The sequence below is a fragment of the Comamonas sp. MYb21 genome, assembly GCF_037479395.1.
Lineage (GTDB): Bacteria > Pseudomonadota > Gammaproteobacteria > Burkholderiales > Burkholderiaceae_C > Comamonas.
In genome coordinates this window covers 111953-169128 of sequence record NZ_JBBGZC010000012.1, presented here as the reverse complement: position 1 = coordinate 169128, position 57176 = coordinate 111953, and the positions used below count along the sequence as shown (strand labels likewise).

50 protein-coding genes (2 of these 50 running past the window's edge) are annotated in these 57176 nt (G+C 64.1%); 24 read left to right on the top strand and 26 right to left on the bottom strand.

The window, feature by feature from the left end; genetic code table 11:
* Together WH367_RS18870 and WH367_RS18865 are read left to right on the top strand one after the other, a co-directional pair.
* Positions 1-220 carry the end of a LysR substrate-binding domain-containing protein gene (locus WH367_RS18870; protein WP_339537202.1) on the top strand. The gene continues 701 nt to the left of window position 1, outside the view, so the window shows 220 of its 921 coding nt (coding positions 702-921); its start codon lies beyond the left edge, outside the window; its stop codon occupies positions 218-220.
* Between the two features lie 215 nt (positions 221-435).
* The gene (locus WH367_RS18865; protein ID WP_339537201.1) at positions 436-1644 is read left to right on the top strand and encodes a glycoside hydrolase family 5 protein; all 1209 of its coding nucleotides are present in this window, start codon (positions 436-438) and stop codon (positions 1642-1644) included.
* Between the two features lie 10 nt (positions 1645-1654).
* Here WH367_RS18865 and WH367_RS18860 read toward each other — a convergent pair whose 3' ends face one another.
* The 10 genes from WH367_RS18860 to ppa all read right to left on the bottom strand — a co-directional run bounded on the left by WH367_RS18860 (position 1655) and on the right by ppa (position 11343).
* Complete coding sequence (locus WH367_RS18860) at positions 1655-2932, bottom strand: amidohydrolase family protein (RefSeq protein ID WP_339537200.1); 1278 nt, start codon at positions 2930-2932, stop codon at positions 1655-1657.
* A gap of 53 nt (positions 2933-2985) precedes the next feature.
* A complete protein-coding gene (locus WH367_RS18855) occupies positions 2986-3909 on the bottom strand; it encodes an ABC transporter permease (RefSeq protein ID WP_021025091.1) in 924 nt (307 codons plus the stop codon).
* A gap of 49 nt (positions 3910-3958) precedes the next feature.
* On the bottom strand, positions 3959-5020 hold the full coding sequence (locus WH367_RS18850; protein WP_021025092.1) for an ABC transporter permease: 1062 nt from the start codon (positions 5018-5020) through the stop codon (positions 3959-3961).
* 9 nt (positions 5021-5029) lie between these two features.
* Positions 5030-6604 (bottom strand): ABC transporter ATP-binding protein, encoded by a 1575-nt coding sequence (locus WH367_RS18845; protein ID WP_339537199.1) that lies wholly within the window; start codon positions 6602-6604, stop codon positions 5030-5032.
* Between the two features lie 137 nt (positions 6605-6741).
* Positions 6742-7746: a BMP family protein gene (locus tag WH367_RS18840; RefSeq protein ID WP_021025094.1), complete on the bottom strand. Its 1005-nt coding sequence runs from the start codon at positions 7744-7746 to the stop codon at positions 6742-6744.
* 405 nt (positions 7747-8151) lie between these two features.
* Positions 8152-8508 carry a hypothetical protein gene (locus WH367_RS18835; protein ID WP_021025095.1) on the bottom strand — a complete coding sequence of 119 codons (357 nt, stop codon included), beginning with the start codon at positions 8506-8508 and terminating at the stop codon, positions 8152-8154.
* Positions 8508-8906: a phage holin family protein gene (locus tag WH367_RS18830; protein WP_021025096.1), complete on the bottom strand. Its 399-nt coding sequence runs from the start codon at positions 8904-8906 to the stop codon at positions 8508-8510. The genes WH367_RS18835 and WH367_RS18830 overlap by 1 nt, the downstream gene beginning before the upstream one ends.
* 107 nt (positions 8907-9013) lie before the next feature.
* The gene (locus tag WH367_RS18825; RefSeq protein WP_043338381.1) at positions 9014-9331 is read right to left on the bottom strand and encodes a DUF883 family protein; all 318 of its coding nucleotides are present in this window, start codon (positions 9329-9331) and stop codon (positions 9014-9016) included.
* 235 nt (positions 9332-9566) lie between these two features.
* The gene (locus WH367_RS18820; protein WP_339537198.1) at positions 9567-10679 is read right to left on the bottom strand and encodes an NAD(P)/FAD-dependent oxidoreductase; all 1113 of its coding nucleotides are present in this window, start codon (positions 10677-10679) and stop codon (positions 9567-9569) included.
* A gap of 136 nt (positions 10680-10815) precedes the next feature.
* Positions 10816-11343 carry an inorganic diphosphatase gene (gene ppa, locus WH367_RS18815; protein ID WP_116927687.1) on the bottom strand — a complete coding sequence of 176 codons (528 nt, stop codon included), beginning with the start codon at positions 11341-11343 and terminating at the stop codon, positions 10816-10818.
* Between the two features lie 265 nt (positions 11344-11608).
* Here ppa and WH367_RS18810 point away from each other — a divergent pair, with 265 nt between their 5' ends.
* The 5 genes from WH367_RS18810 (at position 11609) to WH367_RS18790 (ending at position 17269) form a co-directional block, all read left to right on the top strand.
* Positions 11609-13042, top strand: coding sequence for an aldehyde dehydrogenase family protein (locus tag WH367_RS18810; RefSeq protein WP_339537197.1), 1434 nt, complete (start codon positions 11609-11611; stop codon positions 13040-13042).
* A 251-nt stretch (positions 13043-13293) separates the two neighbouring features.
* Entirely contained in the window at positions 13294-13923 is a 630-nt protein-coding gene (locus tag WH367_RS18805; RefSeq protein ID WP_339537196.1) for a DUF2889 domain-containing protein, read from the top strand.
* Between the two features lie 478 nt (positions 13924-14401).
* Positions 14402-15385, top strand: a complete 984-nt coding sequence (locus WH367_RS18800; RefSeq protein WP_021025102.1) for a TRAP transporter substrate-binding protein — start codon at positions 14402-14404, stop codon at positions 15383-15385.
* 89 nt (positions 15386-15474) lie between these two features.
* The gene (locus tag WH367_RS18795; RefSeq protein WP_021025103.1) at positions 15475-15981 is read left to right on the top strand and encodes a TRAP transporter small permease; all 507 of its coding nucleotides are present in this window, start codon (positions 15475-15477) and stop codon (positions 15979-15981) included.
* Positions 15974-17269, top strand: coding sequence for a TRAP transporter large permease (locus WH367_RS18790; protein WP_027010466.1), 1296 nt, complete (start codon positions 15974-15976; stop codon positions 17267-17269). The genes WH367_RS18795 and WH367_RS18790 overlap by 8 nt, the downstream gene beginning before the upstream one ends.
* Before the next feature lie 62 nt (positions 17270-17331).
* On the opposite strand, the gene WH367_RS18785 is transcribed toward WH367_RS18790, so the two are convergent.
* From WH367_RS18785 to WH367_RS18775, 3 genes are all read right to left on the bottom strand, one after another.
* Positions 17332-18222 (bottom strand): LysR family transcriptional regulator, encoded by an 891-nt coding sequence (locus WH367_RS18785; RefSeq protein WP_021025105.1) that lies wholly within the window; start codon positions 18220-18222, stop codon positions 17332-17334.
* 82 nt (positions 18223-18304) lie between these two features.
* Positions 18305-19708: a D-serine/D-alanine/glycine transporter gene (gene cycA, locus WH367_RS18780; protein WP_339537195.1), complete on the bottom strand. Its 1404-nt coding sequence runs from the start codon at positions 19706-19708 to the stop codon at positions 18305-18307.
* 132 nt (positions 19709-19840) lie between these two features.
* Positions 19841-20449, bottom strand: coding sequence for a DUF6630 family protein (locus WH367_RS18775; protein ID WP_339537194.1), 609 nt, complete (start codon positions 20447-20449; stop codon positions 19841-19843).
* A 196-nt stretch (positions 20450-20645) separates the two neighbouring features.
* Here WH367_RS18775 and WH367_RS18770 point away from each other — a divergent pair, with 196 nt between their 5' ends.
* The 5 genes from WH367_RS18770 to mmsB all read left to right on the top strand — a co-directional run bounded on the left by WH367_RS18770 (position 20646) and on the right by mmsB (position 25421).
* Positions 20646-22169, top strand: coding sequence for a CoA-acylating methylmalonate-semialdehyde dehydrogenase (locus WH367_RS18770; protein WP_339537193.1), 1524 nt, complete (start codon positions 20646-20648; stop codon positions 22167-22169).
* A 68-nt stretch (positions 22170-22237) separates the two neighbouring features.
* Positions 22238-22663, top strand: coding sequence for a lysozyme inhibitor LprI family protein (locus WH367_RS18765; protein WP_339537192.1), 426 nt, complete (start codon positions 22238-22240; stop codon positions 22661-22663).
* 80 nt (positions 22664-22743) lie between these two features.
* Positions 22744-23910, top strand: a complete 1167-nt coding sequence (locus WH367_RS18760; protein WP_339537191.1) for an acyl-CoA dehydrogenase family protein — start codon at positions 22744-22746, stop codon at positions 23908-23910.
* Between the two features lie 43 nt (positions 23911-23953).
* The gene (locus WH367_RS18755) at positions 23954-24445 is read left to right on the top strand and encodes a TfoX/Sxy family protein (protein WP_339537190.1); all 492 of its coding nucleotides are present in this window, start codon (positions 23954-23956) and stop codon (positions 24443-24445) included.
* Positions 24446-24521: 76 nt separating this feature from the next.
* The gene (gene mmsB / locus WH367_RS18750; protein ID WP_339537189.1) at positions 24522-25421 is read left to right on the top strand and encodes a 3-hydroxyisobutyrate dehydrogenase; all 900 of its coding nucleotides are present in this window, start codon (positions 24522-24524) and stop codon (positions 25419-25421) included.
* 35 nt (positions 25422-25456) lie between these two features.
* Here the strand turns inward: mmsB and WH367_RS18745 are convergent, their stop codons facing one another.
* Entirely contained in the window at positions 25457-26758 is a 1302-nt protein-coding gene (locus tag WH367_RS18745) for a glutamate carboxypeptidase (protein ID WP_339537188.1), read from the bottom strand.
* Positions 26759-26883: 125 nt separating this feature from the next.
* On the opposite strand from WH367_RS18745, the gene mnmC reads away from it, so the two are divergent.
* The 8 genes from mnmC to WH367_RS18705 all read left to right on the top strand — a co-directional run bounded on the left by mnmC (position 26884) and on the right by WH367_RS18705 (position 35336).
* A complete protein-coding gene (gene mnmC / locus WH367_RS18740) occupies positions 26884-28896 on the top strand; it encodes an FAD-dependent 5-carboxymethylaminomethyl-2-thiouridine(34) oxidoreductase MnmC (RefSeq protein ID WP_339537187.1) in 2013 nt (670 codons plus the stop codon).
* A 337-nt stretch (positions 28897-29233) separates the two neighbouring features.
* The gene (locus tag WH367_RS18735) at positions 29234-31033 is read left to right on the top strand and encodes a nitrite/sulfite reductase (RefSeq protein ID WP_021025802.1); all 1800 of its coding nucleotides are present in this window, start codon (positions 29234-29236) and stop codon (positions 31031-31033) included.
* 18 nt (positions 31034-31051) lie between these two features.
* The gene (locus WH367_RS18730; RefSeq protein ID WP_021025803.1) at positions 31052-31453 is read left to right on the top strand and encodes a DUF934 domain-containing protein; all 402 of its coding nucleotides are present in this window, start codon (positions 31052-31054) and stop codon (positions 31451-31453) included.
* Positions 31450-32088 (top strand): phosphoadenosine phosphosulfate reductase domain-containing protein, encoded by a 639-nt coding sequence (locus WH367_RS18725; protein ID WP_339521247.1) that lies wholly within the window; start codon positions 31450-31452, stop codon positions 32086-32088. Before WH367_RS18730 ends, WH367_RS18725 begins: the two co-directional genes overlap by 4 nt.
* A 50-nt stretch (positions 32089-32138) precedes the next feature.
* The gene (gene cysD / locus WH367_RS18720; protein ID WP_021025805.1) at positions 32139-33071 is read left to right on the top strand and encodes a sulfate adenylyltransferase subunit CysD; all 933 of its coding nucleotides are present in this window, start codon (positions 32139-32141) and stop codon (positions 33069-33071) included.
* Positions 33071-34453 (top strand): sulfate adenylyltransferase subunit 1, encoded by a 1383-nt coding sequence (locus WH367_RS18715; protein WP_339537186.1) that lies wholly within the window; start codon positions 33071-33073, stop codon positions 34451-34453. Before cysD ends, WH367_RS18715 begins: the two co-directional genes overlap by 1 nt.
* Before the next feature lie 96 nt (positions 34454-34549).
* The gene (gene fdxA / locus WH367_RS18710) at positions 34550-34879 is read left to right on the top strand and encodes a ferredoxin FdxA (protein ID WP_021025807.1); all 330 of its coding nucleotides are present in this window, start codon (positions 34550-34552) and stop codon (positions 34877-34879) included.
* Between the two features lie 106 nt (positions 34880-34985).
* Positions 34986-35336 (top strand): antibiotic biosynthesis monooxygenase family protein, encoded by a 351-nt coding sequence (locus tag WH367_RS18705; RefSeq protein WP_312990027.1) that lies wholly within the window; start codon positions 34986-34988, stop codon positions 35334-35336.
* Positions 35337-35400: 64 nt separating this feature from the next.
* On the opposite strand, the gene WH367_RS18700 is transcribed toward WH367_RS18705, so the two are convergent.
* Entirely contained in the window at positions 35401-35901 is a 501-nt protein-coding gene (locus WH367_RS18700) for a pyridoxamine 5'-phosphate oxidase family protein (RefSeq protein WP_339537185.1), read from the bottom strand.
* A gap of 235 nt (positions 35902-36136) precedes the next feature.
* Entirely contained in the window at positions 36137-38041 is a 1905-nt protein-coding gene (locus WH367_RS18695; RefSeq protein ID WP_339537184.1) for a propionate--CoA ligase, read from the bottom strand.
* Positions 38042-38294: 253 nt separating this feature from the next.
* Between WH367_RS18695 and WH367_RS18690 the strand changes: the two genes are divergently transcribed.
* Both WH367_RS18690 and WH367_RS18685 read left to right on the top strand, forming a co-directional pair.
* Entirely contained in the window at positions 38295-39524 is a 1230-nt protein-coding gene (locus WH367_RS18690; protein WP_339537183.1) for a nucleoside recognition domain-containing protein, read from the top strand.
* A gap of 29 nt (positions 39525-39553) precedes the next feature.
* On the top strand, positions 39554-40198 hold the full coding sequence (locus WH367_RS18685) for an HD domain-containing protein (RefSeq protein ID WP_339537182.1): 645 nt from the start codon (positions 39554-39556) through the stop codon (positions 40196-40198).
* A gap of 11 nt (positions 40199-40209) precedes the next feature.
* On the opposite strand, the gene sbcB is transcribed toward WH367_RS18685, so the two are convergent.
* From sbcB to dnaE, 5 genes are all read right to left on the bottom strand, one after another.
* Positions 40210-41667 carry an exodeoxyribonuclease I gene (gene sbcB, locus WH367_RS18680; protein ID WP_339537181.1) on the bottom strand — a complete coding sequence of 486 codons (1458 nt, stop codon included), beginning with the start codon at positions 41665-41667 and terminating at the stop codon, positions 40210-40212.
* A 53-nt stretch (positions 41668-41720) separates the two neighbouring features.
* Positions 41721-43175 (bottom strand): cardiolipin synthase, encoded by a 1455-nt coding sequence (cls, locus tag WH367_RS18675; protein WP_339521240.1) that lies wholly within the window; start codon positions 43173-43175, stop codon positions 41721-41723.
* Positions 43176-43287: 112 nt separating this feature from the next.
* Positions 43288-45630: an ATP-dependent Clp protease ATP-binding subunit ClpA gene (clpA, locus tag WH367_RS18670; RefSeq protein WP_021025815.1), complete on the bottom strand. Its 2343-nt coding sequence runs from the start codon at positions 45628-45630 to the stop codon at positions 43288-43290.
* 63 nt (positions 45631-45693) lie between these two features.
* Positions 45694-46068: an ATP-dependent Clp protease adapter ClpS gene (gene clpS / locus WH367_RS18665; RefSeq protein ID WP_021025816.1), complete on the bottom strand. Its 375-nt coding sequence runs from the start codon at positions 46066-46068 to the stop codon at positions 45694-45696.
* 113 nt (positions 46069-46181) lie between these two features.
* Entirely contained in the window at positions 46182-49727 is a 3546-nt protein-coding gene (gene dnaE / locus WH367_RS18660) for a DNA polymerase III subunit alpha (protein ID WP_339537180.1), read from the bottom strand.
* Between the two features lie 228 nt (positions 49728-49955).
* On the opposite strand from dnaE, the gene WH367_RS18655 reads away from it, so the two are divergent.
* Positions 49956-50765, top strand: coding sequence for an outer membrane protein assembly factor BamD (locus WH367_RS18655; protein ID WP_116924449.1), 810 nt, complete (start codon positions 49956-49958; stop codon positions 50763-50765).
* Positions 50766-50838: 73 nt separating this feature from the next.
* Here the strand turns inward: WH367_RS18655 and WH367_RS18650 are convergent, their stop codons facing one another.
* A complete protein-coding gene (locus WH367_RS18650; RefSeq protein WP_339537179.1) occupies positions 50839-52890 on the bottom strand; it encodes an ATP-dependent DNA helicase in 2052 nt (683 codons plus the stop codon).
* 196 nt (positions 52891-53086) lie between these two features.
* Between WH367_RS18650 and WH367_RS18645 the strand changes: the two genes are divergently transcribed.
* The gene (locus WH367_RS18645; RefSeq protein ID WP_339537178.1) at positions 53087-53908 is read left to right on the top strand and encodes a PP2C family protein-serine/threonine phosphatase; all 822 of its coding nucleotides are present in this window, start codon (positions 53087-53089) and stop codon (positions 53906-53908) included.
* 78 nt (positions 53909-53986) lie between these two features.
* Here WH367_RS18645 and WH367_RS18640 read toward each other — a convergent pair whose 3' ends face one another.
* From WH367_RS18640 to WH367_RS18625, 4 genes are all read right to left on the bottom strand, one after another.
* A complete protein-coding gene (locus WH367_RS18640) occupies positions 53987-54784 on the bottom strand; it encodes a MetQ/NlpA family ABC transporter substrate-binding protein (protein ID WP_339537177.1) in 798 nt (265 codons plus the stop codon).
* Positions 54785-54894: 110 nt separating this feature from the next.
* The gene (locus WH367_RS18635) at positions 54895-56013 is read right to left on the bottom strand and encodes a DUF6817 domain-containing protein (protein WP_339521236.1); all 1119 of its coding nucleotides are present in this window, start codon (positions 56011-56013) and stop codon (positions 54895-54897) included.
* A 143-nt stretch (positions 56014-56156) separates the two neighbouring features.
* The gene (locus WH367_RS18630) at positions 56157-56822 is read right to left on the bottom strand and encodes a methionine ABC transporter permease (protein WP_021025822.1); all 666 of its coding nucleotides are present in this window, start codon (positions 56820-56822) and stop codon (positions 56157-56159) included.
* Between the two features lie 20 nt (positions 56823-56842).
* A protein-coding gene (locus WH367_RS18625; RefSeq protein WP_021025823.1) for a methionine ABC transporter ATP-binding protein crosses the window boundary here: on the bottom strand, positions 56843-57176 show its 3' portion. 719 nt of this gene lie beyond the right edge of the window; the window shows 334 of its 1053 coding nt (coding positions 720-1053); its start codon lies off the right edge, out of view; it ends in the stop codon at positions 56843-56845.

The window sequence follows — 57176 nt, the reverse complement described above, 5'->3', positions numbered from 1 at the left end:
TCTGGGCATCGCCTTTGTTCCCCTCATCCTGGTCGAAGACGAACTGGCAGAAGGCGTGCTGGTCACGCCATTCGAAGGAACCACCGCCGTCGAGCATGGCCACTACCTGTGCTACCGGCCCGATCGCATGCAGTCTCCCGCCTTTGCGCAGCTGCGGCAATGGCTGCTGACTGAGGGTGGCAGCCAGGAAGCGGTGCCAAGCCTGCCTGGTCATCCCTAAAAAGCAGAAGCGCCACCCGGGTCTCCGGCTTTCTCCAACACCAACGAGATCGCCAAGCCATTGTGTGAGCAAGCGCAAGGGCTGGGCCCGGCGATATGCCTCGGAAAGCGGCCAGAAATAGCGCCCAAGCCCGTTGCAAACAGAAATCAATCAAAGCATTACCAGTGATAGCATCTGCCGCATCCCCCGTCACCGGCCTTCAACGCCCTGCTTCGATGTTCAAGATCTCTGTACCCAGCCTGGCCGTCGCGATGGCGCTGTCCGCATCCGTGCAAGCAGCCGAAGCGGCCGACCTGGCGGCCTTCTGGACCACCACACAACGGGGCGGCAACAGCTTTAACCGCTTGCCGCCGGATGCCCACTATTACGAAGCGCTGCGCGGCTACGGCGCCAGCTGGGTACGGCTGTCGTATGACAAATGGAAGCCTGCGCAGCGCGATTTTTTGATGGGCAATGCGGACGACTACCAGCAGCTGGTGGCATCGGACCTTGCCACGCTCCAGGCATCGGTAGCCAAGGCCCATGCGGCGGGGCTCAAAGTGGTGATTGCGCCGCTGTCCCTGCCGCTGTCGCGCTGGTCGCAAAACAACCAGGGGCAGTTTGATGACCGCATCTGGCAGGACCGGGCGCACTGGAAGGCCGCCGGCCAGTTTTGGCAGGACCTCGCCCGCGCCTTGAAGGACACGCCCGGCATAGCGGCCTATAACCTGATCAACGAGCCCGCGCCCGAAAAACAAGGCGGCATGCCCGAGCATGCCAGCGCCCAGGCGATGCAGGCCTGGTATGCGAAGGCGAAAGGCGGGTCGCGCGACCTGCCCGCGTTCTACCAGTACCTGATTGCCCAGATCCGGGCCGTCGACCCGGACACGCCCATCATGGTCGATGCCGGCTGGTATGGTGCGGCCGATGCCTTCGCTTACTGGCCCGAAGCGCTGGCTGACAAACGGGTGCTGTACAGCTTTCACATGTACGAGCCCTACCAGGCCACCAGCACCCCCAACATGAAGCGCAAGCAGCCCTACCGCTACCCGGGCGAGGTGCCGTTTGCCGGCAAGACCCAGCCCTGGAACCAGCAGCGCGTGGCCCAGTACCTGGGTGCCGTCAACAGCTGGGCGCGCTCCTTGTCGATCCCGCCCGAGCAAATCGTCATGGGCGAGTTTGGCTGTGTGCGCATGCTCGGCAGCTGCAGCCAGTACCTCAACGATGTTCTGTCTTACGCCGAGGACAAGCGCTACCACTGGGCCTTCTACAGCTTTCGCGAAGATGCCTGGGACGCCATGGACTACGAACTGGGCCAGGCCAAGGTGGACTGGCGCTACTGGGATGCGATGGAAAAAGGCCTGCCCGACCCGGTCAAGCGCAGCGCGACACCGGAGTTCGAGCCGATCCGCAAGCGCTTGCAGCAGCACTTGCAGCAGCGCTGAAAGGCGCCGCTTAGCGCGCGCTCAGCAGCGTGGTGCTGGCAGGTCGCCCTGGCAAGTTCAAGCTAGCCACCGGTGCCGGTGTGCTGGCAATGCGCTGGCCACGGCGCCATACGCCCAGGCGCGTGGCTTTGAGGCGCAGGGCCTCCACCGGGTCCTTGGCATGCAGCAGCACAAAGTCGGCATGGGCGCCCTTTTCAATGCCATACCCTTGCAGGCCCAAGAGGCGTGCGGGGTTGCAGGTGATCGCATCAAAGCACTGCTGCATGCCGGCGCGGCTGGTCATCTGCGCCACATGCAGGCCCATGCTGGCCACCTCCAGCGCATCGCCCGAACCCAGGCTGTACCAGGGGTCCATCACGCAGTCATGGCCAAAGGCCACCGTGAGGCCTGCGGCCATCAGCTCGGGCACGCGCGTCATGCCACGGCGCTTGGGGTAAGTGTCATGGCGGCCCTGGATCGTGATATTGATCAAGGGGTTGCTGACAACGCCCAGCTGCGCCTCGGCCATCAAGGCCATCAGCTTGCTGACGTAGTAGTTGTCCATGCTGTGCATGGAAGTCAGGTGCGAGCCAGTCACGCGGCCCTGCAGGCCCAGGCGCTGCGTGTGGTAGGCCAGGGTTTCCACATGGCGCGACATCGGGTCGTCCGACTCGTCGCAGTGCATGTCCACCAACTTACCGCGCTCGGCGGCCAGCTCGCAGAGAATGCGCACGCTCTCGGCGCCATCGGCCATGGTGCGCTCAAAGTGCGGAATGCCGCCGACGACATCGACGCCCAGATCCAGCGCGCGCTTGAGGTTGTCCAGCCCGCCCGGTGTGCGCAGCACGCCGTCTTGCGGAAAAGCCACCAGCTGCAGGTCGATATAGGGCGCCACGCGCTTTTGCACATCGAGCATGGCTTCGACCGGCAGCAGGCTCGGGTCGCTGGTGTCCACATGGCTGCGAATGGCCAGCAGGCCGCGCGCCACCGCCCAGTCGCAGTAGGCCAAGGCGCGTTCGACCAGCGCCTCGTGCGTCAGCTGGGGCTTGAGTTCGCCCCAGAGTGCAATGCCTTCGAGCAAGGTGCCGCTTTCGTTCACACGCGGCATGCCGTAGCTCAGGGTGGCATCCATGTGGAAATGCGGGTCCACAAAGGGTCGGCTCAGCAGCAGGCCCTGGGCGTCCACCACCTCGGCAGCGGGCGCCTGCAGGCCCTCGCTCACCTCGGCGATCTTGCCGTCCTGCACAGCGACCGACATGTTCTTGCGGCCATCGGACAAGCTGGCATTGCGAATCAGTAAATCAAGCATTTTTTATCCTTGTAGGCAGACCAGGGTCTGCATCGTGGGGCGCGAGCCTTGGCTCAGCGCTCGCCTTTGCGGTAGGGTTTCATCAAAGCCTGCGGGTAGGCGGCTTTGCGGGCCACCAGCACCAGCGCCAGGATCGACAGCAGGTACGGCAGCATCAGATAGAACTGGTAAGGCACGAGGCCATCGCCCGACTGCTGCAGGCGCAGCTGCAGTGCGTCGAAGAACGCAAACAGCAGCGCGCCCAGCAAAGCCTTGCCCGGCCGCCAGGAGGCAAACACCACCAGCGCCACGCAGATCCAGCCCCGGCCGTTGACCATGTTGAAGAAAAAGGCATTGAAGGCCGACAGGGTCAAAAAGGCACCGGCCACCCCCATCAGCGCCGAGCCCGCAATGATCGCACCGCTGCGCACCGCCATCACGGCCACACCCTGGCCTTCTGCGGCCTGCGGGTTCTCGCCCACCATGCGAACCGCCAAACCCAGCGGCGTGCGAAACAGCACCCAGGCCAAGAGCGGCACCAGCAGCAGCGCCAGCAAGGTCAAGGCGGTCTGGTCGCCCAGAATCGGAATCGGCAGCCAGTCCATGGCCTCAAACGGCGTGATCGTGGGCGGCGTGTTCACCTTGGGAAAGCTCACGCGGTAACCGTAGTACGACAAGGCCGTCGCCAGCATCGTGATGCCCAGGCCCGATACGTGCTGCGACAGCGCCAGACCCACCGTCAGCCAGGCATGCAGGCTGCCCAGCACCGCGCCGGTGAGTGCGGCCACCAGCACGCCCGTCCACAGGCCGTGGCCGGCATACACGGTCAGCCAGCCGGTAAAGGCACCGGCCACCATGATGCCCTCGATGCCCAGGTTCAGCACGCCGGCGCGCTCGCACAGCAGCACCCCCAGCGTGCCCAGCAGCAGCGGCGTGGCTGTACGCAGCACGGCCACCCAGAAGGAGGCATTGGCCAAAATATCCATCACATCGCTCATGCTGCACCTCGCGCTGCCGTTTGTTTTTGGGGTTTCAACATCACAGCGCTCACTTTCTGCGCAGGCGGTATTGGGTCATCAGGCTGGCCACCAGCACCGACAAGAGCGAGGCGGCCACGATCACATCGGCAATCGCATTGGGCACGCCGACGGCGCGGCTCATGCTGTCGGCTCCCACCAGCATGCCGGCCACAAACACGGCCGAGGCCACGACACCCAGCGGGTGCAGGCCGGCCAGCATCGCAATCACGATGCCGCTGTAACCATAGCCGGGCGACATGTCCAGGGTCAGGTAGCTGGTGCGGCCCGCCACCTCGATGGCGCCGGCCAGGCCCGCGAGCCCGCCCGACAGCAGCGCCACCAGCACGACGGTGCGGGTCACCGGCACGCCGGCAAAGGCTGCCGCGCGCGGGTTGGCGCCGGCTGCGCGGATGTCAAAGCCCGGCACGGCCCGCTGCAGCAGCAGCCACAGCGCGACCGCCAGGCCCACCGCCATCAGCAAGCCGTTGTGCAAACGGGTCTGCGCAATCAGCTTGCCCAGCTCCAGGTCGCCCTGCAGCGCCACGCTCTGCGGCCAGCCCATCGCCATCGGGTCTTTCATCGGGCCATCGAGCAGGTAGGACACGGCCAGCAGCATGACAAAGTTCAGCAGCAAGGTGGTCACCACCTCGTCCACACCCAGCTTGGTCTTCATCAAGGCCGGGCCCAGCAGCAAGGCCGCGCCAGCCAGGGCGGCAGCCAGCAGCATCAGCGGAAACAGCAGATAGATGGGCAGCTCAAAGCCGGTACCCCCATGCATGCCGCCCACCGCCACGGCCGCCACCGCGCCGGCATAGAGCTGGCCTTCGGCGCCGATGTTGAACAGCCGCGCCCGGAAAGCCACCGCAGCGGCCAGACCGGTCAGGATCAGCGGCACGGCGCGCGTCAAGGTCTCGGACAGTGCAAACAGCGATCCAAAGGCGCCTTTGAACAAGGCCACATAGGTGGCGCCCACCGGTGCGCCTGCCCACAGCACCAGCAAGCCGCTGATGGCCAAGGTAAATACCACCGCACCCAGGGGCGCAGCCACCATGGCCAGCTTCGACGGGGTTGCTCTTTTTTCTATACGCATTGCAGTCTCTCAGCCCTGGCGCTCAGGCGCTGTCATAGGAGATCCGGCCATGGCCAGACCGATCGTCTCGCGGCTCCAGTCCGCAAAAGGCAGCACGGGTGACAGATGCCCCTCGTGCATCACGCCGATGCGGTCTCCGAGCGCCAGCACCTCGTCCAGGTCGTCCGAGATCAGCAGCACCGCAGCGCCGGCATCGCGTGCGGCCAGCAGTTGCTGGTGCACAAAGCGCACCGCGCCAATATCGAGGCCCCAGGTGGGCTGGTGCGCCACAATCAGGCGTGGCGCCATGCCCTCGGCACCTTGGGGTGCCAGCAGCGCCCGGCCCAGAATCAGTTTTTGCATATTGCCGCCCGACAGCGAACGGGCCGGCGCATCGAGACCGCCGCCACGCACATCGAACTGCTTCGACACATGCTGGGCCTGGCTGCGAGCTTGCGCACGGCGCACCCAGCCCCAGCGTGAGAACCAGGGGCTGCGCAGCCGCTCGGACACCGCGTTTTCCCACACCGGCAAATCACCGACCACGCCGGTGCCATGGCGGTCTTCCGGGATACGCGCCACGCCCTGGGCGACCAAGGCCACGGCTGACGCCGGCATCGGCGCGCCCAGGTACTGCACGCTGCCCTGGCCCGGGCGGCGCATGCCGCAGAGCATATCGGCCAAGGCCACCTGGCCGTTGCCCGAAACACCGGCAATCGCCACCATCTCCCCGGCCCTCAGCACCAGCGACACATCGACCAGGCGATCGCGCGCGGTGGATTTGGCCGATGCCGTAGTGTGCACATTGCGCAGGCTGCAGACCTCATTGCCCACCTTGGCGGCAGGTTGGCGCTCGGGCAGACTCACCGCCTCGCCCACCATCCACTGCGCCAGCTGCGCCTGCGTGCTGCCTGCGGTTGGCGCCTCGGCCACCAGCTTGCCGTGGCGCAGCACGGCGACGCGGTCGGCCACGCGCAGCACTTCGCCCAGCTTGTGGCTGATGAAGATGATCGACAGGCCTTGGGCCACCATCTGGGACAGGGTCGCAAACAGCGCCTCGCTCTCCTGCGGGGTCAGCACGGCGGTGGGCTCGTCCAGAATCAAGATCTTGGCGCCCCGGTACAGCGCCTTGAGGATTTCCACCCGTTGGCGCTCACCCACCGACAGGCTGCCCACGCGCGCATCCGGATCGACCACCAGGCCAAACTGGCGCGCGACCTCGACCAGCTTGGCGCGGGCCTGGCGCTTGGCTGACTTGAGGCGCAGCAGCGATTCGCTGCCCACCATGATGTTGTCCAGCACGCTCAGGTTGTCGGCCAGCGCAAAGTGCTGGTGCACCATGCCGATGCCCGCAGCCAGCGAGGCGCGCGGCTGGCCCGGCGGCAGCGCCTGGCCCATCACATCAATGCGCCCCTCATCGGCCACATAGTGGCCAAACAGGATCGACATCAAGGTGGATTTGCCCGCGCCGTTCTCGCCCAGCAAGGCCACGATCTCGCCCCGGTGCAGGGTCAGCGAAATGCCGTCATTGGCCACCAGCGGGCCAAAGCGTTTGGTGATGCCGTGCAGCTGGAGCACGACAGGAGAAGAACTTGGAGGAGACATGGGCAAAGGGCCGCTGGGTTCGCTGGGCAGGCGACGGGCCTGGCAGCTGGCACAAAAACAGCCCCGGCATGGGCCGGAGCTGGAAGTTGGTGGCGCCGAGCTGCCAGAGCCCAGCGCCTAAGCAATCCAGGCCCGGCTTACTTGGCCGTGGACTTGGGTTGCGAGTCGTCGACCTTCACGACGAACTTGCCCGACAGGATGTCGGCCTGTTTGGCCTGCACCTTGGCGATCAGGTCCGCTGGCAGCTTTTTCTCGAAGGTGCCAAACGGTGCCAGCGACGAGCCCTTGTACTTCATCATCGAGTACGGGCCGTAGTCCTCGGCCTTGTAGCTGCCGTCCTTGACCGCCTTGATCGCGCGCTCGACGCTCGGCTCCATGTGCCACAGCGCCGAGGCCACCACGGTGTCGGGGTACTGCGCCTGGGTGTTGATCACATTGCCAATCGCCAGTTTGCCCTTTTCCTTGGCCGCATCGCTCACGCCAAAACGCTCGGCGTAGAGCACATCGGCACCCTTGTCGATCATCGCAAAGGTCGCTTCCTTGGCCTTGGGTGGATCAAACCAGCTGTTGATGAAGCTGACGGTGAACTCCACCTTGGGATTGGTTTCCTTGGCGCCCGCCATGAAGGCGTGCATCAGGCGGTTGACTTCGGGGATGGGGAAGCCGCCGACCATGCCGATCTTGTTGGTCTTGCTCATGCCGCCAGCGACCATGCCCGACAGGTAGGCAGGCTCCTGGATGTAGTTGTCAAACACGCTGAAGTTGGGCGCCTGGATCTTGCCCGACGAACCCATCACAAAGGCGGTCTTGGGAAAGTCTTTGGCAACCTTGCGCGCCGCCGCTTCCACGCCAAACACCTCACCAAACATCAGCTGCGCGCCGCCGGTGGCGTACTCACGCATCACGCGCTCATAGTCGGCATTGGCCACGTTTTCGCTGGACTTGTACTCGATCTCGCCACGCGCCTCAGCGGCCTTCAGTGCCTCATGGATGCGGCTGACCCATTGCTGCTCGTACGGCACGGTGTAGACCGCCGCGACCTTCACCTTGGTCTGCGCCCAGGCCGGGGCAGCCGACAGGCCAGCCAGCGCGAGGGGCAGTGCAGCCAGGCAGGTTTGAACAATACGACGCCGTGTAGTCATCAAGAAACTCCTTAGGGGTGAGATCCACTTGCCATCCAAGTGGGCGGGCGAGAGAAGCAAGTTCTGTACCGTGTCTTGTGCCAACGTGCTGTACCCGCGTGTGAGCGCTCCTGCATTGAGAGCAGCAACGTGTGGCTGGCAGGTAAGCGCCAGCGCTTGCAGCGGCAGACCACACGCACAAGACAAGTGCATCACGCAATGCGTATATACACAGCGCGCCGCGCATTCTACCCACATCAGCGGCGCTTGAAAGCCATTTTTCGCCACGAGATCGCTGGCAGCAAGCGGGCAGTCCCTATCTTCGGGAATACGCGTAGGGCGATGCGGCACAAAAAAACCGCCATGCAGGGCGCATGGCGGTCTTAGGGAGGTGGCGCAGTGCTAAGCCAACGCGCTTGGCGCTGCTCAGTGGTTGCGGCGCAGCTTCATCACAATGGGCATCGCAATGGTGGCCATGCGAATGAGCTTGCGCGGCCCCAGCAGCAGGCCGGCACCCACCAGGCCAGCGCAGACCAGCGGATGCTCGCGGCCAAAGCTGATCAGGCGCTCGGCCAGGGTGCCATAGGCCATGGGGTGGTGCTGGCCGCCGGTGGCATCGCGGCGCAGCGCCAGGGCTTGCTCACGCGCCAGGCGGCGGCCATCGAGGCGCTCGCGCTGGTTCTGGATGCGCAGCAGCACTTCTCGCGCTTGCGGGTCGGTGGCCTGCAGCAGTTGCAGCTCCGCGTCTTTGCTGGGGTTGATCATCGCTTGGGTCCCTTGCATTACTTGAGACGGCCCTTGACCGCTTGCCAGTCCTGGCGCAGCACGGTCTTGGTCAGCTGGAAGGGGTTGGCGGCCTTCTTCGTGGTCAGGTACAGGAAGGCCAGCACGCCCAGCCACAGCACCAGCCAGACACCGGCTACCAGCCAGGTGGCCAGCATGCGGTTAGGCGTATCCCAGAAAGAAATGATGATGGCGCCCGAGAGCACCGTCAGGGCCACAATGGTCAGACCCGCGACCACCAAACCCATCAGGACCAGCCAGATCAGGTTCTTTTTCTGCTCCTGCCATTCAATGGCCAGCAGATCCATTCGGTCTTCAGCCGCTATGGCGCTTTCCGACAGCAAGGCGCGAAAGCGCGCCAGCATGTCATCGACGCCCAGCACAGACAACCAGTTCATGGACTCTCCTCGTGCATATGGGGCACCTGGGTGCCCCTTGTTCTTGGTGTCGGCCCGGCGGGCCTTGCCAGCGCGGCCATGGTGCCCACGCTGGCTTCGGGCTCAGCTCAGCGGCGCGAGAAGATAAAACCGATCAGCGCGCCGACGGCCAGCGCTGCACCGGCGACGCGCCAGGGCTCGTCATGGGCATAGCGGTCAGCTGCCAGCGCAGCTTCCTTGGCCTGGCGGGCGGCTTCTTGTGCCGCGCGCACAGCGCCTTCACGGGCATCACCCGCGCTGTCTTCCAGGCGTTGGCGCAGTTGCTTGATGTCGGGCACGCCGTCCAGGTCCTTGCTCGACAGCACGCCGCGCAGATCGCTCACCAGTTTTTCCAGATCAGCCTGGGCATTCTCAACGGTATCGCTCAGCAAATTGGATTTACGCATGTTCATCATCCTTTTCTTGGTCAGGCTACAGGAAAGTTCCGCATCCACCCTGCGCAGCCAGGGCCGGCTGCTGCAGGGCGCAAGCTCCGTTACATGTTAACGGAGAAAGCGACAGCCACGGGTTCCGATATGCAGCCCTGCCTGTCAGAAGATTCCGACTATCGCCGTCAAACTGTGGCTTTTGTCGCATTTAGCTGCGCATCGCAGGTCCTGGGCACCTGCCCCTTGACGGCGGTCAAGCCGCTTCTTCGGCTACCGCTTCGTTCACCGCCTTGGCAATGGCCAGGCAGCTGGTCAGCCCGGGCGATTCGATGCCCAGCAGGTGGAACAGGCCCGGCGCGCCATGCACCTCAGGGCCTTGCAGCACAAAGTCGGCATCGGGCTCTCCCGGGCCACTGATCTTGGGCCGGATACCGGCGTAACCGGCTGCCAGCGCGCCATCCTGCAGGCCGGGCCAGTAGCGGCGCACAGCAGCATAAAAGGCATCGCCCCGTGCCGGGTCCACCACCAGGTCATCGGCGCTGTCCACCCACTGCACATCCGGGCCAAACTTGGCCTGGCCGCCCAGGTCCAGGGTCAGGTGCACACCCAGGCCACCCACTTCGGGAACCGGGTAGATCAGCTGCTTGAATGGCGCGCGGCCGCTTAAGGTGAAATAGTTGCCCTTGGCATAGTGGGCCCTGGGCAGCTGCGACAAGTCAGCGCCTTCGAACTTGCGCGCCAGATCGGGCGCCCACAGGCCTGCGGCATTGACCACGGTCCTGGCCTGCAGCTCGGTGCCGTCTTCGGTGCTCAGCAGGATGCCGCCCTCTTCGCAGCAGGCGGCGGCCAGCGGGCTGTTGAACACCACCATGCCACCGGCGTTTTCCAGATCGCCCTGCAGGCTCAGCATCAGCCCGTGGCTGTCGACAATGCCGGTGCTGGGAGAATGCAGCGCGGCCACGCATTCCAGCGCAGGCTCCATGGCCCTGGCCTCCTCGCGGCTGAGCAGCACCAGGTCATCGACACCGTTGGCGGCCGCATGGCGGGCAATGTCCTGCAGCTTGGCGCGTTGCGCCTCCGACGTGGCCACAATCAGCTTGCCGCAGCGCTGGTGGTCAATGCCGCGCTCCTGGCAGTAGGCATACAGCAGGGCCTTGCCCTCCACACACCAGCGCGCCTTGCGCGAGCCCTGGGCATAGTAGATGCCCGCATGGATCACCTCGCTGTTGCGCGAGCTGGTGCCCGTGCCAATGGCGTCCTGCGCCTCCAGCACCAGCACCTCACGCCCGGCCAAGGCCAGCTCGCGGGCGACAGCCAGCCCCACCACCCCCGCACCAATCACCACGCAATCGACAGTATCGGCCACTTGCTCGCTCCTTCGCTTTTATATGCCCGCCAGCTTAGCGCCTGGCGCGTCGCCCAAAAGCAAAAAGCCGGTGAAAAACCGGCTTTCGTCAGCGTTGCCTGCCCAGGGCCGCAGGGCCCCGGCAAGTGGCGTCTTCTTACTTGTTGTAGTTGGCGATGCCGTCCACGATTTCCTTGTGGGCTTCGTCCACGCCCTTCCAGCCCAGCACCTTGACCCACTTGCCCTTTTCCAGGTCCTTGTAGTGTTCGAAGAAGTGCGAGATCTGCTGGAGCACCAGGTCGTGGATGTCGCTCAGGTGGTTGATCTTGTCGTAGGCAGGCAGCAGCTTTTGGGTGGGCACCGCCAGCACCTTGCCGTCCACACCGGACTCGTCTTCCATGTGCAGGATGCCGATCGCGCGGCAAGGCACCACCACGCCGGTAGGCAGGGGGAAAGGCGTCATCACCAGCACGTCCACGGGGTCACCGTCGCCCGACAGGGTTTGGGGCACATAGCCGTAGTTCACCGGGTAGTGCATGGCGGTACCCAGGAAGCGGTCCACGAACACGCAGCCCGAATCCTTGTCCACTTCGTACTTCACAGGAGCGGAGTTGGCCGAGATTTCGATCACAACATTGAAGACATCAGGGGCCTTGGAGCCAGGGGTCAGTTTTTCGAAGGACATGCGATTCCTATGAGGTCAATTGAATGGAGGGCCGACAGCGCGCAAAAAGCCGCCAGCCACCGGCAAAACCCCGTGATTTTAGGTGCATTGGCCAGCCGCTGCCCAAAAAATGCCAACCGCATCGTCAAATGCGGTGGTCAAACCCGTGACAACCGCGGGCTCATCCCGGTAGGCGCAGCCCCATTCCTGCGCTATCGTGGGGGCCGTTTCGAGCCTGCCGCCTGGCAGACTCCGCCGCCTATTGCACCCAGAACGGAACAACGCCATGCAATTGCATTACATCGCCAACGCCTCTGTGCCCTCGCTGTCGGGCAAGACCATCCCCGTCATTGACCCCTCGGACGGCCAACCCTTTGATGAAATCCAGCGCGGCAACGCCGAGGACGTGGACCATGCGGTTCAGGCCGCGCGCCTGTGCTATGAGAACGTCTGGCGCAAGACCAGCCCGGCCGAGCGCAGCCGCCTGATGATGCGCCTGTCGGCCAAGGTGCTCGAGCACGCCGACGAACTCGCCGCCATCGAGCAGCGTGACTGCGGCAAGCCCACCAAGCAGGCCAAGGCCGATGCACTGGCCCTGGGCCGCTATTTCGAGTTCTATGCGGGCGCTGCCGACAAGCTCCACGGCGAGACCATTCCCTACCCCCATGATTTCAGCGTGCTGACCTGGCGCGAGCCCCATGGCGTGACCGGCCACATCGTGCCCTGGAACTACCCGATGCAGATTTTTGGCCGCTGCGTGGGCGCAGCGCTGGCAGCGGGCAATGTCTGCGTGGTCAAGCCCTCGGAAGATGCGTGCCTCAGCCTCATCCGCGTGGCGCAACTGGCCGCTGACGTGGGCTTTCCTGCCGGCGCGATCAATATCGTCACCGGCTTTGGCCATGAAGTGGGCGATGCACTGGCCCGCAACCCTGATGTGGACCACATCAGCTTTACCGGCAGCCCCCGCATCGGCACCTTGATAGAGCAGGCGGCTGCCGAGCGCCACTGCCCCTGCACCTTGGAGCTGGGCGGCAAGAGCCCGCAGATCGTGTTCGCCGATGCCGATCTGGATGCCGCCATCCCGACCATCATCAACGCCATCATCCAGAACTCCGGCCAGACCTGCTCGGCCGGCTCGCGCCTGCTGGTCGAGCGCAGCATCTACGAAACCCTGCTCGCTCGCCTGGGCAGCGCCTTCGAAGCGCTGCGCGTGGGCCCGGCCAGCCTGGACCTGGACCTGGGCCCGCTGATCCGCCAGACCCAGCAGCAACGCGTCTGGGATTTTCTGAGCGATGCGCACAACGACGGCATCTCCATCGTCGCCCAAGGCCAGATCGTCGACGAGGCGCCCGAAGGCGGCTACTACCAGGCCCCCACCTTGCTGCGCGATGTGCCCGTGGACCACCGCCTGGCCCAGGAAGAGATCTTTGGCCCAGTGCTGAGCGCCATGGCTTTCGACAGCGAAGAAGAAGCCATCAAGATGGCCAATGCCACCCAGTTCGGCCTGGTGGCCGGCGTCTGGACGCGCGATGGCGGCCGCCAGTTCCGTGTGGCCAAGCGCTTGCGCAGCGGCCAGGTCTTTATCAACAACTATGGCGCCGGCGGCGGCGTGGAGCTGCCCTTTGGCGGCACCAAGGCCAGCGGCCATGGCCGCGAAAAGGGTTTTGAGGCGCTGTATGGCTTTACGACCTTGAAGACCGTCGCCATCCGCCACGGTTGATACCGACGCGCAGGCGCTCTAAGCGCCCTGCGCCCCGCGCCGCCCCTGCTCTGCAGCGGCGGCGCGATTGTTTTTACAATGGAGGGCTGCATGCAGGTGACAGCCTCCCGCTGTCACCTGCTGCACAGACAGCCCGCAGCAACAGCCCCATAGTGATCAGCACTGGGGGCATGGCAGCGCCGTCAAGCAAGCGCTGGCCTGCACCAAGCCGGGTCATCCACAAAAACAATCCCACCGCGACACCCTCTTCCATGCCTTTGTCTCCCGTCCCCAACCGCGTCCCCAAACATTTGCGCGATGTGCGCTACCGCAGCTTCGAGCGCGAGGATGGGCTCTGGGATGTTGAAGGTGAGCTGGTGGACACCAAAGCCTATGACCTGGTGCTGTCGGGCGAGCGCAAGCGCAAAGCCGGAGAGCCCATTCACCATATGTGGATTCGCTGTACCATTGATACAACACTTACAGTTGTTGCCATCGAAGTCGCGATGGATGCGCACCCACTGGGCGAATGCCCGCTGGCCCTGCCTGCCATGCAAAAAATGGTGGGCTGCTGCATGGCCCGGGGCTGGCGCAAGGCCATCGAGGCCAACCTGGGAAACATCGAGGGCTGCACCCATATGCGCGAGCTGTTGTTCAACATGGCAACCGCCGCTTTTCAGAGCGTGAACCAGGCCTTTGCCCGCCCCCAATCAGACCAGCCCCCCCGCCACCTGGGGCAGTGCAAGGGCTGGGATTTCAATGGCGCCGGCGTCGCTGCGATCTACCCCCAATTCATCGGCTGGCAAGCGCCCAAGCCAGGCGGCACCGGCGCTGCAGCGGTGGCAACCACTAGCGAGAGCCCCGCCGATAAGCCCACCACGGACAGCGCCAACAAAGGCTGAGCGCGCACCCAGCGCCCCGCTGCCCTGCTCCCGCCACCACCACGCCCCAGCCGCCGTGGTGGCTTTTTTGCGCACACTTTTTGCAGGCATCCTGGGGGCCCTAAGGCGGTCTTAAGGCACTTCTGATGCTACTTCTGCCGGTACTTCTGCTGCTACTTCTGCCTAGGGGCCAAACTGCGCAGGCTTGCAGAAACCTAGTATTAACCCTAGGAATCTACGACGGCAAAATGCATGGACGTGTTCGCTCAAAATCAAAAATCGTTGAACAATTTTTAATACCACATCCCACAAAAGAAATTTTGAAACCTACAAAAATTAATTATTGTTGAAACCCCGTATAGCGCTACTTTGCAATAACTGTTAATTTTGGCAAACAATTCACCAGCATAGCAGTTGTTTCCGGCGCTGCTGTGGCTGTTGATCGTATTCATCCCGGGCAGCATTCGCTGCGCCCTATTTGTCTCTAGAAGGAGCCGTCATGAAGCGTCGAGTTTTTTGTGCCACCGCCACCCTGGTTGCCAGCATCGGTTTTGCCACCGCAGCCGCTGCCCAAACCAAATGGGATTTCGCCACCGCGTATGCGCCATTTAACTTCCACTCCAAAAACAACGAGCAGTTCGTCAAGGACGTGGACGCAGCGACCAGCGGCAAACTCAAGATCACTCCCCATTTTGGTGCGTCGCTGTTCAAAATGCCCGAAATCAAGCGTGCCGTGCAAACGGGTAATGCCCAGATGGGTGAATTCTTTCTGGTGAGCTTCCAGAACGAATCGCAGATCTTCGGCGTCGACGGCCTGCCTTTCCTGGTCAACAACTACGACGAAGCGTTCAAGCTCTACCAGGCCCAAAAGCCGGCGCTGCAAAAGCTGCTGGACAAGCAAGGCCAGGTGCTGCTGTATTCGGTGGCCTGGCCACCGCAGGGCATCTACACCAAGAAACCCATCAACTCGGCAGCGGACCTCAAGGGCATGAAGTGGCGCGTTTACTCGCCCACCACCGCCCGCATTGGTGAGCTGATTGGCGCGCAACCGGCCACCGTGCAAGAGGCCGAGCTGTCCCAGGCGCTGGCCACCGGCGTGGTCGATGGCCTGATCACCTCGTCGGCCACCGGCGCCGACAACAAGCTGTTTGAAAACCTCAAGTACTACTACAACGTGCAGGCCTGGATTCCCAAGAACGCCGTGACCGTGAGCAAGAAGGCCTTCAACGCGCTGGGCAAGGCTGAGCAGGAAGCCGTGCTCAAGGCCGCTGCTGCTGCCGAAGAGCGCGGCTGGAAGGAATCCAAGGAAGTGGATGCCAAGTCGCTGGCGACCTTGAAGCAAGGCGGCATGAGCATCGAGCTGCCCTCGGCCCAGCTCAAGGCCGACCTGGCCAAGGTGGGCGAGACCGTGATCAAGGAATGGACCGACAAGGCCGGGGCCGAAGGCAAGGCCATTTTGGACGCCTACCAGGCTTCCAAGTAAGCCACGGTCTCCTCTGTGCAGTCCGCCCGGGGCCACCCGCCCCGGCTGGGCTGTGCAGTCAGCAACCTTTACTGCTTTGAATGACAAGCATGCGCAAGCTACTCAATGGACTGTATGACGCCTCTGCCTGGCTGGCGGGGCTGTCGATGATCGGCATCCTCGTGATGGTGCTGCTCACCGTGGTCAGCCGCCTGATCGGCTTCAGTGCCCCCGGCACCGACGCCTATGCCGGCTACGCGATGGCGGGAGCGGGCTTCATGGCCCTGGCCAGCACCCTCAAAAAAGGTGAACACATCCGCGTGACCCTGCTGCTGGGCGCGCTCAAAGGTGGCGCCTTGAAGACCATGGAAGTGATTGCCCTGGGCATCGCAACCATCCTCTCGGGCTTTTTGGCGTTCTACGCCGCACGCCTGGTCTGGCAATCCTGGGAGATCGACGATATCTCCGTGGGCATCGATGCGACGCCGCTGTGGATTCCCCAAATTTTCATGGCACTGGGCACCCTGGTGTTTTTTATCGCCTTTTGCGATGAGCTGGTGCTGGAGCTGACGGGCAAACGCAAACCTGTGGCCAAGGAGGATGCCCACCATGAATGAAATTACCGCCAGCATTGCGCTGATTGTGGTGCTACTGATCCTGCTGGGCGGCGGCGTCTGGGTGGGTCTGACCCTGGCCGGTGTGGCCTGGTTCGGCATGGAGTTCTTTACCGCCCGCGCCGCCGGGGATGCGATGGCCATGACCATCTGGGGATCGGCCAGCAGCTGGACCTTGACGGCGCTGCCGCTCTTTGTCTGGATGGGTGAGATTCTCTACCGCACCAACTTATCGGAGAGCATGTTCCGGGGCCTCGCACCCTGGGTCAACCTGCTGCCCGGCCGCCTGCTGCACACCAATGTGATCGGCTGCACGATATTTGCGGCGGTGTCGGGCTCCTCGGCCGCCACCTGCGCGACCGTCGGCAAGATGAATGTGCCCGAGCTGATGAAGCGCGGTTACCCCGAGAACATGGTCATCGGCTCGCTGGGCGGCCCTGCCACCCTGGGTCTGCTGATTCCGCCATCGATCATCCTGATCGTCTACGGTGTTGCCGCTGAGATGTCGATCTCCAAGCTCTTCATGGCCGGCGTGCTGCCCGGCATCATGCTGGCCCTGCTGTTCAGTGGTTGGATCATCGTCTGGGCCCTGCTCAACCCCAACAAGATCCCCAAGGCCGACAGCTCCATGAGCTTCAAGCAGAAGCTGCACGAGTCGCGCCACCTGATCCCTGTGGTGCTGCTGATCGCCTCGGTGATTGCCAGCATCTACACGGGCATTGCAACGGCCACCGAAGCGGCTGCCATTGGCGTGCTGGGCTCCCTGGTGCTGTCTGCGACGCAAGGCGCGCTCACCTGGAAGAACTTCAAGGACTCGCTGTTTGGTGCCACGCGCCTGTATTGCATGATCGCGCTGATCCTGGCCGGTGCCGCCTTCATGACCTTGTCGATGGGCTATATCGGCCTGCCGCGCCAGCTGGCCGAGTATGTCGGCAGCCTCAACCTGTCGCCTGCGATGCTGATCATCGTGCTGGGCATCTTCTACATCCTGATTGGCTGCTTCCTCGATGGCATCTCCACCATCGTGCTGACCATGGGTGTGGTGCTGCCCATCATCCAGGCTGCGGGCATCGATCCGCTGTGGTTTGGTATCTTCCTGGTGATCACCGTGGAGACCGCGCAGATCACGCCGCCGGTGGGCTTCAACCTGTTTGTGCTGCAAGGCATGACAGGCAAGCAGATCACCTACCTGGCCCGTGTCTGCGCACCCTACTTTGCGCTGATGGTGCTGGCCCTGGTGATTCTCTGGTTCTTCCCCCAGATCGTCACCGCGCTGCCCAACAACATGTAAGCCTTGCGCAGATCCGCGACGAACCGGCTGCCTTGGCAGCCGGTTTTTTTATGCGCCAGCGCTCAGCACAGCAACAGGTCCTGCTGCTCCTGCACCGTGGCCTGCAAAAAGCGCCAGACCACCTGGATGCCCGGCACCGAGCGCAGCTCGGGCGGCATCGACATCCAAAAGGTGCGGGTGAACTGCGCCTGCTCGGGCAGCACACGCTGCAGCAAGGGGTCCTTGTCAGCCAGAAAGCCCGGCAGCACGCCCAGCCCCGCGCCGGTGCGCACGGCGGTGTACTGCGCCAGGATGCTGGTGCTGCGAAAGCTAAAGCGCTGGGGCGCGCTCAGGCTGTCGAGAAACTGCAGCTCCTTGGTGAAGAGCTGGTCATCGACATAGTGCACAAAGCGGTGGCTGGCCAGGCCTTCGGTCGAGGTGATCAGCGGGTGGCGCGCCAGATATTCGCGCTGGCCATAGAGGTACAGCCGGTACTCGGTCAGGCGGCTGGTGACAACGGTATCGCGCACCGGGCGCTCGAGCGAGATGACGATATCGGCTTCGCGGCGCGAGAGCTGCAGCATGCGCGGCACGGCCAGCAGGTCAATGGTCAGCAAGGGGTAGCGCTGGGCCAGCAAGGCCAGGTGCTTGGCCAGCACCTGGGTGCCAAAGCCTTCGGTCACGCCGATGCGCACCACGCCGCTGGGCGTCTCGGCGCTTTGGCTCGCAGCAATGGGCGCGATGCCGCGCGCAATCTGGTCCATGGCCTCGGCGCGCGGCTGCAGCTGGCGGCCGGCATCGGTCAGCTTGTAGCCACTGCCCTCGCGGGTGAACAAGGTGGCGCCGAGCTGCTTTTCCAAAGCCTGGATGCGGCGCGAGACTGTGGTGTGCTCCACGCCCAGCGCCTTGGCCGCGCCCACCAGGGTGCCGGCCTGCACCAAGGCCCAGAAAAAGCGCAAATGATCCCAATCCATGCCAGCCCCTTGTCGATGTTGCACAGCATTATTGTGCAAATTTGCAACAGGGGCAGCAGATAGGGACCGTGCCTGGCTCCGATCAGTCCACTTTGGCGCGCTTGCGCTGCCAGGCGTAGGCCAGGCCCAGCAGCACAAACCAGGCCGGCGTCGCGATCAGCGCCTGGCGCGTGTCCAGTTCCAAAGTGAGCAGCACCAGCACGGCGGCAAAGAAGGCCAGGCAGACCCAGCACATGAACACGCCACCGGGCATGCGGTAGTGAGACGCCTGGTGCAGCGCGGGGCGCTGCTTGCGGTAGCTGATGTAGGACAGCAGGATCAGCGACCAGACAAACATGAAGAGGATGGCCGAGACGGTGGTCACCAGCGTGAAGGCTTCGACCAGGTTGGGCACCACCCACATCAAAAAGGCACCGCCCAGCAGGCAGACGCAGGAGAACAGCAGGCCGCGCGAGGGCACGCTGCTGGCCGAAAGCTGGCCAAACGAGCGTGGGGCATCGCCCTTGAGCGCCAGGCCGTAGAGCATGCGGCTGGTGGAGAACACGCCACTGTTGGCCGACGAGGCGGCCGAGGTCAGCACGACAAAATTGATCACACTGGCCGCTGCCGGCAGGCCGGCGAGCACAAACAGCTCGACGAACGGGCTCTTGCTGGGCACCACATCGCGCCAGGGGGTGACGGCCATGATGGCGATCAGCGCGCAGACGTAGAAGATGATGATGCGCACGGGGATCGAGTTGATCGCGCGCGGCAGGGTGCGGTGCGGGTCCTTGGCCTCGGCAGCCGTGGTGCCCACCAGCTCGATACCGACAAAGGCAAACACCGCAATCTGGAAGCCGGCAAAAAAGCCCATGGCGCCATGGGGGAAGAGCCCGCCATCGTTCCAGAGGTTGGCGATGTTCGCCTGGCGCCCGGCCGGCGAGCTGAAACCGGTGCTGACCATGTAGAGGCCCGTACCGACCAGCGCGACGATGGCCACGATCTTGATCATCGCAAACCAGAACTCGACCTCGCCAAAGAGCTTGACGGTCAGCAGGTTGAGCGACAGCAGCACGGCCACGCAGGCAATGGCCGGGGCCCACTGCGGCAAATCAGGCCACCAGAACTGCGCATAGGCCGAAATGGCAATCACATCGGCAATACCGGTGATGATCCAGCAGAACCAGTAGGTCCAACCGGTGAAGAAGCCGGCCCAAGGGCCCAGCAGGTCGTCCGAGAAATCGATAAAGGACTTGTACTGCAGGTTGGACAGCAGCAGCTCGCCCATGGCCCGCATCACAAAGAACAGCATGATGCCGATGATGGCGTAGACCAGCACGATGGACGGCCCCGCCAGGCTGATGGTCTTGCCCGAGCCCATGAAAAGCCCGGTGCCGATGGCGCCACCGATGGCGATCAACTGGATATGGCGGTTGCTGAGATTGCGTTGGAGGTCATCGGTACCGGGCGAAGCCCCCGATTGCTCCGCTGGGGCCTGTTTGCTCATGAGAAAAAAGCGCAGTGCGTTAGCGAGAAAGATGGTGCGGCCTGCGAGCCAAGGCCCGGACGCACCGCGAAGGTGCGCAAGGATAAAACAGCGTCAGCCCAGCCAGGGGCAAAAGGTTATTATGCTGCGCAACTAATAGTGCAAAGCCAGCAACTTGCCGCCTACGCGCGCGGCCAAGGCCTGCAAAGGCGCAACCGCGCTGGCCTCCAGCACCGACAGCGGATAGCTGTCGCTATCGATGTCGAAGCTGACCAGGCTCAGGCCTTGGCTGCGCAGGTAGTCACCCGCCTCCTGCAAGGCCTCGTGGTTCAGCGCTTGGCTGCCCGCCAGCGCCTGCAAGTCCAGCCCCCGCTGCTGCACGGTCTGGAGCTGCTGCAGCGCCCAGATGGCGTCATCCATGTTCAGCTTCCAATCGAGCTCAAAGTTCTGCTTGCGGCGCTGCAGGCCCTCCACCAGCGCCAGCCAGGGCGTCACATGCGCGGGCTCGTCCATGCCCCGGTTGACCCATTCATCGGCAAAGCGATCGAGGTACTGCACTGGCTGCTCGATCGCCTGCCGCAGCTCGCCCCAGAGTTCATCGCTATCGTCCAAGGCCAGCGCCTGGCCGAGGGCCATGCACAAGGCCTGCCATGCGTCCATCGTGGGCTCGGGTGGCTCCGGCGCAAGCACAGACGCGGTGCGTTCATTCTGCACAGGCGCCTTGGCGCCCAGCAGCTGACCAATTCTGTCCAGCCAACCCATGGAAATCTCCCTGCTGCAAGCGATCAACCCAGTATGCACCAGGCCGCCAGCAACCCAGCGGATGTGCAGCGCCGCACAGCCCTGTGCAGCCAACCTCTTGTTTGGGCGAATGCGCACATCTACCATGTGCATAACGGTGCGTTGCCCAGCGGCAACCTGCCGCCTCTCTCTACCCTAGATTCCCAGGAGACAAAACATGAACGCACCGCAATCCACCAGCACCTTGGCGCCGACCGTCAAGCTGTTGATCAACGGCCAGCTGGTCGAATCCAAAACCACGCAATGGCGTGACGTGGTCAACCCTGCCACGCAGCAGGTGTTGGCCCGCGTGCCTTTTGCCACGCCCGAAGAGATCAACGCCGCAGTGGCCAATGCCAAGGAAGCGTTCAAGACCTGGAAGAAGACACCGATTGGCGTGCGCGCCCGCATCTTCCTCAAGCTCCAGCAGCTGATCCGCGAGAACATGAAGGAGCTCGCCGCGATCCTGACGGCCGAGCAAGGCAAGACCCTGCCCGACGCCGAAGGCGATGTCTTCCGGGGCCTGGAAGTGGTCGAGCATGCCGCCAACATCGGCTCGCTGCAACTGGGTGAGCTGGCCAACAATGTGGCCAATGGCGTCGACACCTATACCCTGAACCAGCCGCTGGGCGTGTGCGCTGGCATCACCCCCTTCAACTTCCCGGCGATGATCCCGCTGTGGATGTTCCCGATGGCGATTGCCACGGGCAACACCTTTGTGCTCAAGCCCTCCGAGCAAGACCCGATGGTGACCATGCGCCTGTGCGAGCTGGCCCTGGAAGCGGGCGTGCCCCCGGGTGTGCTCAACGTGATCCACGGCGGCGAAGACGCGGTCAACGCGATCTGCGACCACCCCGATATCAAGGCGATCAGCTTTGTTGGCTCCACCAAGGTCGGCACCCATGTCTACAACCGCGCATCGCTCAACGGCAAGCGCGTGCAATGCATGATGGGCGCGAAGAACCACGCCATCGTGCTGCCTGACTGCAACAAGGAGCAGTCGCTCAACGCGCTCGCTGGTGCCGCCTTTGGCGCTGCTGGCCAGCGCTGCATGGCCTTGTCGGTGGTGGTGCTGGTGGGCGAGGCACAGAAGTGGATCCCCGAGCTGGTCGAAAAGGCCAAGACCCTGAAGGTGTCTGCCGGTACCGAGTCCGGTACCGATGTGGGCCCGGTCGTGTCCTGCCAGGCGCTGTCGCGGGTGGAGAGCCTGATCGAGCGCGGCATTGCCGATGGCGCCAAGCTCGAGCTCGATGGCCGCAAGCCTGCCGTCGCCGGCTTTGAAAAGGGCAACTTTGTCGGCCCAACGGTCTTCTCTGGCGTCAAGCCCGGCATGGCCATCTATGACCAGGAAATCTTTGGCCCGGTGCTCTGCATTGCCGAGGCCGCCGATATCGACGAGGCCATTGCCTTCATCAACGCCAACCCCAATGGCAACGGCACCGCCATCTTCACGCAAAGTGGCGCAGCTGCGCGCAAGTTCCAGGAAGAGATCGATGTCGGCCAGATCGGCATCAATGTGCCGATTCCTGTGCCCGTGCCGCTGTTCTCGTTCACCGGCAGCCGCGCCTCCAAGCTCGGCGACCTGGGCCCCTACGGCAAGCAGGTCGTCATGTTCTACACGCAGACCAAGACGGTGACCGCCCGCTGGTTTGACGACAGCACCATCGCCCATGGGGTGAACACCACCATCAGCCTGAAATAAGCGGACTTGGCGAGCACTGCAGCGGGCCTTTTCCGGGCCGCTGCAGTTTTGCGGCGATGATCTGGGCTATGCCTCATTTCCTTGCATCCCGCCCAGCGCTGCTGGCTCTGTTTTTTGCAGCCTCGGCTGCCCTCGCCCCGCAGACCGCGCTGGCCCAGGCCGGCGCGGCCTGTGTGAGCGGCGGCAATACCGAGCAAACCAATGCCTGCGCGGTGCAGGCCTTTCAGCAAGCCGATACCGACAACAACATCCTGTATGCCGATGTGATGCGCATTCTGTCGGCGCACGAACGCCCTGCGCTGCGCCGCGACCAGAACGACTGGATACGCCAGCGCGCCGCCACCTGCAAGAAGCAGCAGGCCGCGCACGAGGCCCAGCCCGACTGGCCGCGCCGCTACCACGAATGCCTGGTGGCCGAAATCGGCAAGCGCAAGAAGGAGTTGATGGTCTGGCTGCACGAAGGCCCGCCGCCCGAGCTGCTGCAAAAACCATAGCCAGCCGCGTTCACCACAAAACGCTGCTGCCCGGGCCTCCCATGCCCGGCGCAGCACGATAAGAGACAGGAGACAAGCCCATGGATTTCGAGCTATCAGAAGACCAACGCGCCTTTGCCGACACCGCGCGCGCCTTTGCCCAGGCGGAACTCGCCCCGCATGCCGCGCACTGGGATGCCGAAGCCGTCTTTCCCCGCGAAGCGATTGCCAAGGCCGGCGAGCTGGGCTTTTGCGGCCTGTATGCGCCCGAAAATGCCGGCGGCCTGGCGCTGCCCCGGCTCGACGCCACCCTGGTGTTTGAGGAGCTGGCTGCGGTTGACCCCTCCACCACCGCCTTCATCACGATCCACAATATGGCGACCTGGATGCTGGGCACCTGGGCCAGCAATGCGGTGCGCGACGAGTGGGGGCCCTTGCTCGCCAGCGGCCAGAAGCTCGCCAGCTACTGCCTGACCGAGCCCGGTGCCGGGTCCGACGCCGCCTCGCTCAAGACCCGGGCCGAGCTGGTGGGCCATGACTACATCATCAATGGCAGCAAAGCCTTTATCAGCGGGGCCGGCGCCACCGACATGCTGGTGTTGATGGCCCGCACGGGCGATGCGCAATCGGGCGCCTCGGGCATCAGCGCCTTTGCCGTGCCCGCGCACCTGGAAGGCATCAGCTACGGCAAGAAGGAAGAAAAAATGGGCTGGAACAGCCAGCCCACGCGCGTGATCAGCTTTGACAATGTGCGCATCCCCGCCCATCACCTGCTGGGCCGCGAGGGCGAAGGCTTCAAGATTGCGATGAAGGGGCTCGACGGCGGCCGCATCAATATCGCCACCTGCTCAGTAGGCGCAGCCCAGGGCGCCCTCAACCAGGCGCAAAGCTATATGCAGGAACGCAAGCAGTTCGGCAAGCCGATTGCCAGTTTTCAGGCGCTGCAGTTCAAGCTGGCCGACATGGCCACCGAGCTGGTTGCCGCGCGCCAGATGGTGCGCCTGGCCGCCAGCAAGCTCGATGCCGGCGCGCGCGATGCCTCCACCTACTGCGCAATGGCCAAGCGCTTTGCGACGGACGCCGGCTTCAATGTCTGCAACGATGCGCTGCAATTGCACGGCGGCTACGGCTATATTCGTGAGTACCCGCTCGAGCGCCTGATGCGCGACGCCCGGGTGCACCAGATTCTGGAAGGCACCAACGAGATCATGCGGGTCATCATCGCCCGGCGCATGCTCGATGGGGATGCGCCCGAGGCCATCCGCTGAGCAGGCGCTGCCTTGCCCCCTCCTGCCCCATCACCCCCCCACCATGCCCCGCCGTCCTTTGGACCCTGAAACCCTGCGCCTTATCGATGCCGTGCGCCTGGCACTGGCCGAGCAAGCCGTGGGCGTCTCGGTCGAAGAGAAAACCATGTTCGGCTGCCATGTGTTCATGGTCGACGGCAAGATGTGCCTGGGCGTGGAGAACGACGAGCTGCTGGTGCGCATTGCGCCTGAAACCCATGCCCAGGTGGCAGAACTGCCGGGAGTGCGGCCGCTGTCGTCCAAAGGCTTGATGGACGGCTATTTTCTGGTGGGGCCCGCCGCCTATGCCACGCGCGAGGCCTGGCAGCACTGGATCGATGCGGCGCTGGCCTTTAACCCGCGCGCCAAGGCCACACCGAAGAAAAAGCCCAAGTCGGCTACTTCCGATCCATCCGCCAAGCCGCTGAAAAAAGCAAAAACCGCCAAGGCGGCTGGAGATGCGAACCCAACGCCCGCCGCCCGCAAACGCCACAGCGTGTTTGACAGCGATCTTTGAACTCTGACTCCGACGCTGTCTTTCCTTATCCATGCCAACCCACAACCCTGTGCAATAACACTTCAAGGAGACAAATATGGCAACTATCGCATTTATCGGCCTGGGCAATATGGGCGCGCCCATGGCCATCAACCTGGCCAAGGCGGGCCACCAGGTCCGCGCTTTTGACCTGAGCCGCGAGGCGGTGGCCAAGGTGGTGGCCGAAGGCGGCAGCGCCGCGACCAGTGCCCAGGAGGCCGTCGAAGGCGCCGAGGTCATCGTCAGCATGCTACCCGCCAGCCAGCATGTCGAAGGCCTGTTTCTGGGCAACGGCAGCCATGCGGGGCTGCTGCAAGGCATCGCCAAGGGCGCGCTGATCATTGACAGCTCCACCATCGCGGCAGCAACCAGCCAGAAAGTGGCCAAGGCCGCGCAGGCGCTGGGCATTGGCTTTATCGATGCGCCGGTCTCGGGCGGCACCGGCGGCGCGATTGCCGGCACGCTGACCTTTATGGTCGGCGGCAGCGCAGCCGACCTGGAGCGTGCCCGTCCGCTGCTCGAGAAAATGGGCAAGAACATCTTCCACGCCGGCGATGTCGGTGCGGGCCAGACCGCCAAGATCTGCAACAACATGCTGCTGGGTATTTTGATGGTGGGCACCAGCGAGGCTATTGCACTGGGTGTTGCCAATGGCCTGGATCCCAAGGTGCTCAGCGAAATCATGCGCCGCAGCTCGGGCGGCAACTGGGCGCTGGAGGTCTACAACCCCTTCCCCGGCGTGCAGGAGGCCAGCGCCGCCACGCGCGGCTACACCGGCGGCTTTGGCACCGACCTGATGCTCAAGGACCTGGGCCTGGCGCAGGAAAGCGCGATGACGGTGAAGGCCAGCACCCCGCTGGGTGGCATGGCGCGCCAGCTGTATGCGGCGCACAGCATTGCCGGCCATGGCGCGGAGGACTTCTCCAGCGTCATCAAGATGCTGCAGAAAAAGGGCTGAGCCCCAGCCCTGCTCCGGCGGCCGGCGGCCGGCGATCAGCGCGCGGTCGCCGGCTCCGACAGTGCCATCACCATGCGCGCCACCAGGTACAGGCGCGGCGCAATGCAGTCCAGCAGGATGTATTCGCCATACATGTCATGCGCGCCATAGCCGCACACGCCCATGCCCTCGACCACCCCACCCCGGGTGTTGAGGGCGGCAAAAGCGGCATCGGTGCCGCCGCCCAGCGCCACATCGTTCACATGCAGCGGTATGCCCAGCTCATCCTGGTAGATGGCCTTGGCCTGCGCGGCAATGCGGCGTGCCGCATCGCTGGCCTGCATCGGCGGGCGGCGCAGCTCAAAGCTGGCCGTCACCTTGCTGTCAGACAGCAGGCGGTTCTTGATTTTTTCCTGCACCGCATCCTGCAGCGCCTGAAAATCCTGGGCCCGCAGCGCCCGCGCATCGGCCTGGGCCTGCGCATGCGGCGGCACCACATTGCGGGTGGTGCCTGCCTGTGCGATGGTCCAGTTCAGCTTCAGGCCGTTTTCGGGTTGCGACAGGTCGCGCATCTGCAGCAGCTGGTGCGACAGTTCATACAGCGCATTCACCCCCGCCTCGGGCTTGGCCCCGGCATGCGAGGATTTGCCCTGCACATCCAAAAACATGGCGCCAATGCCACTGGTGGCCAGGTGCAGGGTGCCCTGCAGGCCGCCACTCTCGAAAGAGAAAATGGCATCCTGGTCGCGCGCCAATGCGCTGATCAGCCGGCGCGAGCCCGGCGAGCTGATCTCCTCATCGCTGTTGAACAGCACGGTGATCTCGCCAAAGCTGTCATAGCCCAGCTTTTGCAGCATCGCGATGCTGTGCAGCACGAGCGCCACGCCCTGCTTTTCGTCCTCGACACCCAGGCCGTAGACGCGATCGCCCTCAATGCGGAACGGCTGCTTGTCCACATCGCCGCGCTGGTAGACGGTGTCCATATGCGCAATCATCATGATGCGCGACTGCCCCCGGCCCTTGAAGACGGCCTGCACCATGGGGCCGACCTGCTCGGGCGTATCTTCCAGCCGCACCACATCCGTCGCCGGAATGATCTGCACCTCGCCGCCCAGTGCTTTCAAGCGCTCGGCGGCGACCTGGGCGATATAGCTCACGCCGCCATAATCGCGGCTGCCCGATTCGATATGCACCAGGTTTTTCAAGGTGGCCAGCATCGGCGTTTGCTCTGCCTGCGCAGCGGCATAGACGGCGGGCTGGGCTTGGGCGGGTGTTTGGGCATGGCTAGGCAGGGTCCAGGCCAGCGCCAGCCACAGGCAGTGAGAGACTAGAGAACGGGCAGACGGTCGATCAGGCATGGGGCCATGATAGTACGGGTTTGACAACAAATTGTCACAAAACCGCCATCCAGGGAATGCTGCGCCGCGCGCTGGGACTGAACTCCCTACAATCCCCCTTCTTTGAGAAATGATCTTTGCAAGCCATGACTGAGACCGTGCAATGGATGGCCGACGGCACGCCCTACAGCCCCCGCTTTGCTGACCGTTACCACAGCGAAGCCGCCCATGCACTGGCCCAGGCCGAGCAGGTGTTTCTGGCCGGCTGCGGTCTGCCCCAGGCCTGGGCCGGCCAGCCGCAGTGGCGTATTCTGGAGACCGGCTTTGGCTTTGGGCTCAATTTTCTGGTCACCTGGCATGCCTGGCAGCAAGACCCGGCCCGCCCTGCATTGCTGCACTTTGTCTCGACCGAAGCCTTTCCCATCGCAGCGGCTGACCTCTTGGCGCAGGCGCGCAAGTTTTCCCATCTGCTGCCGCTGGCCGAAGAACTCGCCGCCCAATGGTGGGGGCTGCTGCCGGGCGTGCACCGCCTGCGCCTGGCCGGTGGCCGGGTGCTGCTCAGCCTGCTGATTGGTGACAGCCAGGCCATGCTGCGCCAGCAAGAGCTGGTGGCAGACAGCATCTACCTGGACGGCTTCAGCCCCGCGCGCAACCCCGATATGTGGAGCCTGCACAGCTTGAAGGCCGTGGCACGCTGCGCCCGGCGCGGCACCCAGTTGGCGACCTGGACCATCGCCGCCCAGCTGCGCCGCGACTTGGCCCAGTGCGGCTTTGCGGTGCGCAAGGTGCCGGGCGTGCCGCCCAAGCGCGACAACCTGCAGGCCCAATTTGCCCCGCACTGGGAGCCCCGCAAGGCGCAGCTGTGGCCCCTGGGCGCGCAGGCCCTGCCGCCGCGCCTGGCAGGCGGCGGTGGGCAGGCGGCCATCATCGGCGCGGGCATTGCGGGAGCTGCCTGCGCGCGCCAGCTGGCCCTGCGCGGCTGGCAGGTCACCGTGCTCGATGCCGCCAGCCATCCAGCCGCCGGCGCCTCGGCATTGCCCGCCGGCATTTTTGCGCCCCACACCAGCAGCGACGACAGCCCCCTCTCGCGCATCACCCGTGCCGGCCAGCGCTGCAGTCTGCAATGGGCGCAGCAGCTGCTGCAAGCGGGGCTGGACTGGGAGATGACCGGGGTGCTGGAGCGCCGCCAGCTCGCCACGCCGCCCGATGAAAGCGCTGCCCTCAGCGACAGCCCTGCGGCCGCGCCCACGCGCCGCAGCGCCCATGAGCGGCCTCCTGCCTGGAAGGACGCCTTGGCCGCGCCTGCGGCCGACTGGAGTGAAGAGGCCAGCGCCGCCACGCTCGAAGCGCTGGGCTTGCCGGCCGACACCCCCGCGCTTTGGCACCCACGCGGCGGCTGGCTGCGGCCGGCTGCGCTGGTGCAGGCCCTGCTGGACCACCCGGGCATCCGTTTTGTCGGCGATGCACCTGTGCATGCGCTCGATGCGCTGGCAAGCGAAGACGGCCCTCCGCAATGGTCGCTGAGCGATGGCCAAGGCCAGCCATGGGCGCAGGCCGATCTGGTCGTCCTCTGCGCCGGGCCGCAATCGGCCTGCATGCGCATCAACGGCCAGAGCCTGGCCGCTGCCCAGGCGCTGCAAACCATTCGCGGCCAGGTCAGCTGGGGCCGCTATGCCGAAGGCCAGGCGCCCGCTGCCCACCAGCCGGTCAACGGCCATGGCAGCTGGGTGCCCTATTTCCGCATTGGGCAGACGGGAGAAGCAGCCTGGGTCATGGGATCGAGCTTTGAGCGCGGCCAATCCGCGCTGCCGCCGTCGGCCGAGGATGCCGCTGCTGCCCATGCCGGTAATGGGGCCAAGCTGCAAACTCTGCTGCCGGAAGGCCACCGGCCGGATGCGCAGGCCTTTGCGCGCGCCCAGCACTGGGCCCAGCTGCGCTGCGCATCGACCGACCGGCTGCCGCTGGTGGGCCCGCTGCTGCCCGCCCAGGCGCTGCCTGAAGGCCTGGCCAGCCCCTGGGTCGCCACGGCGATGGGGTCGCGCGGGCTCACCTGGGCGCTGCTCTGCGCCGAGCTGCTGGCCGCCCGCCTGCATGCCGAGCCCTTGCCACTGCCCAATCCGCTGGCCCTGGCGCTGGCCAGCGACCGCTACTGCAAATAAGCCAGCGCTTTAGCGCGAGGGGCGGATGCGAATGCCGTCTTCGCCCCGCTCTATCCATGGGATGCCCTGCGGCGCCCCCTATGCCTTTTTAAAGTGAGGGGCGGATGCAGACGCCATCTCCGCTACGCCCTGTCTTTGGGGCGCCCTACAGCGCGCCCATATGCCATTTGCTCACTAGCATTCGCCATTTTCATATAACTCAATGTCATACAGGACTGAGAAAAATGTAGTTTGAGTTTATATGAAATTTTTTTACAGTACATCGCAACAGCCCAGCTCCGCCGCCATTGGGGCAGCGAGCACACCAGGGCTCGGTAGCTGCAACTTCCGCACCACGATGTACCAATACACCCCATTTGATCGCCAGTTTGTCCAGGCCCGAGCAGACCAGTTCCGTGACCAGCTCCAACGCTGGGAAACGGGCCGGCTGAGTGAAGAAGAATTCCGCCCGCTGCGTCTGCAAAACGGCTGGTATGTGCAACGCTACGCACCGATGCTGCGGGTGGCAGTGCCCTATGGCGAGATCAACTCCGCCCAGATCCGCGTGCTGGCCCGCATTGCCCGCGAGTACGACGCGCCCGACGCCCAGCTCTACCAGGATGCGCTCAAGACCCAGGGCGCGATGGGCACCACCTACCTGCCCACGCACTACGCGCATTTCACGACCCGCACCAATGTGCAGTTCAACTGGATTCCGCTGTCCAAGTCCGCCGATGTGATGGACCTCTTGGCCAGCGTCAACCTGCACGGCATCCAGACCAGCGGCAACTGCATCCGCAACACGACGACCGATGCGCTCGCCGGCGTGGCGGTGGATGAGCTGGTGGACCCCCGCCCCTATGCCGAAGTGCTGCGCCAGTGGACCACCCTGCACCCCGAGTTCGCCTTCCTGCCGCGCAAGTTCAAGATTGCGATCAGCGGCTCGCAAGAAGACCGCGCCGCCACCGGCTGGCACGATGTGGGCCTGCACCTGACCAAGAACGAGGCCGGTGAGATCGGCTTCAAGGTGTTTGTCGGCGGCGGCATGGGCCGCACGCCGGTGATCGGCACTCCGATCCGCGAGTTTCTGCCCTGGAACCAGGTGCTCAACTACATTGAAGCTATTGTGCGCGTCTACAACGAGCGCGGCCGCCGTGACAACAAGTACAAGGCGCGCATCAAGATCCTGGTGAAGGCCGAAGGCCAGGTCTATATCGACTCGGTGGAAGAAGAGTTCCGCCAGATCGTCGAGGTCGATGGCGGCCCGCACACCATCCCCCAGGCCGAGTTTGACCGCGTGGCGGCCTGCTTTGTGGCCCCCGACCTGTCGGGCTACCCGCAGGTCAACGCCACCGAGGCCAAGCACCAGCTGACCGAGCAAGGCGTGCGTGAGCCAGCCTTTGGCCGCTGGGTGAGCCGCAATGTGCGCGCCCACCAAAACCCGCAGCTGCGCGCGGTGGTGCTGTCGTTCAAACGCGTCGGCCAGGCGCCGGGCGATGCCTCGGGCGAGCAGCTCGATGCGCTGGCCCAGCTGGTGGACCAGTTCTCCGCCGGCGAAGCCCGTGTGACCCACGACCAGAACGTGGTGCTGCCCTGGGTGCATGTGAGCCAGCTGCATGACCTGTGGCTGCAGGCCAAGGCCCTGGGCCTGGCCAGCACCAATGTGGACCTGCTCACCGACATGATCGCCTGCCCCGGCGGTGACCTCTGCGCCTTGGCCAATGCCCGCAGCCTGCCGATTGCAGCAGCCATTACCGAGCGCTACCAGGACCTGGACGAACTCGACGACATCGGCGACATCGACCTGCATATCAGCGGCTGCATCAACAGCTGCGGCCACCACCACAGCGGCCATATCGGCATCCTGGGCGTCGACAAGGACGGCAAGGAGTGGTACCAGATCACCGTGGGCGGCTCTGACGGCGCCACCTTGTCGGGCGCGCCCCAGGCTGGCAAGGCCATTGGCCCCTCGTTCAGCGCTGCCGAAGTGCCCGGCGTGATCGAAGCCGTGCTGACAGCCTACCGCGATCTGCGGGGCAACGGCGAGCTGTTTATCGACACCGTGCGCCGCGTGGGCCTGGACCCCTTCAAGGAAGCGGGCAAGTCCGCCCGCCTGCCCGAAGCCGCTGACACCGCCGCAGAAACCACCCAAGCCTGAGCATTGAGCAGAACAACGATGAGCATTCCGAACGATTTCCAGATCCTGGCCGCCGGCGACCACCAGCCCGCTGGCGAAGGCGACCGCAGCGTGCTGCTGCTGGCCAACGATGCCGATGCGCTGCAAGTCTCGCTTGATGGCGTGGAGCGCATTGACCTCGACTTTCCGTCTTTCACCGATGGCCGCGCGTTCAGCCAGGCCTACCTGCTGCGCCGCCGCCGTGGCTTCAAGGGCGATATCCGTGCGCTGGGCGATGTACTGATCGACCAGCTGGTGCAGATGCACCGCACCGGCTTCAGCAGCGCGGTGCTCAAGGAAGGCGTGGACGTTGCCGATGCCGCGCGCCAGTTCGAGCGTTTTGCCGGTTTTTACCAAGGCGACGTGGAAGCCAAGCCCCATTTTGACCAGGCCGCCGCATGAGCACGACCACCCTCCCCCCCCAAGAACTGGCCCGCGTGAATGCCGAGCTGGGCAAGGACGCCGCAGCCCTGGTGCGCTGGGCGCTGTCGCTGGGCCAGACCAGCATCGTGACCACCAATTTCCGCCCCTTTGAAGCGGTGATCCTGCACCTGGTGAGCCAGGTCCAGCCCGATGTGCCCGTGGTCTGGATGGACAACGGCTACAACACCGAGGCCACCTACCGCTTTGCCGACGAGGTGACGCGCCAGCTGGGGCTGAACCTGCAGATCTACCTGCCACGCCGCTCGCGCGCCCACCGCGAAGCCATTGAAGGCGCCACGCCCGCGCTGGATGATCCGCGCCACGCCGCCTTTACCGAAGAGGTCAAGCTCGAGCCCTTTGCCCGCGCGCTGCGCGAGACCCAGCCGCGCGTGTGGTTCACCGCGCTGCGCGCCACCGACACGGCCGTGCGTGCCCAGATGGATCCGGTCAGTCTGAACCCCGATGGCCTCATCAAGGTCGCACCCCTGCTGCACTGGTCGTCCAAGGATCTGTACGACTACTGCGAACAACACGGTCTGCCCAACAACTTCGACTATGTGGATCCCACCAAGGGCGAAGACAACCGCGAATGCGGCCTGCACATTGCGCACTGATATCGCCCACTGACCGCATGCAGCCCGCCCGACAAGAAAGTCCATCCGATATGAACGCCCGTGTTGAAACCGATGTGCTCAACCACCTGAGCAACCAGCACCTCGATGCGCTGGAAGAAGAAACCATCTTTATCCTGCGCGAAGTGGCAGCCGCCTTTGAGCGCCCAGCGCTGCTGTTTTCCGGCGGCAAGGATTCGCTGGTGATGCTCAAATGCGCCGAAAAAGCCTTTGGCGCCGGCCGCATCCCCTACCCCTTGCTGATGATCGACACCGGCCACAACTTCCCCGAAGTGACCGATTTCCGCGATCTGCGCGCCAAGGAGCTGGGTGCCGATCTGATCGTGCGCAGCGTCGAGGACTCGATGGCGCGCGGCACCGTGCGCCTGGCCCACCCCGGCGAATCGCGCAATGTGCACCAGTCGGTGACCTTGCTCGAAGCGATCGAGGAGTTCCGCTTTGACGCGCTGATTGGCGGCGCCCGCCGCGACGAGGAAAAGGCCCGCGCCAAGGAACGCATCTTCAGCCACCGCGACAGCTTTGGCCAGTGGCAGCCCAAGGCCCAGCGCCCCGAGCTCTGGACCCTGTTCAACACCCGCCTGGCTCCGGGCGAGCATTTCCGCGTGTTCCCGATCAGCAACTGGACCGAGCTCGATGTCTGGCAGTACATTGCCCGCGAAAACATCGCGCTGCCCAGCCTCTACTACGCCCACCAGCGCGACGTGGTCGAGCGCAAGGGCCTGCTCGTGCCCGTCACGCCGCTCACCCCCGCCCGCGACGGCGAAACCGTCGAGAACCGCACCGTGCGCTTTCGCACCGTCGGCGACATCACCTGCACCTGCCCTGTGAGCAGCGATGCCGCCTCGGCCGACGACATTGTGCTGGAGACCTTGGCTGCCGATGTGAGCGAGCGAGGTGCTACCCGCATGGACGACAAGACCAGCGATGCCTCGATGGAAAAGCGCAAGAAAGACGGATACTTCTGATGACTACCGATACCCTGACTGCCGTGCGCACCCCTGCCCAACACCACCTGCACACCGCATCGGCGCTGCGCTTTATCACCTGCGGCTCGGTCGATGATGGCAAATCCACCTTGATCGGCCGCCTGCTGGTCGACAGCAAATCGGTGCTGCAAGACCAGCTCGCCGGCGTGCAGCGCAGCGGCGAGACCGACCTGGCCCTGCTCACCGATGGCCTGTCCGCCGAGCGCGAGCAAGGCATCACCATCGATGTGGCCTACCGCTACTTCGCCACCGAAACGCGCAAATTCATCATTGGCGATGCGCCCGGCCACGAGCAGTACACCCGCAACATGGTGACCGCTGCATCGAGCGCCGATGCGGCCGTGGTGCTGGTCGATGCCACCAAGCTGGACTGGCAAAACCCCCAGCTCGCGCTGCTGCCCCAAACCCGCCGCCACAGCCTGCTGGCCCATCTGCTGCGTGTGCACTCGCTGGTGTTTGCGGTCAACAAGCTCGATGCGGTGGCCGACCCGGCGCTGGCCTTTGCCAATATCCGCAATGCGCTGGCCGCCTTCGCCCAGGCGGCCGGCATCACCGTGGCAGCCACTATTCCCGTCTCGGCCCTGAAGGGCTGGAACGTGGTGACTGCGCACCCCGACTGGGCCGGCTACCAGGGCCCGAGCCTGCTGCAGCTGCTCGAGACGCTGCCGACCACGCCCGCTGACGCTGGCCAACCGCTGGCGTTTTCGGTGCAGTGGGTGGAGAAGTTCTCCGCCTCGGCCGACACCCACCAGGGCCGCCGCATTTTCTGGGGCCGCGTCGGCACCGGCGATGTGGCGCCCGGCACTGCGGTGCAGATTCTGCCCAGTGGTCAGCGCGCCAGCGTGGCCCAGGTGCTGGACCACACCCGCAAGCCCATCGCACGCGGCGCAGGCCAGAGCGCCGGCATCGTGCTGGACCGCGAGGTCGATGTCTCGCGCGGCGACTGGATCATTGCGGCCCCGGCAGCGGCTGCGACCAATGCCGCCGACGATGACTTTGACACCCCCGCCGAGCAGCCTGCCTGGCCCGCAACGCGCGAGATCACCGCCACCATTGCCTGGATGGACAACGAGCCCCTGCTGGCCGGCCGCGTGTACTGGGCGCTGCATGGCCGCCGCTGGATCAAGGCCAAGGTGCGCAAGGTGCTCAACCGCCTGGATATCAACACCTTGGAGCGCCAGGACGCCGAGCAGCTCGAACCCAATGCCATTGGCCGGGTGGAGATCAGCCTGCAAGAAGCGATTCCGGCAGCAGCCTTTGTGCACTCACGTGAATTGGGCTCGCTGATCCTTGTGGACACGGCCTCCAACAGCACGGCCGCTGCGGTACTGGTGGAGTCAAGCCAGCAGTCCCGCAGTTAAAAACCACGTTATTCGGAGGTCGGCTAGGTGCTTGTGCACAAAAACCGTAAAATCCTCCGCTGTTTGTTTGTCTGAATCACTGGCGAAAACCATTCCATGACCCACGTCGTCACCGAAAACTGCATCAAGTGCAAATACACCGATTGTGTGGACGTCTGCCCTGTTGACTGCTTCCGCGAAGGCCCGAACTTCCTGACCATCGATCCGGACGAATGCATCGACTGCGCCGTCTGCATCCCCGAGTGCCCTGCCAACGCCATCTACGCCGAGGAAGATGTGCCCGCAGACCAGCTGGCCTTTATCAAGCTCAATGCCGAGCTGGCATTGGCCGATGGCTGGAAGAGCATCACCAAGCGCAAGGCGCCGATGGAAGGTGCCGACGAGGCCAACGGCCAGCCCGACAAGCTCAAGGACCTGATCCGCTGAGCCAGCTTATGCAGGGACACCGCAGCTTGATGCCCAGCCCCTGAACCCGCCAAGCCAGCCTCCGTGCTGGCTTTTTTATTGTTTGCGCCCACCCAGAGCCACCGCCATGCACAGCGCCGCCTTTGCCAACACCCCCCAGCCCCCGTACTACGCCGTCATCTTCACCTCGCAGCGCACCGACACCGAGCACCAGCCCTATGCCGACATGGCCGATGCGATGGTGCTGCTTGCCGAGCAGCAACCTGGCTTTCTGGGCGCCGAAAGCACCCGGGGCAGCGACGGCCTGGGCATTACCGTGTCGTACTGGCAGACCGAGGAAGACATCCGCCGCTGGAAGGCCCAGAGCGACCACCTGGTCGCCCAGCGCATGGGCGCCGAGCGCTGGTATGCACACTACCAGGTGCGGGTGGCCAAGGTGGAGCGGGCCTACGGCATGCAGCACGCCAGCGCAGCCTGAACGAGGCATGCCCTGCGCCATGGACCAGGGCGCAGGGCATGCAGTTGGAGCCGATGCCCCAGATTTACAGCTTGATCTCGCGGTGCTCGCCCATGCCATCGGGGCGTTCACCGGTCACCGCTGATTTGGCCATCTTGAACAGCTGCACCAGCTTGTTTTCTTTCACATCCCAGTATTCGGCAAAATCAACCCGCGCCACCAGGATCTGCAAATTGGGGTCGGTCGGGCCATCGGGAAACCAAGCTTTAGCCATCGGGCTGAACAACTGCTCTTTCAGCGCCAGATCGTCACTGAGGGATCCCGTTGCCGATACCGAAACATAGCTGTCCTTATTGGGATCGGCGTAAGACACATTAATGGCGCTGGAGGTGCTGAGGCACCGCGACAAATCAGAGTCCCTACCCAGCAGGAAATACAAATTTTTATCCTCATCCATGCCCTCTTTGTTGGCCGTGGTCATCGGCGCGGCATGCAGGCTGCCATGTTCATGCTGGTGGGTGATCATCGCAAAGCGAATGTCCTTGATGAGTTCCCACAATTTTTCACGCGGATTGTCTTGGGCCATGGCGCAACTCCTGTCGAATTGGAAAATTTCACTGTATCGACGGGTCTGCGCAGCCCATGTAAGGCAAACGCCCTCCCTCAGATCGGCGCTTGCAGGGTCTGGCTGTGCTGGCTTGGCGCTCCAGCTGTAGTCCAGGCTGGAAGCACAAGTTGATTCAACGCGGCCACAACCCCATGGGATGCGTGCCCAGACAGCCCCCAAGGAACGCGCAATGCGCTCTTGCTGGAGACTCGGCTTAGCGTTCAGCCGCCGCCATCGCCGCCACCACCTGCTGCAGCGCTGCCGGGTCTTCCATCGTCGACAGATCGCCCGTGTCGCGCTTCTCAGCCACCGCCTGCAGCGCGCGGCGCAGCAGTTTGCCGCTGCGCGTCTTGGGCAAGGTGGCGACAAAATAGACGCGCGCCGGCCGCGCCACGGCACCGAGCTGGGCATCGACATGGTTACAGACGGATTTCTCCAGCGCGCTGCAGGCGGCGCTGTCGCCCGCCACCGCATTGCTGCGCGGCACCGCAAAGGCCAGCGCGACCTGGCCTTTCAAGGCATCAGCCACGCCCACGACGGCAACTTCTGCAATATCGGGGTGGCCGGAGATGCTTTCTTCGATCTCGCGCGTGCCCAGGCGGTGGCCAGCGACATTGATCACATCATCAGTGCGGCCCAGGATAAAGTAGTAGCCATCCTTGTCGCGCACACCCCAGTCAAAGGTGCTGTAGACCAGGCGGCCGGGGATGCTCTTCCAGTAGGTGTTGACAAAGCGCTGGTCGTCGCGCCAGACAGTCATCAGGCAGCCAGGGGGCAAGGGGCCTTCGATGGCGATCACGCCCTTTTGCATCGGCTCTACCAGCTCGGCGCCGGTCTCGCCATCGATCAGCTTGATGTGGTAGCCAAACACGGCCTTGCCCGGGCTGCCAAAGCGCGATGGCTGGGGCTCGACGCCGTTGCACAGCGTCAGGATCGGCCAGCCGGTCTCGGTCTGCCAGTAGTTGTCGATGATGGGGCGCCCGATGGCACCACTGATCCAGCTGGCTGTGGGCTCATCGAGCGGCTCGCCGGCCAGCCACAGCGCCTGCAGGCTGCTCAGGTCGTACTTGCTGAGGTACTCCGGATCCTGCTTTTTGAGCACACGGATCGCGGTGGGGGCCGAGAACATGTGCGTGACCTTGTATTTCTCGACCAGGCTCCACCAGATGCCCGGGTCCGGGCGCAGCGGCACACCTTCGTACATGAGGGTGGCCATGCCGCCGATGAGCGGCGCATAGATGATGTAGCTGTGGCCCACGACCCAGCCGATATCGCTGGTGCAGAAAAAGGTCTGGCCCGGCTTGGCATCGAAGATCGCCGGCAGGCTGGCGGCCAGCGCTACCGTGTAGCCGCCGGTGTCGCGCTGCACGCCCTTGGGCTTGCCGGTGGTGCCGCTGGTGTAGAGCGTGTAGCTGGGGTGGGTGGCCTCTACCCATTCGCAGGGCACCTGCGCATCCAGATGCTGGGCACGCAGATCGGCCCAGAGGTGGTCGCGGCCCGGCACAAGCTGCATGGGGGCCAGGTCCCGGTCCACCATCAGCACCGCCTGGGGTTGGTGGCTGGCCAGCGCAATGGCCTCGTCCAGCAAGGGCTTGTAGGGCACAACTTTGCCGGCGCGCGAGCCGGCATCGGCGCTGATGATGACCGTGGGCTGGGCATCGTCAATGCGGGTGGCGAGCGAGCCCGAGGCAAAGCCGCCAAACACCACCGAATGGATGGCGCCGATGCGCACGCTGGCCAGCATCGCGATGGCGGCCTCGGCAATCATCGGCATGTAGATCTGCACACGGTCGCCCTTTTTGACGCCCAGCGCCAGCAGCGCTGCGGCCATGCGCTGCACCTCGCGGTGCAGCTCGGCATAGCTGTAGCTGCGCTCGGTATTGGTCTCGGTCGATACCGCAATCAGCGCGGCCTGGTCGCCGCGCTCGGCCACATGGCGGTCGATGGCGTTGTGGCAAAGGTTGGTCTGGCCGCCGACAAACCAGCGCGCAAATGGCGGGTTGCTGTAGTCACAGATCTGTTGGGGCGGCACATGCCAGTCGATGCGCTGCGCCTGCTCGGCCCAGAAGGCATCGCGGTCATGGATCGAGCGGGCGTAGAAGTCGGCAAAACGGCTCATCGAAGTCTGTCTCCATCTTTTGTTGTGCAGCCATTATTTCCCTTTGTCTTGCATACCGCTGACAAATGTGTGCATGGTTGCGTTTGCAATCTTGTGGTTTTCCCGCATACACGCGAGCAGCCCAGAGGGGCTTTTGCAGCGCCCTGCACAGTTTCCGCGCTGGCTGGCCCGGCCGGGCTGCGGCATCGCGCACAATCAGCGGCATGGCGCACCGCCCCGGTGCTGCGGCGCGCCGGATGACGAAGGATGTCCCATGCTCAATGGCTTGTGGCTGGGTTTTTTTGTGGTGGCGGCCTTGGCCGCATTCGCGCAGTGGCTGCTGGGCGGCAATGCGCAGATTTTTGGCGACATGGTGCAGGCGCTGTTTGCCATGGCCAAGCTCTCGGTCGAGGTGATGGTGCTGCTGTTTGGCACGCTCACGCTCTGGCTGGGCTTTTTGAAGATTGCCGAAAAGGCTGGCCTGGTCGATATGCTGGCCCGCTGGCTCGCGCCCTTGTTTGCCCGGCTGATGCCCGATGTGCCGCGCGGCCACCCGGCCTTGGGCCTGATGACCTTGAACTTTGCCGCCAACGCGCTGGGGCTGGACAACGCCGCCACCCCCATCGGCCTCAAGGCCATGCGCGCGCTGCAAGAGATCAACCCCTCGCCCACCGCGGCCAGCAATGCACAGATTTTGTTTCTGGTGCTCAATGCCTCGTCGCTGACCCTGCTGCCGGTGACCATCTTTATGTACCGCATGCAGCAAGGCGCGCCCGACCCAACCCTGGTCTTTCTGCCGATCTTGCTGGCCACCTCGGTCTCGACGCTGGTGGGCTTGGTGTCGGTGGCCATCGTGCAGCGCCTGCCGCTGTGGCACCCGGTGGTACTGGCCTATCTGCTGCCGGTGGGCCTGGTGCTGGCTGGATTCATGGCCTTTTTGGCGACCTTGACGTCCACGGCGATGGCGCAGGTGTCGTCCCTCCTGGGCAACCTGACCTTGTTTGGCCTGGTGGTGCTGTTTGTCGTGGTGGGCGCGCTGCGCAAGGTGCCCGTGTACGAGAGCTTTATCGAAGGCGCCAAGGAAGGCTTTGATGTCGCCAAGGGCCTGCTGCCCTACCTGGTGGCCATGCTCTGCGCCGTGGGCCTGTTTCGCGCCTCCGGCGCGCTGGGCTATGCGCTTGACGGCATCCGCTGGCTGGTCCACCTGAGCGGCATGGACACGCGCTTTGTCGATGCGCTGCCCACTGCGCTTGTCAAGCCGTTCTCGGGCAGCGCTGCGCGCGCCATGCTGATCGAGACCATGCAAAGCCATGGCGTGGACAGCTTCCCGGCGCTGGCCGCCGCCATCATCCAGGGCAGCACCGAGACCACCTTCTATGTGCTGGCGGTGTACTTTGGCGCCGTGGGCATCCAGCGCGCGCGCCATGCAGTGCCCTGCGCGCTGCTGGCTGAGTTCTCGGGCGTGGTGGCCGCCATTGTGGTCTGCTACCAGTTCTTTGGTTGATTGCAGACGAGACATCTTCAGGAGTTGCCATGACCAGCAGCAGCGCAGATGCCCAGATTTTCAGCGCCGCTTGGGATCGCGCCTGGCAGGCGCTGGGCCTGGCCCCAGCCATTGACGCCTTGCCGCAGCTGCTGGCAGCGCATGCCGGGCCTGATCGCCATTACCACGGCCTGCAGCATATTGCCGAATGCCTGCAATGGCTGGAGCAATTGCGCCCACAGGTAGCGCAGCCGGCGGAGCTGGCGCTGGCCCTGTGCTTTCACGACGCGATTTATGACCCGCAGGCCAAGGACAATGAGCTGCGCAGTGCAGCGTGGGCGCAAGCGGTGATGCAGGCAGCCGGGGCCGCGCCCGATGCCGTGCAGCGGGTGGATGCACTGGTCATGGCCACCTGCCATTTCCAGCCCGCGCAGGCGCAGCTGCCGGCAGACAGCGCCTGGATGCTGGATATTGATCTGTCCATCCTGGGCGCGCCCGCCGCGCGTTTTGCGCAGTACCAGGCGCAGATCCAGGCCGAATATGCCTGGGTGCCCGCTGCCGACTATGCGCTGCGCCGACAGGCGGTGCTGCGCAGCTTTTTGCAGCGCCCGGCCATTTACCAGACGGCGACCATGCAGGCCCGGCTGGAGGCCCAGGCCCGCCAGAACCTGGAGCAGGCGCTGGCGCTAGCCTGATTCAATACCGCTCAGGCATCGGGCATGATCGCATCGGCCCAGTCGTAGAGGGTGCCGAGAATCTCTTCGGCGCGCTCATCAGCTGTTTCGGACAGCTGGTCGATCTCGGCAAACATCTGCTCGGCCGTGCGCGCGCCGCCCAAGCCCTCTTGCAAAAAGGCAACGCGCAGCTCCAGCCAGCGCTGCTGCTCATCAGGCGTCAAGGAAGCAGGAAAATTGCGCGCCCGGTAGCGGAACAGCAGCTCATGCAGACGCTCATCGTCAAAACCGGGCTTGGCCACAGCCAACTCCTGCGGGTGCATGGTGGTCAGCTGGGTCAGGCGGCGGCGGTCGGCCTGGCCGATAAAGCCGCTGTACAGATCCTGGTCCACATCCACGCCCTCGAGCGGTGGGCGGTCAAACACGGCAGCCCAGGTGGCGCTCATATCGGGCAGATCGCGGGCAATCGCGGCATGGCGCAGCGCCTGGTCCATGTCGATCTGCCAGCGGGCGGCCTGCTCGGCGCTCAAGGTGCGCAGGCTGCCGACGACCATCGGCGATTTGTTCAGGTGCACCGTCTTGATCGGCAGGCGCGTCGTGCCTTCGGGCAGATCCGCCGCCGCACTGAACATGCGCAGGCGCATCTCGTCCACCGACAGCTCCGGCAAGTGGCTCGGGTCCTGCGACAGGTCCCAGGCGATGATCTCGTTCTTGTTCGTCGGGTGCTGGGCCAGCGGCCAGGCCACGGCAATGCAGCCGCGCTCGACCCCGTACATGCCCGAGACATGCAAAAAGGGCCGGGCGTTGGCGGAGGTGGCCGGCAGGGCCAACTCCTGCATCACGCGGTCCTTTTTGTGCAGGCCCAGCGCAAAATCAAACAGGCGCGGCTGCAGGCGCTTGATGAGGCGGGCCAGGCCAATGGTGGCACGCACATCGCTCAATGCATCATGCGCCGATTCATGCAGGATGCCGTTGGCGCGTGCCAGGTCTTCGAGCTTGAAGCTGACCGAGCCGTCGTCCTTTTGGGGCCACTGGATGCCTTCGGGGCGCAGCGCATAGACCATGCGCACGACATCGAGCAGATCCCAGCGGCCGCAGCCGTTTTGCCACTCGCGGGCATAGGGGTCACGCAGGTTGCGCCACAGCATGTAGCGCGTCACCTCGTCGTCAAAACGGATGGTGTTGTAGCCCACGCCAATGGTGCCCGGGCGGCCCAGCTCGGCCTCTACGGCCGCAGCAAACTGGTGCTCGGGCACGCCCTGCTCCAGGCAGTGCTGGGGCGTGAGGCCCGTGATCAGGCTCGCCTGGGGGCTGGGCAGGTAGTCAAGCGCAGGCTGGCAGTACAGCATGACCGGCTCGCCGATCTCGTTGAGATCCATGTCCGTGCGGATACCGGCAAACTGCGCGGGGCGGTCACGGCGCGGCACGGCGCCAAAGGTTTCGTAGTCATGCCAGAAAAAGCTGGCGGAGGCGGACGAGGAATTCTGCATGCCCGCTAGTATGCCTGCTCCGGTCACTGCCGCAGAGCAACGTGGGCCCGCAACTACAGAAGCGGCGAGAACAAGCGCGCGATCGAATCCCCCAGCCGGGGCAAAAAGCGCTGCTTGCGGCGCGAAGCCACCTGTTTGGAACGCATCAGGTCGGTGTTGAACTGGTCCTGCAGCCGGGCGTTCAGCTCCGGCCCATAGCCAATCGCGCAGACCTCGTAGTTCAGGCGAAAGCTGCGGTTGTCAAAGTTGGCCGTGCCGATGATGGTCAGGTTGTCATCGACCACCAAGGTCTTGGAGTGCAGCATGCGCGCGCTGTATTCGTAGACCTTGGCACCGGCGCTGATCAGCTCCTCGTAGTACGAGCGGGCAGCGGCCGTCACAAAGATCGAATCGGACTTCTCCGGCACCAGCAGCCGCACATCGACGCCGCGCAGCGCAGCGCTGGTCAGCGCATACATGGCCGGCTCGGTTGGCACAAAGTAAGGCGTGGTCAGCCAGACCCGCACGGTGGCCGACTGGATGGCGGCGACATGGGCGCGGTGGATGGGCTCGGTGGGGTTGTCCGGGCCCGAGCTCACCAGCTGCATCGCATGGGGGCCATCGGGCATATCGGGCAGCAGCAAGTCCAGGTTGGCAGGCATGTCCTGGGCCGACTTCTCCAGCGCATAGGCCCAGTCTTCCAAGAAGGTGGTCTGCAGCCAGGTGACGATGGGCCCCGCCATGCGCAGGTGCACATCGTGGTAGGCATTGGTGTTGACGCGGCGGTCTTCTTCATCGGTGATATTGACGCCGCCGGTAAAGCCGATCTGGCCGTCCACCACCAGGATCTTGCGGTGGCTGCGGAAGTTGATCACCGGGCGCAGGCGCCTGCCGATGCGTGTGGGGTGGAAGACCGCAAACTCGCCGCCCGCCTCCAGCAAGGGCGCGATGAACTTGCGGTTGACGCGCTTGGAGCCCAGCGCATCGACCAGCATGCGCACTTTGATCCCCGCCTTGGCGCGCTCGACCAGCGCATCGCGCAGGCGCGTGCCGGTCTGGTCGGGCTCGAAAATATAGTATTCCAGGTGCACATGGTGGCGGGCCTGGGCCACGTCTTCCAGAATTCGGTCAAAGGTGGCGGCGCCGCCGCTCAGCAACTCCACGCTTTCGGCCGAGGTGATCGGGAAGCCGCAGGTGGCTTCGACCAGCTTGACCATCTCGCGCAGCTGAGCAGGTGCCTCGGGTTGGCCGTCGCGGATGCGGCGCGTGGTCTCGCGCACATGGTTTTTGTTGCGTGCGCGCAGGCGTTTGATGCGCTGGCGCTTCATGCGCTGCGGGCCGATGAAGTAGTACACGATCAGCCCCACCACGGGCAAGGAGCCCATGGACAGCAGCCAGCCCAAGGTGGCCACCGGCGCGCGGCGCTGCATCAGAATCCAGATACCCACCACGCCGAGGTAGATCGGCCAGATCACGGACAGCAGCGCGACGATGTTTTCCTTGGTCAGATACGGAGAGAGGGACGCCACAGCAGCGCGCTCCTGTTGAGGGGACTGCCCAGTGTAGCCTGCCACCGTGACAGTCCCACGCAAAAAAACAGCCGCATGGAGCGGCTGTCTTTGTCCTCAAGGCGCGGGGGCCTCAATCGGCGGCGACTTCCTCTTCAGGCTCGGCCGGCTCTTGCTTGGCGCGCTCCTTCTTGGGCAGCGGCTGGATGTCGAGCATCACCTCGGGCTTGTCGGCGTTGCTGTCGTCCCAGTCGACGCTCAGGCGCCCACCATCGGTCAGGCGACCAAACAGCAGCTCGTCGGCCAGCGACCGGCGGATCGTGTCCTGGATCAGACGCTGCATCGGCCGCGCACCCATCAGCGGATCGAAGCCGGTCTTGGCCAGGTGCTTGCGCAGCTTGTCGCTGAACGTGACCTCGACCTTCTTCTCGGCCAGTTGCTGCTCGAGCTGGAGCAGGAACTTGTCGACCACGCGCAAAATGACCTGCTCGTCGAGTGGCTTGAAGCTGACGATGGCGTCCAGCCGGTTGCGGAACTCGGGCGTGAACAGGCGCTTGATGTCGCCCATCTCGTCGCCCGCCGCGCGCGGGTTGGTAAAGCCAATGACGGCCTTGTTCATCGTCTCGGCGCCCGCATTGGTGGTCATGATGATGATCACATTGCGGAAGTCGGCCTTGCGTCCGTTGTTATCGGTCAAGGTGCCGTGGTCCATCACCTGCAGCAGCACATTGAAGATATCCGGATGCGCCTTCTCGATTTCGTCGAGCAGCAGCACCGCATGGGGCTTCTTCGTCACCGCCTCGGTCAGCAGACCACCCTGGTCGAAACCGACGTAGCCGGGCGGCGCGCCGATCAGGCGCGAGACCGCATGGCGCTCCATGTACTCGGACATGTCAAAGCGAATCAGGTCGATGCCCAGGATATAGGCCAGCTGCTTGGCAGCTTCGGTCTTGCCGACACCCGTGGGGCCCGAGAACAGGAACGAACCAATCGGCTTGTCCACCTTGCCCAGGCCGGAACGCGCCATCTTGACGGCCGAAGCCAGCACTTCGAGGGCCTTGTCCTGGCCAAAGACCACGCTTCGCAGGTCGCGCTCCAGGGTCTGCAGCTTGCCGCGGTCGTCATTGCTGACGTTGGCCGGCGGAATGCGGGCGATCTTGGCGACGATCTCTTCGATCTCGGTCTTGCCAATGGTTTTCTTGCGCTTGGAAGGCGCCAGAATGCGCTGCGCGGCACCGGCCTCATCGATCACGTCAATCGCCTTGTCGGGCAGATGGCGGTCATTGATGAACTTGGCCGACAGCTCAGCGGCTGCCTGCAAAGCGGCCACCGCGTACTTGACGTTGTGGTGCTCTTCGAAGCGGGACTTGAGGCCCTTCAGAATATCGATGGTCTCGGGCACGGTCGGTTCGACCACATCGACCTTCTGGAAGCGGCGCGACAGCGCGGCATCTTTTTCGAAGATGCCACGGTACTCGGTGAAGGTGGTTGCACCGATGCACTTGAGCTGGCCGCTCGACAGCGCCGGCTTGAGCAGGTTGGACGCATCCAGCGTGCCGCCCGAGGCCGCACCGGCACCGATCAGGGTGTGGATCTCGTCGATGAACAAGATCGCATGGGGCTTGTCCTTCAAGGCCTTGAGCACGCCTTTCAAGCGTTGCTCAAAATCACCCCGGTACTTGGTGCCCGCCAACAGCGAGCCCATGTCCAGCGAGTAGACGGTGGCCTCGGCCAGCACTTCGGGCACATCTTCTTGCGTGATGCGCCATGCCAGGCCCTCGGCAATCGCCGTCTTGCCCACGCCGGCCTCCCCCACCAGCAGCGGGTTGTTCTTGCGGCGGCGGCACAGGATCTGGATCGTGCGCTCGACCTCGTACTGGCGGCCGATCAGCGGATCGATCTTGCCATCCTTGGCCTGCTGGTTCAGGTTGACGGTGAACTGCTCCAGCGGCGAGGCCTTTTCAGCGCGCTCGGCGTTGTTGCTACCCACCTCTTCCGCATCCGAGCTGGACTCGGACTTGGGCAGCTCGGGCGTGTCATTCTTCTTGATGCCATGGGCGATGTAGTTGACCACATCGAGGCGCGTGACGCCCTGCTGGTGCAGGTAGTACACGGCATGCGAGTCTTTTTCGCCAAAAATGGCCACCAGCACATTGGCGCCGGTCACTTCCTTCTTGCCATTGCCGGTGCTTTGCACATGCATGATGGCGCGCTGGATCACGCGCTGGAAACCCAGGGTGGGCTGGGTGTCCACCTCGTCCTCACCGGCCACCTGCGGGGCATTGTCCTTGATGAAATTGGTCAGCGACGCGCGCAGGTCGTCGATATTGGCAGAGCATGCGCGCAACACCTCGGAAGCACTCGGGTTGTCCAGCAAGGCCAGCAGCAAATGCTCCACGGTGATGAATTCGTGGCGCTGCTGCCTGGCTTCGACAAAAGCCATGTGCAAGCTGACTTCCAGTTCCTGAGCAATCATTTGAAACTCCTTTATTGCTTGCCAAATACACTCAACTTGCTTCTAGATGAGGACCAGATTCCGTTATTCAACAGGCTCCGATACGGCTTGAAGCGGGTGACCCGCTCCGTTGGCGGCATCCATCACCTGCGCCACCTTGGTTTCGGCGATTTCATGCGAGTACACCCCGCAGACACCTTTCCCATCCAGGTGGATCTTCAGCATGATCTGGGTGGCCGCTTCGCGGCTCTTGCCAAAAAAATGCTGCAGTACCTCAATCACAAACTCCATTGGCGTGAAATCATCGTTGAGCATGACCACCTGGTACATCTTCGGTGGCTCCACCCGCTGGGCGATGCGCTCGACCACCAGCGCCCCCCCGCCGTCCTCCGGAGGTTGGGGCGTTGCAGGCAGATTCGGCGAGGGAGGAACAACAGGTTTCGTGGCCATTGAGATCATTCTATAAGGCTAAATTTCCACATGGACAAAGATGGTGATGCTTTTATGAACTTCAATACAGCGGCGCCAGCAAAGGCTGGTGCCGCGTATTTTCAACCCGGGCAAAACCGTTACTAGGCCATGCTTTCGTAAACGATTTTGATGGCTTCGTGGCCCGCTTCCTGGGACCAGGCCGCCATGGCCTGGTCGCTGGGGAAAAAGCGTGCGGCATCGCCCAGGTTGAGTTCCACCCCGGCCCGCGTCTGGCCCTGGCCGCAGACGACGCCCAGGCGGATCTTGAGGCCGTGGCGCAGCAGGCCTTCGTCGGTGTGCTCCTCGACTGCGGGAAACTCCTGAATCAGCCGCGCAACATCGGGCTGGTGGCGGTCGGTGTTGACCAGCAGGTAGCGGCCAAAGCGCGCCCGGGCCTCGGCCAGGCCCCAGACATGCTGTGCCTTGGCGCGCAGGCCGCCGCTGAAGCGATCCAAACCCACGCGGGCGCTCAGGATGACGAACTCGTCGTCCTTGAGTTGCTCCTTGTGGCGACTCCAGGTGGCTTCGTCGATCGAGCCCTCAATGACCGATGATTTGTCGTCGATCTTGAACAGCACCATCTTGCCCCGCTGGCCGTTGATGATCCGCAGCTCGCTGATGATGCCCGCCACCGTCTGGGGCTCGCGGCTGTCCTTGAGTTGGGAGATGGGGGTGCGCACAAACTGACGCACTTCCAGCTCCACCTCGTCAAACAAATGGCCCGAGAGGTAGAAACCGATGGCGGTCTTCTCCTGCACCAGGCGCTCCTTGATGCCCCAGGGCAGCACATCGGCCAGCGGCGGCTCCTGGGTACTCGATCCCACGGCGTCATCACCCATCATGTCAAACAGGCCGCCCTGGTTGGCATTGGCATGGGTTGTGGCGGCAAATTCGAAGGCGACATCGACCGATTCGATCAAGGCGCGGCGGTTGAGCTGGATGCTGTCAAAGGCACCGCCCTTGATCAGCGCCTCGACCGTGCGCTTGTTGAGCTTGCTGCGGTCCACGCGCAGGCAGAAGTCAAACAGGCTCTTGAACGGGCCCTTGGTATCGCCCTGCGGCCCCGTGCCCTTGCCTTCGCGCGCGGCCACTATCGCCTCGATGGCGGCCTGGCCGGTGCCCTTGATGGCGCCCAGGCCGTAGCGGATCACCTTGTCGGTCACCGGCTCAAAGCGGTGGTGGCCCCGGTTCACATCGGGCATTTCAAAGGTCACGCCCATCTTCAGCGCGTCTTCGTACAGCACCTTGAGCTTGTCGGTGTTGTCCATTTCTACGGTCATATTGCCGCAGTAGAACTCCGCCGTGTAGTGCACCTTGAGCCAGCCGGTGTGGTAGGCCAGCAGCGAGTAGGCAGCAGCGTGCGACTTGTTGAAGCCGTAGCCGGCAAACTTCTCCATCAAATCGAACACTTCGTCGGCCTTGGCCTCGTCGATGCCGATCTTGGAGGCCCCTTCTCGGAAGGTGGCACGGTGCTGCACCATCTCCTCGACCTTTTTCTTGCCCATCGCGCGGCGCAGCAAGTCGGCGCCGCCCAGGCTGTAGCCGCCCAGCACCTGGGCGGTCTGCATCACCTGCTCCTGGTAGACCATGATGCCGTAGGTCTCGGACAGCACCTTCTCGACCAGCGGATGCGGGTACTCCACCACTTCCTTGCCGTGCTTGCGTGCCACAAAGCTGGGGATCAGGTCCATCGGGCCCGGGCGGTAGAGCGCATTCAGCGCAATCAGGTCTTCCAGGCGGCTGGGCTTGGCTTCCTTGAGCATCTGCTGCATGCCGCGCGATTCAAACTGGAACACGGCTTCGGTCTTGCCGGCCGAAAAGAGCTGGTAGGTGCGGGCGTCGTCAAGCGGGATTTCCTCGAACTTGAAGTTCTCCTGCCCCTTGTGGCGCTTGATGATGAATTCGCGCGCGATCTCCAGAATCGTCAAGGTCGCCAGACCCAAGAAGTCGAACTTGACCAGGCCCACGGCCTCGACGTCGTCCTTGTCATACATGGCCACTGCCGAGGTACTGCCCGGCTGCTGGTAGAGCGGGCAAAAATCGGTCAGCTTGCCCGGCGCAATCACCACGCCCCCGGCGTGCATGCCGATATTGCGGGTCATGCCTTCGAGCTTCTGGGCCATCTCGATCAGGGTCTTGACGTCCTCTTCCTTCTCGATGCGCTCGGCCAGGATCGGCTCTTCCTTGATCGCATAGGTGTACTTGTCGCCGTCCTTCGGAGGATTGGGCGGGTACTTCAAGGTCACATGCAGGCCCGGCTTGTTCGGGATCAGCTTGGAGATGCCATCGCAAAAGCCATAGCTCATGTCCAACGCGCGGCCCACGTCGCGGATCGCCGCGCGCGCGGCCATCGTGCCAAAGGTCGCAATCTGGCTCACCGCATTGCGGCCGTAGAGGTCCTTCACATAGTCGATCACCCGGTCCCGGTTGGCCTGGCAAAAGTCCACGTCAAAGTCGGGCATCGAGACGCGCTCTGGGTTCAGAAAGCGCTCGAACAGCAGGTTGTAGTGGATCGGGTCCAGATCGGTGATCTTGAGCACATAGGCCACCAGCGAACCTGCCCCCGATCCCCGGCCCGGGCCCACCGGGCAGCCATTGTTCTTGGCCCAGTTGATAAAGTCCGCCACGATCAGGAAGTAGCCGGGAAAACCCATCTTCAAGATGATGCAGAGCTCAAACTCCAGCCGCTCGACATACTTGGCCCGCTCGGCCTCGCGTTTGGCCGCGTTGGGGAACAGCAACTGCAGACGGTCTTCCAGCCCGTCGAACGAGGCCTGGCGGAAGTACTCGTCGATCGGCATGCCATTGGGCGTCGGGAAATCGGGCAGAAAGTACTTGCCCAGCTGCAGGGTGACGCTGCATCGGCGCGCAATCTCGGCGGTATTGGCAATGGCGCTGGGCAGGTCGGCAAACAAGGCCTCCATCTCGGCAGCGGTCTTGAGGTACTGGTCGCGGGTAAAGCGCTTGACGCGCTTTTTGTTGCCCAAGGTCTCGCCCTCGGCAATACAGACGCGGGCCTCGTGCGATTCGAAATCGGCCGGTTTGGTGAACTGCACCGGATGCGTGGCCACCACCGGCAGCTTCAGGTGGGCAGCCAGCGCCACCGCAGCGGCCACATGGCTTTCGTCATCGGCGCGGCCAGCGCGCTGCAACTCGATATAGAAACGATGCGGAAACAGGCTGGCCAGGCGCAGAGCCACACCACGGGCGGCCTTTTCATCGCCGCGCATCAGCGCCTGGCCCACGGGCCCGGCTTGCGCGCCCGACAGCACGATCAGGCCCTCGGACAGCTCCTCGAGCCAGGCCCAGGTGCACTGGGGCTGGGCCTTGACGGTATCGGCCATCCAGATGCGCGCGAGGATCTCGGACAGATTCAGATAACCCTGCTGGCTCTGGATCAGCACGATGATGCGTGAGAGCGGGCCACCGGCCACCTCGGGCTCCAGCGCCAGCTCGGCGCCCAGAAGGGGTTTGACACCTGCGCCGCGCCCGGCTTTGTAAAACTTGATGGCGCCAAACAGGCTGTTCAGGTCGGTGAGCGCCATCGCCGGCTGGCTATCACCCGCAGCAAACTTGATCAAATCGCCCACGCGATTGGTGCTGTCGATGATGGAAAACTCGGAATGGATGCGAAGGTGTACGAACATATCCCTGCATTGTAGGAAAGCCGCAGCACCGCCGCTGCAAACCATGGCATATCTGGCGCGGAATGTTACACAGCCCTACAGGCGACAAGTCCGGCTCTGCGGCAGCGGGCTGCGCGCCGATTACAATGGCCCAGATCAGAGGGCGCGGCACGGGCTGCCCCGCTGCGTGGCGGGCTTTGCCGCCCCACGCAGTTTTTCAGCTTTCCGTCCATGGATTTCAAGCCAAAAATGCTGTTTGCGTACCCCAAATCGAAGGTTCCCGCTATCGCTTCCGTAGCACTTGCCGCTTTGCTGGCAGGCTGTTCATCGACCGATGTGGATCCCACCGCCGGCTGGAGCCCGAACAAGATTTATTCGGAAGCGCGTGACGAGGCGTCGTCCGGCTCGTTCGACAAGGCCATTCCGCTGTATGAAAAGCTCGAAGGCCGCGCCGCCGGCACCGCGATGGCGCAGCAAGCCCAGCTGGAAAAGGCCTATTCCCAGTACAAGAGCGGTGAAAAGGCCCAGGCCATTGCCACCTTGGACCGCTTTGTCAAGCTCCACCCGGCGAGCGAAGGCGTGGACTATGCGCTCTACCTCAAGGGCCTCGTCAACTTCAACGAAAACCTGGGTCTTTTCTCCTGGGTGTCCAAGCAGGACCTGTCCGAGCGCGACCAGAAGGCCGCCAAGGACTCTTTCGAGTCCTTTCGCGAGCTGACCACGCGCTTTCCCGAGTCCAAGTACGCACCCGACGCCGAAAAGCGCATGCGCTACATCGTCAACTCGCTGGCCCAGTACGAAGTGCATGTCGCCCGCTACTACTACGAGCGCGGCGCCTATGTGGCCGCCGTCAACCGCGCGCAAGCCGCTATTGCCGACTACAAGGAAGTGCCGGCGCAAGAGGACGCGCTCTACATCCTGATGCTGTCCTACGAGCGCCTGAACATGGCCGACATGGCCGCTGACACCAAGCGTGTGCTGGAAGCGAGCTACCCCAACACCCGCCTGCTGGCCAATGGCTTCCGCAAGGAAGAGCGCCCCTGGTGGAAGATGTGGTGATGCAACGCGCTTGATGCGCTTTATTAGATAGCCAAGCGGCTGCTGCAGATCAGAACTTGCAGCAGCCGTTTTCTTATGTGCGCGACGCTGTGCCCGCCAAGGCCTGCAAAAATGCCGGCAAGGCCGCGTCATCCAGGCTGGGCAGCGGCGGCAGTGCCGCCAGCAAGGCAGCGCCATAGCTGCGGCTGTGCAGCCGCTCATCGGCAATCACCACCACCCCCTGGTCGCTGGCAGACCGAATCAGCCGCCCAACACCCTGGCGCAGCTGCATAGCGGTTTGGGGCAACACATAGCGCCCAAACGCATCGCGACCCGCAGCCCGCAGCGCCTGCACGCGCGCCGCATGCAGCACATCATGGCGCGGCGGAAATGGCAGCTTGTCGATCACCAAGAGCTGCAGCGCCTCGCCAGGCAGATCCACCCCTTCCCAGAGGCCCAGGGTACCCACTAGCACCCTGCCGGCCTTGCCGCCGGGCGCCGCGCGCATCGCCTGCAGCAAGCGGCGCTTGGGCTGCTCGCCCTGCTGCAGCACGCCGATGGCCTGGCCTTGCAGCCCCTGGCGCAAGGCCTGGGCCAAGGCCTCCATCGCGGCTGTGGATGTGCACAGCACCATGCAGCGGCCTCCCAACGTCCTGAGGTGTGGTAGCAGCCATTGCGCCAGTGCCTGCGCGCGCTCGGCAGCCGCTGCATCGGTGCCGGGCAGGCCCTGGGGCACCACCAGCCGGGCCTGCTGCGCCCAGTCAAAATGGCTGCGCAAACGCAGGCTGGCAAGCATGGGCGCATCGCCAGTTTCGCTGTTGTCGCTGCGCAAGCCCAGCCCTTGCGCAAACCAGGTCAGAGCCTCGTCATCGCCCAAGGTGGCCGAGGTAAACAGCCAGCGCTGCACGCCCTGCCCCAGCCAGCTGCTGGCCTGCACCTGGGGGCCCAGCGCCTGCAACGCCTGCCACAGCCACAGGGGAGATTCGCGAAAGCCCTGGCGCCAGGCATAGCGCCCATGGGCCTGCAGGTCGCCCCCCTGGCCCGCGCGCACAAAACCGGGGGAATCCCACCAGCGCACCCGATCCTGGCCCGCGCCCTGCGCCCACTGGCGCAAGGCCTGCAGCATCACATCGCCCTGGCCTGCGAGCTGGGCCACTGCGGCCGCACTGCCGGCCACCCCTTGCAAGGCGGCGACCAGGGCCGATAGCAGGTTGTGCAGGTTGACCAGCGCCTGGCGGCTGGTGGAGCGGCTTGCCGCATCGGTGGGTGCATCGGCGGGGCCCAGCAAGCGCTGCTCGGCCTCCATCCACTGCACCAGGGCCTGCTGCACCTGCTGCAGCAGGGCATGCCAGGGCGCAAAGCCGCGCGCATGCAGGCCGGTCTCGCGCTCCACCGTCTGGAGGTAGTCGCGCATATCGCCGACATTCAGGCCCTTGGCCAGCACTTTGAGGCCAATGGCCTGCAGTTGGTGGGCCTCGTCCATCACCATGGTTTGCGCCAGCGGCACAAAGCCGTGGTTCACGCCCAGCATCTGGCGGTGGCGCAGTTCGCTGAAAAACAGATGGTGGTTGATCACCAGAATATCGGCCTGCGCGGCGCGGGCCCGGGCCTGGTTGGAGAAGCAGCGCTCAAAGTGGCTGCAGCGCTGGCCCAGGCATTCGTCATGGCTGGCGGTGATGTGCGGCACGAGGCTGGGCAGATGGCTGATATCGTCCAGCTCGGACAGATCGCCGCCCTGGGTGCTTTGCGCCCAGCGCTCTACCTGGGCCAGCGCGCCGGCATGCCGGCCTTGCAGCTTGCTGCGCGCCTGCTCCAGGCCCTGCAGGCAGACATAGTTCTCCCGCCCCTTGAGCACAGCCACCTTGCGCTGCAGGCCCTGGTGGGCCAGCAGCGCCGGAATGTCCCGGTCCACCAGCTGGTCCTGCAGTGCGCGCGTCGCGGTACTGACCACAAAGCGCTCCTGGCGCGCCAAGGCCGCTATCAGATAGGCATAGGTCTTGCCCGTGCCGGTAGGCGCCTCGATCGCCACCCGCTGGCCCTGGGCCCAGGCCGCCTCGATGGCCGCGATCATCTGCTCCTGCTGCGGACGCAGGCGCAGCGGGGCATCAGGGGCACTATCGCTAGCAATGGCGACGGACAAAGGCATCAAAAAAGACGGGTTTCGGGGGCATGGCAGTCTAGCGCGTTCAGCGCCCCGCCCCCGCGTACTGCCCCGCAACGCCCCTGGCGTTGGTATACAAACATCGGTTGGCAGCATCACCCGGCATGCTTTGGCGGCCTGCCGGGCAATCTGCTCTATGATTCCCCCTTCGCCACCCCACTTGCCCAGCCCCCCCCCGCGCATGAGCACCAGCTACCGCCTCTCTGCCGCTACCGGCCTCCACAAAGGCGACCGGCCCTACCAGCAGGACCAGGTCATCATGCTCGCCCACCCGCGCGCCAAGGGCTGCGTGCTGGCCGTGGTGGCCGATGGCATGGGCGGCCGCAGCGGCGGGCGTGCGGCATCGGACCAGGTCATGCTGACGGCCAAGCAGGTGTTTGAGCGCTACTCGCCAGAGACCGACAACGCCGAAGAAATGCTGGGCAACTTGGTGCGCGAAGCCCATTTGCTGATCCGCCTGGTGGCCATTGCCGCCGAGCAGGAGCCCCACAGCACCATTGCAGCCTTTTTGATCTTGCCCAACAGCGCCTGCGCCTGGGTGCATTCGGGCGATTCGCGCATCTACCATTTCCGCGATGGGCAGCTGCTCTACCAGACCAGTGACCACTCCTATGTGCAGACCCTGGTCGACCAGGGCCAGATCACGCTGGAAGAAGCGCGCTACCACCCGCAATCGAATATCTTGCTGCACTGCCTGGGTACGGCCGATGACCCCCCCTTGATCCACCACCGCATCCCCATGCTCAAGCAAGGCGATGTGCTCCTGGCCTGCAGCGATGGCATCTGGCATTACTTCTCGCCCGATGAGCTGTCATCGATCACCCGCCTGCTCTCGCCACGCGAAGCCAGCCAGTTCCTGATCGAGCGCGCCCGCATGCGCGCCTCGGGCTCGGGCGATAATATGTCGCTGGCCATCGTCAAGGTCGAGCCGCTGCCGGCAGAAGCGATCCAGGCCGTGGTGCCCGGCAGCAAACGCGCCAAGGCCAAACCGGCACGCAGTTAAAGCGGTGAAGCCGATCCCTTCAAAAGCAAAAGCCTCGCAGTCCTAAACCGCGAGGCTTTTTGTTGTGCCTAGAGTCGCTTAGAAGCCAGGCATCACCGCACCCTTGAACTGGGTGTCGACAAACTTGCGAATCTCCTCGCTGTGGTAGGCCTTGACCAGCTTGGCCACCCAGGGCTGGTTCTTGTCCGCTTCGCGGATCACCAGGATGTTCACATAGGGGTTCTTGGCGTTTTCGACCACGATCGCGTCGGACTTGGGGTTCAGGCCCGCCGAGATCGCGAAGTTGGTATTGATCGCAGCGGCGTCCAGGTCATCGAGCGAGCGCGGCAGCTGAGCGGCATCCAGCTCGACAAAGCGCAGCTTCTTGGGGTTCTCGACCACATCCAGCGGCGTGGCCTTGAGGCCAGCGCTTTCCTTCAACTTGATCAGGCCATTGGCCTGCAGCAGCAGCAGCACACGGCCACCATTGGTCGGGTCATTGGGCAGGCCAAAGCGCGCGCCTTCCTTCAAGTCCTCGATCTTCTTGATCTTCTTGGAGTAGATACCGATCGGGAAATTGACGGTGTCGGCGGCGGCCACAAACTTGTAGCCCCGGTCCTTGATCTGGGCGTCCAGGTAGGGCTTGTGCTGGTAGCTGTTGGCATCGAGCTCACCGGACTGCAGCGCGGCATTGGGCTGGATGTAGTCGCTGAACTCGATGACCTTGATCTTCAGCCCGTCTTTTTCGGCGATCTTCTTGACCTGCTCCATGATCTGGCCATGCGGGCCAGCGGTCACACCGATCTTGATTTCCTTGTCTTGTGCGACTGCGGCGCCAGAGACACCGGCGGCCAAAGCCAGGGCCAGCACGGATTGCAGCAATGTACGTTTTTGCACGGGAGCGATACCTTTCAAATGCGATACCGAACTGTACGCCCGATTTTGCAACGCAACAAAGAACTTTTTGCCATTTGCTTACAACCCGCCCGCCGCTGCCGGGGCGCGTTTTACTCCGGCCGTAGTGCCACGTTGTTGAGTTTGTCCAGGCGCTCGGGCCAGTTGCCGTTCCTGGCGTGCTGCTGCAGGATGCGGGTCCAGGCGACCCAGGCATCCCATTGCACGCGCTTGTCCCAGGCATTGCCCCATTGGCTAAAGCACTGCAGCGCGCTGTCGGCAGCGGCCAGCGCATCGGCCTCGCGCCCGGCGCTGAGGTAAAGCTGGGCCAGCACCATCTGCGGCTCGCCCACCCAGGGGTTGAGCTGCACGGCCTGCTCCAGCACGCCGGTGGCCACATCCAGGTCCGTGAGCGGCTGGTCCTGCTGGATCACCGACCAGTAGAGCGACGCGGCCGCTGCATCGGCCGATGGACTCAGGCCCTGGCTGCAGTTGGCAAACACCGGCGGCGTGGGCAGCAGGCCCTGCAAGGCCGGGTGCTGCAAGGCCAGGCCCAGGCTGGCTATCTGCGACAGCATGCGGCCGCTGGGGCGCATCGGGCCGGGCCAGAGCGATGCCATCCAGTGCGCCTTTTGCGGGCGCTGGGGCACCTGCGGAAAGCTGGAGAAGATATCGTCCTGCCAGCTGAACCACTGCTCGATGGTGTCGGCCATGCTGACGATGATGAAGGCGGCCACGGTATAGGGCTCGACCCTGCGCGGCGCGCCCTGGTGGTCCAGCAGCACGGCGCCATCGGGCTCGATGGCGCCAGCCAGCACCTTCTGCACAAACTGGGCGCGCGAGAGAATGCAGAACTCGTAGACCAGCTGCTCGGCAGGCGCGCCCACCAGGGCGGCCAGCTGGCTGCGCTCGCTGCTGGCATCGAACTTGACCAGGTCCACAAAGGCATTGCCGTAGACGCTATGCAGCAGGCCCAGCAGCTTGACATCTTCCGGCTGCTGCCACAGCTGCAAGGTCCGCGTCACCCCCAGCAAATGGTGGCGAAAGGTGCCGGCCTTGTGCCAGTCCTGGCCCACATCGCGGGCCAGCACCACCGGCAAGGCCCGCGCCAGCACCGGGTGGGCGTGGATCCAGTTCTCGTCGAGCAAGGGCTTGGCCCGCAGCCATTGCGCGGGGTCCAGCGCCTGCAGTGGCAAGGCATGTGCGGTGGCAGTGGGCAAGGCGGCATTCATGGCAGTCTCCAAGGCGTGGGCAATGCGCCATTGTAGGCAGAGCCCAGAGCGCGCAATGCCCTTGGGTGACAGCCGCCGCTGGCCCCAAGCAAAAAGCCCATGGGCAGGGCACATGGGCTTTGGCGGCTGCTTGAGGCAGCGGATTACTTGTGGCTCAGGCGGCGCACGGCCCAGTCACCCAGGCTTTGCACCAGCTGCACAAAGATGATCAGGATGACCACCACCGCCAGCATGATGTCCGGCAGAAAGCGCTGGTAACCATAGCGGATACCCAGATCGCCCAGACCGCCGCCGCCAATGGCGCCGGCCATGGCCGAGTAGCCAGTCAGCGAGACAAAGCTGATGGTGAGGCCCGCAACAATGCCAGGCAGCGCCTCGGGCAGCAGCACCTTCCAGACGATTTGCCAGGAGGTTGCGCCCATGGCTTGCGCCGCTTCGACGAGGCCATGGTCCACTTCACGCAGCGAGGTCTCGACCAAGCGGGCGATGAAGGGCGCAGCAGCCAGGGTCAGCGGCACAATGGCCGCAGCCGTGCCGATGGACGAGCCAGTGATAAAGCGGGTGAACGGGATGATGGCGACCAGCAAGATGATGAAGGGCGTGGAGCGCACGGCATTCACCAGCCAGCCGACGATCTTGTTGGCAGCGCCGTTTTGCAGGATGCCGCCATGGTCCGTCAGGCGCAGGAACACGCCCAGCGGAATGCCGATCAGCGCGCCGGCCACGCCAGAAATACCGACCATGATCAGCGTTTCCCACAAGGACGTGGCAAACAGCTGCAGCATCATTTCAGAAAAATTCTCAAACATCGATGACCTCTTTGCGGGTGTTAAGCGGCCGAGGCCTCGGTATTGACTTCCTGCACCATCACGCCCGAGGCGCGCAGCGCTTCCACAGCCGCATGGAGCTGGGCCAGATCGCCGCTGGCGTAGACCGCCAGGAAGCCAAAGGTCTGGTCCTGGATCTCATCGACCTGGCCGTTGAGGATGCTCACATCCAGGCCAAAGTCACGGATCAGGCGCGAGAGGATGGGCTGGTAGGCCAGGTTGCCGGCATAGGACAGGCGCAGCAGCTTGCCCTGGCCGCTGGAGAGCGCGCCATTGAGGCTGCGCACCCGGTCGATGACGCTGGCAGGCAGCTCCTGGGGCACGATCTCGTCGATG

Excerpts from the sequence above, each read along its gene's own strand:
- WH367_RS18865 (WP_339537201.1), top strand. The coding sequence starts at position 436 with ATGTTCAAGATCTCTGTACCCAGCCTGGCCGTCGCGATGGCGCTGTCC.
- WH367_RS18860 (WP_339537200.1), bottom strand. The coding sequence starts at position 2,932 with ATGCTTGATTTACTGATTCGCAATGCCAGCTTGTCCGATGGCCGCAAG.
- WH367_RS18855 (WP_021025091.1), bottom strand. The coding sequence starts at position 3,909 with ATGAGCGATGTGATGGATATTTTGGCCAATGCCTCCTTCTGGGTGGCC.
- WH367_RS18850 (WP_021025092.1), bottom strand. The coding sequence starts at position 5,020 with ATGCGTATAGAAAAAAGAGCAACCCCGTCGAAGCTGGCCATGGTGGCT.
- WH367_RS18845 (WP_339537199.1), bottom strand. The coding sequence starts at position 6,604 with ATGTCTCCTCCAAGTTCTTCTCCTGTCGTGCTCCAGCTGCACGGCATC.
- WH367_RS18840 (WP_021025094.1), bottom strand. The coding sequence starts at position 7,746 with ATGACTACACGGCGTCGTATTGTTCAAACCTGCCTGGCTGCACTGCCC.
- WH367_RS18835 (WP_021025095.1), bottom strand. The coding sequence starts at position 8,508 with ATGCAAGGGACCCAAGCGATGATCAACCCCAGCAAAGACGCGGAGCTG.
- WH367_RS18830 (WP_021025096.1), bottom strand. The coding sequence starts at position 8,906 with ATGAACTGGTTGTCTGTGCTGGGCGTCGATGACATGCTGGCGCGCTTT.
- WH367_RS18825 (WP_043338381.1), bottom strand. The coding sequence starts at position 9,331 with ATGCGTAAATCCAATTTGCTGAGCGATACCGTTGAGAATGCCCAGGCT.
- ppa (WP_116927687.1), bottom strand. The coding sequence starts at position 11,343 with ATGTCCTTCGAAAAACTGACCCCTGGCTCCAAGGCCCCTGATGTCTTC.
- WH367_RS18810 (WP_339537197.1), top strand. The coding sequence starts at position 11,609 with ATGCAATTGCATTACATCGCCAACGCCTCTGTGCCCTCGCTGTCGGGC.
- WH367_RS18805 (WP_339537196.1), top strand. The coding sequence starts at position 13,294 with ATGCCTTTGTCTCCCGTCCCCAACCGCGTCCCCAAACATTTGCGCGAT.
- WH367_RS18800 (WP_021025102.1), top strand. The coding sequence starts at position 14,402 with ATGAAGCGTCGAGTTTTTTGTGCCACCGCCACCCTGGTTGCCAGCATC.
- WH367_RS18795 (WP_021025103.1), top strand. The coding sequence starts at position 15,475 with ATGCGCAAGCTACTCAATGGACTGTATGACGCCTCTGCCTGGCTGGCG.
- WH367_RS18790 (WP_027010466.1), top strand. The coding sequence starts at position 15,974 with ATGAATGAAATTACCGCCAGCATTGCGCTGATTGTGGTGCTACTGATC.
- WH367_RS18785 (WP_021025105.1), bottom strand. The coding sequence starts at position 18,222 with ATGGATTGGGATCATTTGCGCTTTTTCTGGGCCTTGGTGCAGGCCGGC.
- cycA (WP_339537195.1), bottom strand. The coding sequence starts at position 19,708 with ATGAGCAAACAGGCCCCAGCGGAGCAATCGGGGGCTTCGCCCGGTACC.
- WH367_RS18775 (WP_339537194.1), bottom strand. The coding sequence starts at position 20,449 with ATGGGTTGGCTGGACAGAATTGGTCAGCTGCTGGGCGCCAAGGCGCCT.
- WH367_RS18770 (WP_339537193.1), top strand. The coding sequence starts at position 20,646 with ATGAACGCACCGCAATCCACCAGCACCTTGGCGCCGACCGTCAAGCTG.
- WH367_RS18765 (WP_339537192.1), top strand. The coding sequence starts at position 22,238 with ATGCCTCATTTCCTTGCATCCCGCCCAGCGCTGCTGGCTCTGTTTTTT.
- WH367_RS18760 (WP_339537191.1), top strand. The coding sequence starts at position 22,744 with ATGGATTTCGAGCTATCAGAAGACCAACGCGCCTTTGCCGACACCGCG.
- WH367_RS18755 (WP_339537190.1), top strand. The coding sequence starts at position 23,954 with ATGCCCCGCCGTCCTTTGGACCCTGAAACCCTGCGCCTTATCGATGCC.
- mmsB (WP_339537189.1), top strand. The coding sequence starts at position 24,522 with ATGGCAACTATCGCATTTATCGGCCTGGGCAATATGGGCGCGCCCATG.
- WH367_RS18745 (WP_339537188.1), bottom strand. The coding sequence starts at position 26,758 with ATGCCTGATCGACCGTCTGCCCGTTCTCTAGTCTCTCACTGCCTGTGG.
- mnmC (WP_339537187.1), top strand. The coding sequence starts at position 26,884 with ATGACTGAGACCGTGCAATGGATGGCCGACGGCACGCCCTACAGCCCC.
- WH367_RS18735 (WP_021025802.1), top strand. The coding sequence starts at position 29,234 with ATGTACCAATACACCCCATTTGATCGCCAGTTTGTCCAGGCCCGAGCA.
- WH367_RS18730 (WP_021025803.1), top strand. The coding sequence starts at position 31,052 with ATGAGCATTCCGAACGATTTCCAGATCCTGGCCGCCGGCGACCACCAG.
- WH367_RS18725 (WP_339521247.1), top strand. The coding sequence starts at position 31,450 with ATGAGCACGACCACCCTCCCCCCCCAAGAACTGGCCCGCGTGAATGCC.
- cysD (WP_021025805.1), top strand. The coding sequence starts at position 32,139 with ATGAACGCCCGTGTTGAAACCGATGTGCTCAACCACCTGAGCAACCAG.
- WH367_RS18715 (WP_339537186.1), top strand. The coding sequence starts at position 33,071 with ATGACTACCGATACCCTGACTGCCGTGCGCACCCCTGCCCAACACCAC.
- fdxA (WP_021025807.1), top strand. The coding sequence starts at position 34,550 with ATGACCCACGTCGTCACCGAAAACTGCATCAAGTGCAAATACACCGAT.
- WH367_RS18705 (WP_312990027.1), top strand. The coding sequence starts at position 34,986 with ATGCACAGCGCCGCCTTTGCCAACACCCCCCAGCCCCCGTACTACGCC.
- WH367_RS18700 (WP_339537185.1), bottom strand. The coding sequence starts at position 35,901 with ATGGCCCAAGACAATCCGCGTGAAAAATTGTGGGAACTCATCAAGGAC.
- WH367_RS18695 (WP_339537184.1), bottom strand. The coding sequence starts at position 38,041 with ATGAGCCGTTTTGCCGACTTCTACGCCCGCTCGATCCATGACCGCGAT.
- WH367_RS18690 (WP_339537183.1), top strand. The coding sequence starts at position 38,295 with ATGCTCAATGGCTTGTGGCTGGGTTTTTTTGTGGTGGCGGCCTTGGCC.
- WH367_RS18685 (WP_339537182.1), top strand. The coding sequence starts at position 39,554 with ATGACCAGCAGCAGCGCAGATGCCCAGATTTTCAGCGCCGCTTGGGAT.
- sbcB (WP_339537181.1), bottom strand. The coding sequence starts at position 41,667 with ATGCAGAATTCCTCGTCCGCCTCCGCCAGCTTTTTCTGGCATGACTAC.
- clpA (WP_021025815.1), bottom strand. The coding sequence starts at position 45,630 with ATGATTGCTCAGGAACTGGAAGTCAGCTTGCACATGGCTTTTGTCGAA.
- clpS (WP_021025816.1), bottom strand. The coding sequence starts at position 46,068 with ATGATCTCAATGGCCACGAAACCTGTTGTTCCTCCCTCGCCGAATCTG.
- dnaE (WP_339537180.1), bottom strand. The coding sequence starts at position 49,727 with ATGTTCGTACACCTTCGCATCCATTCCGAGTTTTCCATCATCGACAGC.
- WH367_RS18655 (WP_116924449.1), top strand. The coding sequence starts at position 49,956 with ATGCTGTTTGCGTACCCCAAATCGAAGGTTCCCGCTATCGCTTCCGTA.
- WH367_RS18650 (WP_339537179.1), bottom strand. The coding sequence starts at position 52,890 with ATGCCTTTGTCCGTCGCCATTGCTAGCGATAGTGCCCCTGATGCCCCG.
- WH367_RS18645 (WP_339537178.1), top strand. The coding sequence starts at position 53,087 with ATGAGCACCAGCTACCGCCTCTCTGCCGCTACCGGCCTCCACAAAGGC.
- WH367_RS18635 (WP_339521236.1), bottom strand. The coding sequence starts at position 56,013 with ATGAATGCCGCCTTGCCCACTGCCACCGCACATGCCTTGCCACTGCAG.
- WH367_RS18630 (WP_021025822.1), bottom strand. The coding sequence starts at position 56,822 with ATGTTTGAGAATTTTTCTGAAATGATGCTGCAGCTGTTTGCCACGTCC.